Below are 57,671 nucleotides of genomic sequence, written 5' to 3'. Positions count from 1 at the left end.
ATTTTCTACAACGGGCTGGAGAATAAGCCTCATCACAGGTTCATCCAGCATATCCGAAGGAATATCAATATGATAATCAAGACGTTCAAGCCTTAATGAATAAATATTCAAGTAGTGATTGACCAGATCAACTTCCTCTTTTAATAAAGGCATTTGATTCTCGACCCTTGTGGTATAGCGATAATAATCGCCTAAATGATAAGTCATCTGTTTAATTGTGTCTGTATATCCAGCTTTTGCACAACCGGCAATGAAAGACAGACAATTGTACAAAAAATGTGGATTGATCTGCGACTGGAGCTGCTTTAACGTTGCCAGGCGAGAACGATTTTGTTCCTCGTATACATTGGTGATCAAATGTTGGATCTCATCTCCCATATCATTAAATCGCAGCATCATGTAATCAAATTCATTATGAAACCGCTTATTGATTCGGAACGAATAGTCGCCCATCTCCATATGCTTGAGTCCTTTCATGATAAAGGAAATCGGCCTTTGCACATGAAGATACAAGAGATAAGAAGTGGCAAATCCAAGGAGAACCAGCACGAACATACTGATATAAAACAAGTTTCTACTCTTGATAATCGGAGCGTGAAACGTGTTTAAAGGTACATAATCAATTAGATAAGCATCGATACTTGGCAGATGTGTATAACTCAAATAGGCCTTCTGTTCCTCCAGCTGTATGCTCCGATGCCCGCCTTCGTTTAGGCCCTCCCTAAGAAGTCTTTCTCCTAAACTTTCTAAGTCGGAATCACTTGAATCAGAAACCGAGAACACCTCGCCCGTGCTTGTCAATAAAAAGGAGTAACCCGGGCTATCTCGTTTGTATGACCGCAGCATTTTCCTAATATTATCTAGTCCAAAACGCACCTCATAAATCGCACTTACGGTCTGTGGATTACTTTTGGAAAAGTACGGATCCCAGATAAACAGTTGATAGTACGGAGTTTCGTTAGATCCGCCCGGGTGGAAGTGCCACTTCCCATTGTCAGCTGTTTCAAGGATGCTCTGATCGTATCGATCATTCGGATTTGTCGATATTCTTCTTTGGGTATCGGGTAAATAGATGGATAAATCATTAGTCCAATTGCTGGAGAAGCTTTGAAGATAGAGTTTTTCTTTTACTTGTGTTTGAAAGTCAATCATCCCGTAGTAGTCCTTCGTCAGAATACTCGTCTGAAGCTTCAAAATGGAGGTGTCACGCGCTAAAACACTGGAGGAAAGGGACAATCGTTCGGCACCCACTTCAATCTGGTTTTTCAGAAACTGCAGCTGGCTTTCGTTATACGCCGTGATCTGTGAATCAATGACCTGAAAGCTGGTCCTGCTGAAATACGCAAATAGAATGACAATGGGAATTAATAGAACGAGTATGACACCGTTGATTTTCAGGAATATAGGCCAGTGCCGCTTCATTGCACAACCTCCTTAAGATAATGACAGTCACCTTTAATATGTATTCTATACAAAAAAACGCTTCCATCCTAAGATGAATATACAGAAGACGCAAGTCGAGGAGGAAAATAATGTATGAAAGATACCGTCATTATAACATCATCGCCACCTGTAACGGCAAGAGTAAAAGGGAAACGAAATCATCCGCTTCGCAAAACATGGAGGCTTCATCTCATGCTGCTGCCCGCAGTATTGGTTGCTCTAATCTTTAAATACGCCCCCATGCCGGGGATCATCATGGCGTTCCAGGACTTTAAGCCATGGCTTGGCATCTCTGGATCTAGATGGGTTGGTTGGGATAATTTCCAACTTATATTTACGATGAAAGGCTCCGTTCAGGTGATTTGGAACACTTTAATTATCTCCATTTTGAAAATTATTTTTGGATTAGCTGTACCCGTCACCTTTGCCTTACTGATCAATGAAATCCGAAATATGAAGTTGAAACGCTCGCTTCAAACCATGGTGTACTTGCCCCATTTCATGTCATGGGTCATATTAGGCGGTATCTTGTTGGACGTGCTTTCACTGGACGGCGTCTTAAACCGTTTACTTACAGCTTTTCATTTACAGCCCATCATGTTTCTGGGAGAAGCGAATTGGTTCCGCTTCACCGTCATTGTGAGTGATTTATGGAAGGAATTCGGCTTTTCAGCGATCGTCTTCCTTGCCGCATTGTCCGGTATCAATCCGGATCTTTATGAGGCCGCCGAAATCGATGGCGCCGGTAGATGGCAGCAAACCATCCATATTACGCTTCCTTCTCTGCTTCCCATCATGGTGGTCGTATTCACATTGTCCCTAGGGAACATGCTGAATGCCAACTTCGATCAAATCTACAACCTGATTAATCCACTTGTCCTTCAAAAGGGAGATATTATTGATACCTTTGTATTCCGTAACTTCCAAGGCGGGCAATACAGCTTAGCTGCCACGGTTGGCTTATTCAAGTCGGCTGTCGGGTTCATACTGATCAGCGCCGGATACTACATTTCGCACAAATGGACGAATTACCGTGTATTTTAAAATGACTAACAGCGGAGGAACAGGCTATGTATTATAAAAATCCATCCTATAAAGTGTTTTACTATTTGAATGTGACGCTTCTGATCCTTGTCTCCATTCTTTGTATTTTGCCTATGCTGCATATCTTTGCAGTCTCACTCAGTGGAAAAACAGCCGCCGAATCTAATCTGGTCACGCTGTTCCCCATCGATTTTAATCTGGACAGCTATGTGAAAACCTTTCAAAATGATAACTTCCTGCATGCCATCCAAATCTCGGTATTGCGCAGCCTGGTCGGCACGGTTATGGCCATGATGGTAACCGTTCTCGCTGCCTTTCCTTTGTCCAGAAGCAACATCGAATTCAAGCCACGCAACTTTTACGTATGGTTCTTCCTGATCATTATGATCTTCGATGCCGGACTTATCCCGCACTACCTGCTGATACAGAAGGTCGGATTGGTTGGTTCGTTCTGGGTTTACATTCTGCCGCATCTGCTCAGTGTCTGGAATATCATTCTGATGATGAATTTTTTCCGTGCGATACCGAAAGAATTGGATGAGGCGGCTACCATGGACGGGGCAACATCCTTCCGAATTTTCTTCTCCGTTTACTTACCGATATCCATGCCTGCCCTTGCAACCCTCTCCTTATTCACACTGGTAGGCCATTGGAACAACTGGTTTGATGGCATGTTATATATGAGATCTCCCGAACAGTGGCCGCTGGCCACGCTTCTGCAGACCATCGTCGTCGCGCGCGACCTCAGTAAAACCGGTATTGATTTTGAAGATTTAGAATTACTGTCCAATCGGAGTGTAAAAGCCGCGCAAATCTTCATCGCGATGATTCCGATTCTGGTCGTCTACCCGTTCCTTCAGCGCTTTTTTGTCAAAGGCATGGTCATAGGAGCCGTAAAAGAGTAATCCAACAACGATTGAGGAATGATACAAAATAAAAAACGCAGCAGATCGGCTTATTCGCCCTCCTGCTGCGTTTTACTATAATTACTGCTATCGCTTCATCTGATTGTGATCGTTCGAACCGGTTCTGATTCTCCGTATATCGGATGGCGGGTGTGCACAAAATCTAAGATTTTTTGGAATGCTATGAGAAAACCTCTTTGTTGATAAAATAGGTGCCGAAGACGTATTGGCCTGCATCCAAATGCGATTACAAACGTATACGATGTAGAAAGGAGTTGTGCACAGCATGAATGATCTTGAACGCAATCACCATAATCACCATACGGAAACAAGAAATGAGCTACAGAAAGCTCTTCATGAGATAGAAGCCTGGGAAGCTGACCAGAAAGACCTCTGGTTTTGGGAAAAGCTCGGGCGCCTTCCCTTCCAGGTGCTGGATCGCTTAACGCCGAAGTTTTTGAATAAAAAAATAGGTGAAGCCTTGGACGAGCTCGGGAATTATTTGCAGGCCGGTGGACGGTATTTGATTTCTGAAAAGGGGACCTTGCGGCATGTCGAAGAAGTGTTTGAGCGCAATGGGGGTGAGCGAGATGAGCTTACTGAGGGGCTTACGATTGCATCCGTGGGCACATTACCGCTGCAAGTGCTGGATCAAACCGCGGATGAGATTGTCCTGAATCGTTCGAAAATCGCTACCTTGCAAGGCGCTACAACGGGTATTGGCGGGATTTTGACACTCGCTATCGATATTCCGGCCATCCTAGGTCTTTCTTTGAAAACCATTCAGGAAGTTGCCATCTGCTATGGTTACGATCCCAAAGACAAGCAGGAGCGGATCTTCACGATTAAGGTTCTCCAATTCTCGTCCTCCGACATAGTGGGCAAAAAGGCGATTCTCGAAGAACTGGCGAACTATGCCTCTGTGGATAAGGAGAGTGTGCAGATGATCTCTCAGCTTCAGGGCTGGCGCGAAGTATTCGCCACGTATCGCGATAATTGGGGATGGAAAAAGCTGTTCCAGCTCATTCCGATTGCAGGTATTCTCTTCGGCGCTTGGATCAACCGTGGGACGCTGAAAGATGTGGGTGAAGCCGCTAAAATGCTGTATCGCAAGCGGCGTGTTCTCGAGCGCTTGCACGCCCAAGTCGATAGCTAGCTGAAACCATCCCTTTCGTTTACCGTATTAAGGAGTAAACCGCGAAAGGAGGAATGTAAGATGATCAAATATTTACTGCGTAAACTATTTGGGTCTCTTCTCCATTCCAGACGAGGCCGTCACTATCGACACAGCAGTTCTAATCACAGAGCACATATTACGCGGCGCTATTCTTCAAGTAACCATGGAGGGTACGGTCACACTCATCAAGGACAGCGTTATTATAAAAATAGAGGTGGAAGCTCCAGCTAATCCGAAGCCGCGAAAGTGGCTTTTTCTTTTTAAGCTAATAAGCTGTCCAACTCCTCGATACAGGCTTGCGTATTCACGTATGGCGAATCGATCTGCAATAATTTCCGCAGTATATGCTTTGTCTGTGCAGATATCGACAACTCTTGCTCCCAACCCATTGTCGCGACCTCCTGATCACCGCCTGATTCAAAGGTCGAATACAGCATAAACAATAAGAAGTGGCCGATGGCGTACAGATCTGAAGTGACGTCTACGGTCCTTCTACGGATTAGCTCCTCATCGGAATCTATCGTTAACCGAGCTGGCTCTCCCAGGCGCGCGGCTAAACCGAAATCAATTAGGCTCATTCTTTCCCCACCCAAAATGACATTTGGAATTCGGATATCTAAATGAACGATGCCCTGCTCATGAATAAATCGTACGATGTCCAATAATTGGCGTATGAAGCTTAAAGCGTCCTTTTCCCCAAAACGAGCTCCTCGTTCAAAAATTAAATCCTCAACAGTCTGCCCTTTGATATATTCGGTTATCATATACAAGCGCTTCGATTCTTCGAATGAAGTGTAGCATTTTGGAATGGAAGGATGCTCCAACTGACTCATAATCGCCATTTCGCGGCGCAATAAGTCTTGGGCGAGCTGATCTTTACTCGGTTTTGCTTGCTTCGCCACGATTTCTAGACCGGAGTCTCTGTCCAGACATAAGTAGGTTAACCCATAGCTTCCCATCCCTAGGAAGCGTTCAATCTGATAGCGACCTCGAATGACCTCTCCCCTTCTTCGAGGATAGTCGATCCATGCTTCATATACCCGTTTCAGATAGGATTTCACAGTTCGTTGGCCTCCTTTATGGCTCGTAGCCCCATCGCTCTCTACACTTGCAGCCGAAATGCCAGCGGTCCTGTGCCATGATGCTTGCGGAATACACGATAGAAATATGTCGAGTCACAGTATCCAAGTTCAAGAGAGATCTCTTCAATGCTTCGTTCCGTCGAGAGGAGCAACTCTTCGGCTTTAGCAAGTCTTAGCTTATGCATGAATTGTAACGGTGGGCAACCGAACGCCTGCGTAAAGCACGTAATGAGGTATGAGGGTGTCTTGCCCGCATGATCGGCGAGTTCCTTAACCGTAAGCGGAGAACGATAATGTTCATAAATATAATCGCGAACTAGATATACAAACTGGGGATCTCTTCCGTTTACACCTCTATGCAGCTCACGACTCACATGAGATAAAACTTCGAGTAATATACCTCGGCACATCGGAAGATAATACATGTCCTTCGTTCTCCAATGCTGCATCAACGTTGCCAATCTTTCCTCCAAGTATGGCAGCCTCTTAGAGGCGAGCCTTACCGGCTTACCCGCCTGCAGCATACTGAATTCGTCATCGCCAGCATCTGGGAGGAAACGAACACCGTATTTACTGTGGAATTGTTCTTTCATCGGCAGACCAATCCGCACAGTTCCGTTGGGCAGATATACGACATCGCCTTTTTCCAGGCAAATCTCTGTTCCGTTAATCACATAGATAAGCTTGCCGTCCGTGATCAGCAGCAACAAGTCATAATCTTGTACGAATTGGTCATGATGCCAATCCGGCCCCGCTTTGTAGTACATCACTTGGGTTATTTTCATCTGATTTACATCCTCTGGTCGAGTTCTTTACGTTTCATTTTATTATAGTTAAATATCGTAATTTTGTTAAGGTATTCTCAGTAATGTCCATGGTCTATTGCTTCTCTGTCAACTACAATTAGTAAAAACAGTAATCAGAGGTGCGCCTAAACATGACAGTGAGCCCTTCAAAAGTACATACGAAAGATACCTATTTGGATACGATGGAACTTGCTTTCAATTGCTATTCTCGGCATCAAATTGAACAAAGAGTGTGCCAAGATGGTACGACTCGACTTGATTTGCAGTCCTATTCTCGCATTTTGACTGTACTTGGATGTCTAATTTCTGCTGGGCGGCTGCAGGATCTTCAGCCATTGTGGGAACACATGATGACGGAGAGTTGCCGTGAGCTCCCCCTGTTAAAGCGGGACTCTATCGCTGACTTCTCCATCAAAGAAATTATGCTTGCCCTGCAGTTCATGGGACCGCGATGTACAGAGGACTCCAAGGCTCAGTGGCTTTCCTGCCTGAAGGAGATCAATCCCAGCATCCATTACGGCTTCGTCATTCGGGACGAAGAAAGCAAGCGTCATCTGCACAACATCAACATTTACAATATGGCTGGGGAATTTCTTCGGGAGAAGGAAGGCGTGACGGATACGCTTGCCTATTTCCATGAGCATTGGCCCCTACAATTGGCTCGATTCGATGAGAACGGGATGTACCGCGATCCTGGCAACCCGATATTGTACGATCTGACGACAAGAGTTCAAATTCAACTGTTACTGGGTCTTGGTTATCAAGGGGAGTTCGCCTCGGCGTTGAATGAACTGCTTCGAAAGTCCGGACTCTGGACACTTCAACTGCAATCTGCTGCTTACGAGCACCCCTTCGGTGGAAGAAGCAATCAATTCCTATTTAACGAAGCGCTCATTGCTGCAAATGCTGAGTTTGAAGCCGTCCGGTATGCCCGGATTGGTGATCTCGAGCAAGCTGGGGCATTTAAGCGAAGTGCACGGCTTGCCATCGCATCGATTCAGAGGTGGCTTGTCCAAACACCTGCACGGCACATTAAGAACCTATATCCGATCGACAGCAAGTATGGCACCGAATCTTATGGCTTCTATGACAAATACATGATTACGATGGGAGCGTTCTTAAGCATCGCTTATCTGTTCGCGGACGATACGATTGCTGAAGCTCCGTGTCCAGCCGAAGTGGGGGGATATGTCGTTGCCACCTCCCCGTCCTTCCACAAAGTGATTGCGAATGCCGCAGGTTATTCCATTCAAATCGACACTTGCGCCGATTCGCATTACGACGCTACAGGCTTAGGCCGCATCCATCGCGCTGGCGTTCCTACGGAGCTGGGCCTATCAGTTCCGTTCTCATCGGGTGATTCATTCGAGTTACGGGAGGGGATTAAACGAAGCTGTGCAGCCATCGGTCCCGCATGGAAACGGGAAGATGGCAGTCTTCAATATTTATCCGAATGCTGTGACGGGAGCATTCAGGGAGAACTAGCTGTCAGCGAGGAAACGCCGGAAAGCGTACAATTTACTGTGACCTATAGCGGCAACCTACAGGCCGTCCAAGCGGTGAAAGAGCATTACCTCCTCAATGCGGAAGGTGTTTCAGTAACGTTTGAACTCGTCGAGCCGAAATATGATGAACTCTATATACGCGTGCCGCTGCTTCACACGAATGGCAAAGACGTAACGTCGATCACGACATCCGATCACTCCGTCCAAGTCGCACTGGAGGATCATGCCTACATGATTCGCTACAATGGTGACTTGGTCATCGAGCCCGACTTGTACGGTAACCGCAATGGGGAGTACAAACTCGCCGTCATTCGAACGGAAGCATCGCGTGCAACGATACAACTGCGATTGAGCTGAAAGTAAATGCATGACTTTGTGGTAACCCCACGATAGGTAGTTTTTAACGAGGGGCTGATTCCGCCATTACTTTGTTATCTTTTTGAAGCAAAAAAACAACTGTTCCTATGCACCCGCAAATGGCAGCGGCAATTAACAACCCTGAAATCGGTATGTAATCGGATAGACCGGTGCTTATTAATGGAGCGATAGAGCCGCGAATACCAAACAGCATTAAATGCAGGCCGAACACGACTGCCTCTCGTCCAGGTACAACACGAAAAATATAAGCAAGAATGCCAATATCCCAGATTGCATCGCCTATTCCCTGGATTCCGCTACCAATAATCACAGCAGGATAATTCCCAAAAATCCCATAAAGTAAAGGAACAATCGCGAACGCCGCCAATCCATAGACCAGCGTTTGCTTCGCAGAAAATCTATCAATCACCCAACCAACAACGAAATACGCAACCAATAAACACACATAATAGGATATACGCGCAACCCCAATTTCGATGTTGTTCAACTGCAACTCTCTGACTTGGATGATCTGGTATAACGGACTAGCCAATATGTTGCCAAAGCCTGTCAATGTCGTTGCTGCAAAAAATACGACCAGCTCCCGGTGATCTTTCACAAGCTTGAGCTGTTCCTTAAATGAAGATTTGCGTGCCGATACCTTCGTGGGTAAAGCAATCTCCTTAACGCGGGCTAGGAAAAGAATCGATATTACACCCGTTATGGCCGCAGTGATCAGCGGTCCACTCGGTCCTGACTTATCCGTCCACGAGCCGACTAAGTAAGCAAGCGGAATCATAATAGCTCCCATGGCAACTCGAACGTAGCCCATTAGTCTGCCGCGCAATTCAGGCTGATACATACGTGTAACTAGCGCAGGATAAGCCGGTGCTTGTATGCCCATTAAAAAGTAAAAAACGATTGCCGTCACAACATAGACGCTGGGCGCACCAAAAAATGCCGGAAGCAACAATAGCGCTCTCCCAATTACATTCGGGATGATGACAAAAGGTTTGGGATTCGATTGTTCGATTCTCCCTGCCCAAATCGGCGAGAACAGCAGTCCAATCGCCGGAGCGGCTGCCAAAATCCCTACTTCCAGATTCGTAGCCCCTTGTCTAATCGCAAGTGCGATGTAAAACTGATTAAAGACCACATTAAAGAGACTAAATAAACAGGCTGCACCAAAATCACTATACAAGTTATGCTTAGTTGCCGGGCTCATCTGTAAGCCTAGTTTTTGAAACACTTTGTTTGCCAGCATGGCTTTACTTCCCCTCATACTTCTCTCATTCTAAGCTCGATATTAACTTCATAATAGCAGGTTTTCCTGTTAGTTTCTCTTTAAAAAGAAAGACCGCAAAGCTAGCATTTGCAGACATACAAAAGAGCTCACCATCAATAAATGGTTGAGCTCTTTATGTCTACATTCACAGTGCTGTCATGTCTGGCCTTGCAGTCTCCGATCCAGCTTCCCCTGGACGAACCAAGCGTAAATGGCAAACCCAGCTAGCAAGGCAACCGCGGTAAGCAGGAAGGGCAACGAATAATGATTGCCAGCCAAAATGTAGCCCGCCCAGTACGAGGCAATCGTATTCCCGATGCTGCGAGAGACAGTCCGCATGCCTGCGAACAGGTTGCGATCTTCCTCCGCCACAGCCGACATGCATTCGCTGTCCATCAAGTTGTTCAGCATCGTAAAGCCCGTCCCGCGAATAAGCAGCAGTATGGCGAATACGGAGGTCGGCATGACGAGCGCCATCAGCGCCACGACAACGATATTATACAGAAACAGGAACACGAACGTCCTGCGGCTGCCCCATCTGTCAACAACGTAAGGCATAACGATCGAGCCAATAAAGAAGAAAAATCCGGACAACGCTAGCAAGCCAGAGATGTTACCATCATCCATCTGAAATCGGAATTTCAGGATGACATTCAAGAACGGACTAAGCAGCCCGAACGTAAAGCCAGAGTTGAAAATAAGCAGGGAAAGCAGCAGCAGGAAATACAACGCATGCCTTTTCTTCGGCCGATCCGAAGGCTTCGCTGCTTGTACGCTGCCCGCTTCATCTGTTGTGACGGCTTGCGCCTTGACATGGTTAGATGGCAGAAGCAGCCCCCGTAATATGCCTGAGAGACCTAAGCATCCGCCAGCAACGAAGAAGGCATATTGGTACATCGTCGTATGTCCGGGCAGCCATTCCGGCAAGTAACCACCGAGCCACGTGCCAAGACCGGTAAACAGCGTAAATATAGCGAACAAGAGCGAATACGCACTCGTTTCTTCTTTTTTAGTACGGCAATATTGGAAAATCAATTGAATTTCGGAGTTCACGATCGCTGTAACACCAAGCGAATACACAAGCTGCGCGACGGTTACCGCGACAATGCTGGTCCCGATACCAAAGAGCACGAGTGCAAGAAATGCCAAGAGCATACCGATGACGAGCATCGTTTTGCGCCCAATAAGCTTAACGATGAAGCCTGCAGGCAAGCTAGCCAAGCCAATGGTCAGCGCCCCCAGCGATGTAATTTTGCCAATGTCGCCCTTGGAGAACCCTAGATCCAATAAATGTAAATTGAGGATGAGGCTAGAGATCCCAACTCCGATGCCAAACAAGCTTTCCGTTGCAATAAAGCGCTTGACGTTAGGCGATAAATCACGAAATAAATTTACGATATACGTCCACATAGATGCACCTTTCCTCTTGCTAGTATGTGCTCTATCTTACATGGCGAGGGCATCGGGTTCAATCTTATTTTGCAGAAGGATGAATATCATGTTCGAATTCAGGGGGGACGAGTTGGGGGAACGGCAGCGTAGTAGGCTATGAATCACATCCCTGCTCTAATTACTTAACAACTTTAGAATACGAATACTCGTTCCCTTGCTGCGTTCATCTTTTTTCCCTGTATGACGAATGGTAATTCGCCTGCTTCTTCGCTCCGCATGAATAGGAAACATAGCCATAATAGGACGATATGCCTGCAAACACCAATCATCAAACAAGTTAACCTCGTTAAACATTAGTCCGTCTATAGCGTACTCGAAAGTCCCCGTATCAGGCCCGCACAGCAGTAAAACGCCAGCACTCTGCCCATGCACAGTGAATGAAAGTGACGCATCAAGAGTATCCGTATACAGATGTTGTGTGTCATATCTCCAGTTCATAAGCGGCTCTGATGACAACTCTCTCCATTCAAAACCATCCAAACGATCAGCGAAATCCACCTCCCGCATGGCTGCATATTCGTAATTGTGGGGCTCAAGAGGTGGCAGTAGCGATGCCACATCCTGTCCGTTAACGCCTTCCGTGTCTGTTTCCGCAGCCGGCCTCACATCTAATGCTACATCCAGATACTCCCGCACGAACGCAGCATACAGCGCATGCCCCTCATCATTTGGATGTACCCGATCGGAAGCAAGTTCGTCCCAACGTACTTCGTCTGTCTGCATCAAGGCGTATACCCTAGCGGCAAAGTTAACAGAAGGAATCGCGTAATAGGCAGCCACTTCTTCATGTACAGCTATGTTGAATGGCGTATGTTCGGTCAAATTTTTATCCGCTGCTGTGTAAATAAAACAGATATCCGTACGAGGCGAAAGTCGTCTGTATTGTCGTACGATACCTTCCATTCCCCTGATCGATTCGTGGCGATCCGCACCATCGTTCACGCTGAACTCAACAAATAGCAAATCGATCTCACCGTGAGACAGAACGTGCGCATGCAGCCGGTGAGCACCGAACATAGACGTCGTTCCCCCAACGCCAGCATTGATACACGTTACTTTTTCAGACGAAAATCGTTGCTTCAAGTAGCTCTCCGTTAAGGCTCGCCAACTCGTCGTCGTCAAATCCGATGCCCCTGCACCTTCGGTAATAGAACCGCCAACAAAAGCAACGACAATCGGCTCATTGCGAAGTAATTTCTCCTTGATGTGAGGCAGCCCTCCACGATGATTCACGGGATGGTTAGTCCATGTACAAGTCATATTCTACGTCTCCTTTCCTAACAAAAAAATCAAGTGCTCTATGTATGAACATAAAGCACCTGATTCTCGCTATTCTTATTTTTTATACGAAGAACTGTCATACGCCTTTTGTAAAATTTCCAGATAACGTCCAACCTTCAAATTATCCAGTCCTTTCACATAAGCATCCCAATCCTTAGTTAAATCCTTATTTCCAGTAATGAATTGCAACGCGTTTTGATCGATATAATTTTTGAGATTTGTTTGCAGAATACTTGCTTCATCGGTTTGTGTAGGATCAACCCATACAGCCCAGGCAGGGTAAATCTCCTTCGGCTCGTGACCTTGGTACATGAGTGTTGCATTGTACAATCTGCGTTCGTAGTTTGCTGAATCATACACATCTGTTCCTTGAACGATGCTGTCTCTATATTCACTTGGTTGGTAGAAGTGGCCCATTCCGCTCCAGCCTGCATTATGCGGTGCCTCTCCTTCTACTGCTGGAATAGACGCCATGAGCGGTTTCACACCTTTACCCAGAGCGACCTCGCCTTCTTTCGGCTTTCTCCAGTCGATCCCTTCCATACCTGACGCCGCATTCGTTTGACCTTCAAATGTAAACATGTAATCAACCATCTTAATTAACGTGATCTGCTCTTCTTTCGTAGCTTTGTTCGTAATGACGAATTTCGCGCCTGGCGTCAATCCGCCACCATCATGCGTTGCTAGCGAACCGTGTGGCCCTGTAAGTGGAGGTACCGGATTGTAATCGGCCGAGTTTTTGTTTCCTTTATCAATGTTTACGAAAATAGCGGGATGCATGCCTGCACCAATCCCAAGAATCTGCGTCCCTGCGTTCTCACCAATTTTCTTGAATGCTTCCGCATTTTGCGTAAATGCACCTGGATCAATTAATCCTTCGTCATACAAAGATTTAATATACGCGAGGCCTTCTTTCCATTCTGGCTTATTCGCTGCTGTATCGACTTTCCCACTCGTCATAGTCAGGTAATTACGGTCATCATCATAAATGAAGCCATTCATGAGAAACGGAATGATATGCACGCCAAAATCTTCTGTGGATCCACTTAGCGGAACTTCGTCGGCTTTGCCGTTACCGTTGGGATCACCCTTCTTGAAGGCTTGAAGTACTTTCTTGAAGTCTTCGGTCGTTTTCGGCATCTCGAGATTCATTTTGGATAACCATTTGGTATTGATCCACATTTTGTTCGGATACGAACAGTGGAAGCATTGCGTATAAGAACCTAATCCATAAATTTTGCCATCCGGCGCCGTACTAAAGCTCTTTAATGTAGCGTCCTTAGCCATAGCCGCCTTAATATTCGGTGCATACTGATCAATTAAATCATTTAAAGGAATTAAAATGCCTTGCTTCCCGTATTTCAGAATATCAGCTTGTGAAAACTGGTCGATCCATGCCGTCAACATATAGGAATCCGGATAATCACCGCTTGCCAGTGAAATCTGTCTCTTCTCTTTGGCACCATCAAACGGGATAATTTCAAAATTGAACTTGGCATTGAACTTTTCTTCCATGAATTTCGTAAATTTATTCGTCTTCAAGTCGATCGCCGTATCTTGTTGAGCAAACATGCTGATCGCGACAGGACCACTCGCTGTACCTCCTGTTGCTGCTGGAGACACTGATGCTGCATCATCCTTTGAGCATGCGGCAAGAAACAAACTAGACATCATAATGACCATTAGTGCGCTTACAAGACCCTTTTTCACATGTATCGCTCCCTTTTTTCATGCATTTAGTATAACCCCGATCTTAGACCGACTACCAGCATTACCTGAAATGAATCACCCCTTTCAATGGAATCCACAGGGCAGAGCCGTGTCTTAACCTTTTACAGAACCCACCAACATGCCTTGTACGAAGAAACGCTGAACAAACGGATAAATAATCAACACCGGCAGTGTTGTGACGACAATGAGGGAATATTTCAACGCTTCCGCAAGCTGCTGTCTTTCTACTTGCTTCAAGGCATCGGTTGCATTCGAGCTGTTGTTGAGAATGATAATACTGCGCAAAATCAACTGAAGTGGGAACAAACTAGCCGATTTGAGATAAATCAAAGCATCGAAGTACGCGTTCCATTGGCCGACAGCATAAATTAAGACAAGAACCGCGATGATCGGTTTCGACAACGGCACGACAACGCTTCTCAGAAATCTGAAATCACTGCAGCCATCAATTTCACTTGCATCAAACAGTTCATCTGGAATCGCGGATTGGAAGAAGGATCTCGTGATGATGACCTGCCATACCCAAATAGCGTTCGGAATGAGCAGCGCCCATCTCGTATCAATCAGTCCCATCTGCTTGACGACCAAGTAAGTCGGAATTAACCCACCGCTGAACAGCAGGGTAAACGTAATTAACATCATCAGTACATTCTTACCAAAGAACGTTTTCCTAGAAAGCGGATACGCAATCATAATGGTAAGCACCACACTAATGATAGTTCCTACACCTGTATAAAAAAGGGAATTTCCATAACCAACCACCACTTTCTGGTTATGAATTAACGTATTGTACCCTTTGAGCGACAGCTCAACGGGCCACAACCATACTTTACCGGAAGTGACAGCAGAAGGACTGCTGAACGAGCTGCTGATCACGTAAATAAGCGGATATAATACAACAATGAGTAAGAGGCTCAGAAGTACGTAAACGGTAATCAAGAAAATTTTATCTCCTAGCGAATCTTTCACCCTTGCTTTGATCGTAGACATAGCTGCACTCCTTTTTACCAAATACTATGATTGGAAAATTTCCTAGCCAATCTATTTACAACAATGAGTAGGATTAAATTGATCACCGAATTAAACAATCCGACGGCTGTGGCGAAGCTGTAATTCGCATTCAGCAGTCCCACTTTGTACACATAAGTCGCGATAATCTCGGAATTTACCGTATTCAGTGGATTTTGCAATAAATAGACCTTTTCGAAGCCAATCGCCATCACATTACCTACATTCAAGATGAATACGATGACTATCGTGGGCAAAATGCCAGGCAAATCAACGTGGATAATTTTCTGTAACCGTGAAGCACCGTCTACTTTGGCCGCCTCATAGAGGGAGGGGTCCACGCCTGCTAAAGCAGCTAAGAAAATGACCGAGTAATAACCAGCCGTCTGCCAAATGTCCGACCACACATAGATCGAGCGAAACATGCCGGGCTCTCCCAGAAAATTGATCGAATCCATACCGAAATGATTCATCACCACGTTCACAAAGCCGAGTCGAGGCGCCAGAAAGAGCATAATAATGGACACCATCACAACGGTAGATATAAAATAAGGTGCAAAGGAAACGAGTTGGACAAGCTTTTTGAAGCGCTGGTTGCGCACTTCATTGATCGCCAACGCCAACAAAATGGGAATCGGGAAACCAACAATTAACAAGTAACCACTAATAAAAATCGTGTTCTTAACTAATGTCCAGAACAACGGATTTTCAAAAAATAACTGAAAGTTCTTAAACCCTACCCATGGGCTTCCCCAGATGCCTTTCGTGACATTGTAGTCCTTGAAGGCAAGCACCGCGTTCAATATCGGGTAATACTTGAATATAAGGAAATACAACGCCGGTGGAATGATGAGCAGATACAGCTGCCAGTGCTTCTTGAAGCTTCTGGTCGCTGCCTCCATGATGCCAAGTCGACTGCTTTTGATCAGCGATCTTTGACTGGTGACTAGTCCTTTATTCAAAACAAAACCCCCTAAGATCATCTGTCTCGCAACTGGTTGCGCTTTCTTGAGCCTTATTCTAGGGGATAATTGCCCGTATTAGATAGGTACAATTGCGTTATTTCACGTACAATTACCGTTAAATGAAGGGTACATCTTTCAATCGGTCATCCAACTTCGCCTATGAGGATACGATCCACTTAGGTAGCTCTAGCGGCTCTTGCCGAAGCGGCGTTAGTCCGATATCTCCGAATTAAAACGAGGATTCCTTTTTGAAAAGGACAAATAGTCCGATTCTGCCGAACTATTTCCCCTTAATTCCTTCCGTGCGAGGTGGTTGGGGCAATTAAGTTGGGCTACTCGATAAAATCGACTTATTCGCGGGCCGGAGCTGCTTTCCGACCGAGTTAGTCGATAAAATCGACTTAATCGCGGGTCAGGGCTGCTTTCCGACCGAGTTAGTCGATATAATCGACTTATTCGCGAGCCAAGGCTGCTTTCCGACCGAGTTAGTCGATATAATCGACTTATTCGCGAGCCAAGGCTGCTTTCCGACCGAGTTAGTCGATAAAATCGACTTAATCGCGGGCCAGGGCTGCTTTCCGACCGAGTTAGTCGATAAAATCGACTTATTCGCACGCCGGAGCTGCTTTCCGACCGAGTTAGTCGATATAATCGACTTATTCGCACGCCAGGGCTGCTTTCCGACCGAATAAGTCGAAATAATCGACTTATTCGCACGCCCTCAAGCCTCCCACTTCGCTCTCACCCGCGAGACCAAAAAAAAGCCAAGCGTAATTAATCCGCTTAGCTTAATCTAGAAACCTTTATTCCGTTATAGACTGCCTATATGAACTTGGCGAAACACCGAGCACTCGCTTAAACGCTCTGCGGAAAGAATGCGAGCTATTGTATCCGACACGCGCAGCAATTTCATCTACCGTGTACGCATCTCCTTTTAACAAATTAGCCGCTTGATCCATTCTCACCTGTTCCAAATGATCTGATAAATTCTTCCCCGTTACCTCTTTGAATAGGTTGGAAATATACTTCTCTGGACGCTCCACCTTTTCTGCCACGCGATATAAGTTGAGATCAGGATCACTGTACATCTCAGCAATATACTTCATCACCTGCTCCACGGTTTTATTATGATGATCGTTCTTTTTATTGGCAATTAACCCGCATAAGGATGCCATAATGCCATCGATATCTTGCCGAATGGCATCCATTTCTTCATTGGCCTGAATGTCAGCAACGCGATTTTTCACAGCCTCGAAAATGTCGGACTCCTGAAATGTTTTCTGGTAAAGCAACTTCAGAAAAGTGCCCTTCAGCTCACCGATAAGCTGATGCTTCATTTCGATGGACAGTTCACGATTTTCAATGTTTTGCGCAATAATCGCGTCCAGAATCCGTCTGGCTTCGTCAAGATCCCCCGCTCTGATCGTACTGATTAAGCGCAGTTCAATATCTAACGGATAATAATAAGTGTCACTTTCCAACCGAGCATCGGAGAACCATAGAACCCCTTTTCGATTCATGTGCAGGGCATACTCTAATGCCTGTGTTGCTTGCTCGTACGTGTGGCTGACCTCCATTACCGTGGTAAATGGATTGCCCATCGCTGCGATAATCGTAATTTTATACTCGTTAAATACAAATTCAGCAAGCTCATTCAGAATTCGCTCAATCTCCTTATTGGCTGTCTCCTTGTTTTCTGCTGCCGCTATGCCTTCAAAGATGACCACAACCCGATCGGCCCCCAGATCCGTCATATGGACAAGCCACCCAAGATCGTGCAGCGTCTGTTTCATAATCAGTCGAGCCGCACTTAACTCGTTAAGAATGTCGACGCTGTCCATGCCGGAGTACCCTTTGATTTGCAAAATACCTGTGTAACCCGTATCTGCTTGTAACCCTGTATTGGCTTGTTCGGCAGCTGCTGCAATCTCTTCCAGCGATCGGAATTCGCCTGCGATAAGCCTTTTCAAGAAAGCATCCCGAATTAAAGGGAGCTGCCGGTTCAATTCATTTTCGAGTCGCTTATTGTTAGAAATCATGTTCGAAATATTACCCTGTAGAAAGTCATACTCATTGCGTCCCACAGCCGCATCTTTGCCGAACTGGTCTTTCATCACATTCAGCAATCTATGCATAGGGGAACTATTTCTGTAAGCTTGCCACAGTCCGACCAACAATCCCACCACAAGAGCGGCACTTGTCACAGACCACGTAATATATTTGATTTTATTCGCGTTCTCCATTAAAACATGTCTAGGGATTCCTGCTCGATATACCCATCCTGTGGTCTTGGAACGAATCGTAATGACCAAATCATCGTTATAGAATTGACTCGCTTTCGATTGATCAAAGCTGGTGTCTGAGGCTAACTTCGCCGCGTCCGATTCATTAATACCAAGCAAACTTATGGTATGTCCTTGGGCATCACTAATGTGAGACCAACCGCCGTATTGATCTTTAAGGTCCGATAATAGGCTGGATATGACTTTTTCGTCTATGAGAACAACGACCGTAGCACGTGCGGAGCCATTAAAGCTATCCAACGGGAGCGATTGTATATAGGTAATCACAGCGGTTTGCGCACCATTCGTGATAAAGGGCTTCAGCGGTATGATTTCCCTATTGTGCGTTTGGTCTAATAGTGTTCGTTTCCATTCATCCGCAGGTAGATCCTTGTAGTGAAAGGACTGATAATATCGTTCAGGCTGGAAATAGGAGGAGGCCGGCGTTAAGAGCACGTTATAATTATTTAAATAGATAAAAAATTGCTGTAAGAAATCATTGGTCTGGCTAAATGCTTTAATATCATTATTTACTTTCCAAATGCCATACAGATTGACCTTCTCATCCATTCCCTTCTCATTCATGAGAACACTCAGTTCCTGATTCAGCGCCAGCTGCCTTGTGAAACCTTCTACCTCAGCCATCCTTCGCTCCAAAATATCTTGACTCTTCCGAAGTTGTGTCACGTTATTCTCAATGGATACGGATTGCGTCACCGCAATCGCAGTACGGTATGACATATATCCGGCAATGCTCGGAATAAACAAGATTACGATATAGGAGATCAGAAATTTACGGAATATTCGTGAGAACTTCGGCATGCCCCTATCCCCCCATGTATGAAAGCGTTATCTAAATTGATTTTCATTATACCATGTCTTTTTCTGTATAAACAAAGGAAAGGCAACTACGTTTATACCGACTGTAGCTGCCTTGGTCTACTTGATATTCAGATCAGTTTTATGAACAAACTACCGTCGATTTGGTACGAGCAGTTGGGTTCCAGAACGAGCTCGACCTTGCGATCTCGGTAACGAAGGAACAATCGACCTACTGAAAATGCCCTTATGGTCGCCTCGACCAACTGACCGTTCGCCCAAGTGACATCCACCTCTGCGTTCCCTTTTGCACGCAAGCCTGTGACCTTACCCGTGTGCCACTTGGCCGGAAGGGCTGGCAGAATATGAATGCCTCCTGCATGGCTTTGCAACAGCATTTCCGCTATAGCCGCTGTACCGCCAAAATTACCGTCCACCACAAATATATTCGTTTCAGCCCCAGCGATCCCTGCCTTGGAGTAGGTTAATAAATTGTCAAAACACAAATGACCAATTAAATGCGTCAGATGCTTATAGGCATTCTCGCCATCTTGCAATCTGGCAAAATTCGCTGCAAGTGCGGCTAACGTAAACTCAACGTCCTCTAACGTTTCACGATCCATGCGATTCTCCAAGGTTACCCTTGCTGCAGCGCTGAGCTCTGGTGTACCTTCAGGTGTCACCTGATTACTGGGGTATAAGCTGAAGAGATGGGATAAGTGGCGATGGTCTGGCTGTGCCTCTTCATAATCCTCCAGCCACTCCTGCAATTGTCCTCTTTGTCCAATCATCAACGGCGGCAGAATAGCAATGGCCATCTTAAGCTTCTGTTGCAGCTCCCTATCCACCTGTAGCAATTCCGATGCTTCTAGGCAAAATACAAATAAATCGCGTACCAATACCTGGTCTAGCGTAGAGCCCATAGATAATTGATACTCGCTTCTCTTCGGATCATCCACATAGAAGCTGTTCTCAGGCGAATTCGACGGACCTGTTACCAACCAGCCATACTTCGGGTGAACCGTCATATAGTAGAGGAAAAAGGCAGCAGCTTCTTTCAGCACAGGATACGCCGTCTCTGCCAGAAAAGCCTGATCGAGACCGAATTCATAGTGCTCACGAAGATGTGTGGCAATCCACAAGCCACCCGTTACGTTCAGCCCCCACGACGTTTCCCAGCCAGGTGATGCGAATCCCCAAGCGTTGGTAAATACGTGAGCAACCCATCCCTCACAGCCATAGAAATGCTGCGCTGCTGATCTTCCACTCCCCGCTAATTGCTCAATGAATCGCATTAAGGGAAGATGGCATTCCGCCAAATTGCTTACTTCCGTTGGGAAATAATTCATTTGCGTGTTGATATCCAGATGATAGTCACAGCTCCATTGCATACGATTGGCTTCGCCATCGTTCCAAATCCCTTGCAGATTGAGCGGCAGCGGAGAATCCGCCCTTGACCCGGCAATCGTCAGATAGCGACCATATTGATAAAATAAGGCAAATAATTGCGGATCATCAACCTGCCCCTTCAGGAACAGCTGTATTCTTTCGTCTGTTGGTAAGCTAGAATGACTGGTTACGCCTAGGTCTAGGTTGACTCTGTCGTACAGACGGCGATAATCCGCCACGTGGTCTTCTCTCAGCCGCTCATATCCTTTAGCTATGGCGCTCTCGACTTGGCGCAACGACTGTGTCCTCCACGCGTCATCGCTTCTGCCGTAATCGGTGTTCGCTGCCAAATAAATCACGACGTCATCTGCGTTGTCTATCCTAATTTGGCCAGCGTCTGCGGTCACGCTACCGCCACCCGCAATGACTTTCAGCACGCCTTGGCAGCTTACACCGCACTCCCCGTTACTATGCATACTTTCCGTTGCTTGCCCCTCAAAAACAAACGTATCGTTACCGATTAATGTTGCAGTAAACCGATCTGTTCTTCCGAGAATGTTCACCGTGAGTGACATGCCGCCAGACTGATCGCTAGATAATCGTGAGGCTACGATTCCATCCGGATGCGAAGCCCAAACCTCTCTTGTTCGTCTATGCCCGTTGGAGATGTAATCTGTCCGTGTGCAAGCGCTATGAAGATCTAGCTCCCGAACCAATTGATCGCCTTGATGATCAAACGTTAGTTGAACATCGCACATCGATAAGTTCGTGCCGAAGTTTCCTTTTTTAGGCTGTAGGGACTGCTTCGCCAGCTCATCTCCCCGCTTATAATCCCCAGCAAAAAAATGCTCCCTCATTTGATCCAGATCCGCTCTAAGGTTGGATTGACCAGGAATCACTTCCAGCTTCCCTGACCAATAGGTCACTTCTGTTAGGCTCCAGGTTTCATGTTCCACGCCGCCGTAGATCATGGCCCCCAATCTTCCATTTCCGATAGGCAAACCTTGCGACCAGTTCGAGGCAGGACGAGCATACCATAGCTTCATTTCATTCATAAGTGTAAATCCCCCTGTAATGATTGCGCTTTCTTTATGCTTATTGTAGGGGATATTTCTCCGACATAGATAGGTACAATTGCGGTATTCCACGTACAATTGCCGCAACAGAAAGGGTACATCTCTCATTCCAGCATCCATTTCCCCCTTCAGGGTTGTCCGTATAATTTGACGATACTCAGATTTGCTAAAATAAGTGGTTTTTCGCTTACACTAAAATGGAAAATTAGCCCATTTCACTCATAGACAGCAAACAAGTTGGCTGTTATGCTAGCCTCAAAATGCTGATTCACGGTATGAAGGAGGCTGGGCATGTATCCAATTTGGAGAAAAATTTCGCTGCTCTTGACGGCTAGTGCACTGTTATTGACAGGTGTAACAGTTGGGGAATCCAAGGCTAGCGCAGAGGCAGACATTTATAGCATCAGCCTGCGCCCAATAGGTGGTGACTGGGATGATAAGCTTCCCTATGTAACCGCAGAGGTGCCATTCGTCATTATGTACAGTACAACAAAGGTTGTGTCTACAACTTTAGACGATGCTTTGTTCTATTCGCGTGATAATGGGGTAAGCTGGATCTCACTCACACGCGGGGAAGGTGGCGCACTAACGCTCCCGATCGATGCTAGCCTCACCTCTGTTCGCTTTCGCATACATGCATGGTTCGATCCCCTCTTAGGTAGCAACAGTGAGGACGATTATGTGTCGGAATACTTTAGCGTGAAGCAACCTGGCGGTCCGACCGATGTGAAAGCCGCAGCCAACTCCAATGGATCCGTCACACTAACTTGGCTGGATAATTCGAATATGGAATCACGCTACGACATTACGCGAACAGGACCTGATGGCAAGAAGACTTTCACTCTTACAGGTAAAACAGATTCTATTGGCCAAGTATCCTTTGTAGATACGCAAACTAGTAAAACCCAGGACACTTGGTACGTGTACCAAATCAAGCCGATCATTGACCAATATGCCATTCCCGAGTATTTGATTCCCGGAGAAGCCGTAACGATCGTGGAGTCTTCGGCTCCACTCGCCGGAATTAAAGACGTTGTCAAAATCGATGCGCCTCTATTGAAAGGGTCCGGTATACAACCCGTTCTGAAACCAGGTAAAACCAAATTAAACATCCTCGATGATATTGCGCGGATCACGGTTTCATCTGATCTCATTTCGAAAGTGGACGGTGTTATTACGAATGTACCAGACATCTTTACTGGTGCTAGTTCATGGGCCTTGCCTGAGTTGAAGCAAGCATTCGGGCTCGGATTGACAACCAGTGAAACATTAAGTAAATATACAGAGGCGATTACGAGAGAGGATTTTGCCGGGCTTGCTGTTCGGCTGTATGAGAAGTTGACGGGGAAAACACTAGCACCTGACTACAATCCCGTATTTAAAGATACGAATAATGTGCATGTGAACCAAGCGTATCGGTTGGGGATTGTGAACGGCTTGACGAACGATACCTTCGGGCCTAAGAACCCCATCTCCCGCCAAGAGATGAGCGTCATGCTGCTGCGGACGGTGAAATTAGCAAAGCCAGGCGTAATCATAGATACAACTACAAAAACGACCTTCAATGACTCAGGCTCCATCTCGAGCTGGGCGCAGGATGCAATGAACTTTGTTGTGAACTACGGCATCATGAATGGCGTTGCTGGCAACAAGCTCGATCCGCACGGTAATACCACGCGGGAGCAGGCTATCCTTCTCTCGCTACGCACGTTTTTGGCAACAGCGGTGCTTCATTAGAAGCTACTGCGTAATAAAACAAAAAGAGTCTGATGAACTATCATCAGACTCTTCCAAGCAACTTTCACGCGCATGTCATTTATTGAAACTGTGGCAAGTACTGCTTATGCACCTGCAAATATTCGTCCATAATCGCCTTGGCAACTGTAAACGACGGTACCAACGGATGCACTGTCAGCGCGTTCAGCGCAGCTTGATAATCACCTTTGACCGCAGCTTCAACAGCGTAGCGCTCGTAAGTTTTCACCGGTTGGATGAGCGACATCGCGATATCTGGAACTGTACCTACAGTAAGTGGAGTCGGACCATTCCGGTTCACAATACATGGTACTTCAACGACATCGTCGTCCTTCAAACCTGCGATTGTACCACGGTTCGGAACGTTCAGCGTCAACACTTGCTGCTTGTTCTGGTGAATGCCCTTGATCACGTTGATCGCAAGCCCTTCGTAGCCTTCTTCTTCGAACTGGTTAAAAGCTTCCGCTTCATTCTCGTGAATATTATGAACAGCGCCGGAAGTTTCACGCGACATATATGTACTTGAGCGCTTATCCAATGTCTCGTTGTAATCTTTCCATGCTTCCGCAAGTTTGCCTTCGCGGATGAGCGGCGCAATACGTGCCAACAACGGGCGGTTCAGCTTAACGATTTGCTCGCCACGTGTTTCACCCGTTTCCAAAATGTTACGCACCGATAGATCATGGTAGTAGAAATAGTATAAGTACTCGTTCGGCAGCATGCCAATGTTACGAATAAGTTCTGGCTCGAAGAAGCTGAAAACGTGTGCGCCTCTGGCCAATTCCTCGAAGCGGTCAAGGATCATCGGCAGTTGATCAACGCCATCCATATATACTTTTGGAATCCAGCCCAGATGATTCAGACCGAAATAGTCAACCTGCAGCCTAGAGTGATGAACCCTCAAAAACTTACTGAGCGCGTTTTTCATGCCGGCATGCGCGTCGCAAATACCGATTGTTTTACATTGGCCGTATGTGTTCAACGCTTGTGCAAGCAATCCTGACGGATTGCTGAAGTTGAGCAGCCAAGCATTCGGACAAACTTCATTAATGATGCGGGAGTACTCGATCATAACCGGAATCGTACGCAGCGCCATAGCGAAGCCACCCGGACCCGTCGTTTCCTGTCCCAATACACCATACTTCAATGCTACGCGCTCATCATGAACACGGCTTTCTTCCTGACCGACACGAACGGCGGAAAAGATGAAATCCGCACCTGTTAACGCTTCGCGAACATCGGTTGTAAACGTGACGCGGAATGGCGCTTCCTTCGTCTTCGCAATATATTCCGATAAACGCCCCATAATCATCAAGCGTTCTTCATCGTTGTCAAAAAGTGCAACTTCATCGAACTGAAGCTCCTCCGAATGACGTACCAGGCCATTCACGAGTAGTGCGGTTCTCATTCCTGCTCCACCTAATATTGCTAATTTCATCTTGTTTCTCCCCCTAGATGATTAATTATGAAGTCCCTTTTCACTTGCTCCCATGTCGGAGAGGCAGCCGTACCGCCAATGCCAAGTACCGATTGTCCGCCGCAATAATTGCCGAGCTGAATCGCTTCTTCCAGCGTCCAGCCTTTCAATACACCCGCCAATAACCCTGCCAAAAAATTGTCGCCCGCGCCCGTCGTATCGACCGGCGTTTCCACCGGGTTACCTGCGACGTGCCCTATGCCTCCAACCGTCGGGAAGATCGCACCCGCCGCTCCCAGCTTAATAATCGGCATTTCGACGATACCGTGCAGCGCTTCCAGCGCTTCCTCCGGCGTCTGTTTCCCCGTGATCGCCAGGGCTTCCGCAAGATTCGGCGTAAAAAAATGGCCGAGCTGCAGCAGCTCCTTTAACTCCCGACTATAAATCCATTCGTCGTCCCAACCGATGTCGAGCACGATGCGCATGCCTTTGCTGCGGGCTTTTTCAATAACTGGCCGATACTCCAGCCTCGCATTCACGATCAGCATCGACGCGTCAATCGTATCGAGGAGATCCAATAAATGATTCTGATAACCCACATCATCCAACGGGTCTTGGTAGGTAACGAAGGCACGGTCGCCTTCCGTGTTAATCGCAGCCGTAACTTGCCTCATCGGACGATCAACGGTGTAGGCATGTGCAGCCGTCAACCCTTCACGCTGCAGTTGCTCCCTAGTAAATTGACTCAGGAAATCATTTCCCAGCGGAGCGGCTACCGCAATGTTCATGCCTAACCGCGCCATAGCGACAGAAGTAATGTACGTGCTGCCTCCGCAAGTAAATTCAAAGCCTTGTCCGAAAACCTCTTCCCCCGGTTTTGGCATCCGCGGAACGTTCGAGAACACAATATCCGTGAAGATGGGGCCGCATACGAGAACATCAACGTTCACCATCTGTCATCTCCTTATTTTGACGCTAACATCATTTTCATTTCCTCAACCGACTCTTGAAAATGCGGGTACAGCCGGAATTCAATCTCCATGTTAACGATTCCCGTATAGTCAGAAATCCACTGGAACACATCCTCGTAAGGAATGGATCCCCAGCCGACTGGCAAATGTAGATCCCCGTAGCCGTAAGGCAAATTGCTCATATAAGTTTTGGCATCTTTTAGTTTGCCGAAATTGTCATGCACATGCAGATGCTTTACGTACGGGAGCACTTCGATAATCGCCTGCTTGAAATCGTACTTGTAGGCAATCGATGTCAAGTAGCAATGGCCTATATCCAGCGTCATGCCGACATTATCCAGCCCAATCCGCTTGATCTGCTCGACAACCTGCTGAGGGCGAATCCCGTAGGTATATTCATTCTTGATGTCGTACCAAATGTTGTTTTCCACACCGATCGAAATCCCGTGGCGCTGGGCCAAACGGCCGAGTTCCCGCAAACGGTTCGCATCTTCTTCGACCAATATGGCAAACAGTTCTTCACGATACAGCTTGCCGTACTTGGCATAATACTGTGGCATATTCGCTTCCGTCAGCTGCGCAAATGAACTGTGGTACACGATCGTTTGGCAGCCAAGCGCCGCTGAAAGCTCGATTCCTGCTTCAAAGCAGCGGTAATAATCGTCCCCCTTTTCAAGGGATAATAAGTTAAGCTCGTAGGGTAAGTGCATCGTGTAGCCGACCTGAAATTTGGCCAAAACCGCGCGAACACGCTCCAACCTTCTCGGATGAACCTTACCATCGATAACAACGTCCAGGCCGTGCATGATGAGTTCAACGTAGTCGCCACCTGCATCGGCGATATATCCGATATGTTTCTCCAGCGCTTCCAAATCCCCATTTACCATGTCTGCATTGAGACTAATGCCAATCCCTTTAACGTTCATCATTTGTCCTCATCATAGAAGAGGTATTTGGAGATCTCGACGGAGAGCTCTCTGCCTTCTTCCATTCTTTCTCGCCAGTCCACAAGGAAGCTGACATTCTCACTTAATGCAACCGTACCTTGCACGAAGTTACCTCGGTAGCTGGATTCCAAAGCTTTTACCTTAAACCCATTCACAGAATCTGGTTCCTCATGACGAACCCTTACATTTTCAGGGCGGAAACAGAGAAGTGTATCTCCATCCTTGCGGTTCAAGCCGCGAAGCGGAATAGGCGTTTCGCCAAGTGCGTAAAATGTTCCGCCACGAATGGTGCCTTTTATCTGATTGCTTCGGCCAACAAAGTTGGCTGTGAAGCTGTTCGCCGGCGTTTCATAAATTTCCTCTGGTGTGCCTACCTGCATGACGTTTCCTTTTTCCATGACAGCGATTCGGTCGGAAAGCTCGAGTGCTTCTTCCTGATCATGCGTCACGTAGATCGAAGTAATGCCAAGACGCTTCTGAATTTCTTTGATGTCTTTGCGCATCTTGATACGCAGCTTCGCATCCAAGTTACTTAGCGGTTCGTCAAGAAGAAGTACTTGCGGGTTCAGTACGAGTGCTCTCGCAATGGAAATACGCTGCTGCTGACCACCGCTTAGCTCGCCAGGGTAACGGCCTTCGGCGCCGCTTAAGTTGATCATATCAAGCGCCCATGCTACCTTTTCTTGGATACTCTTTTTATCCATTTTGCGCATCTTCAGACCATAAGCAATATTCTCAAAAATCGTCATGTGCGGCCACAGCGCGTAATTTTGGAAGACGAAGCCAATGTTCTTCTCCCACGGATTGAGCGGAAGTACATCGGTGTCGCCGAATAAGATGCTGCCGCTATCTGCTTTCTCAAAGCCGGCGATACAGCGAAGCAGCGTCGTTTTGCCACAGCCCGACGAACCAAGCAGTGTGAAAAATTCCCCTGGCTTAATCTCGAACGAGATGTCCTTCAGAATCGGGTTATCCCCGAAGCTTTTGCGTATATGTTTAATTGAAATAGCCGTTGAATTTATAGTACCGTTCACTGGTAATCCTCCTTACCCGTTCTTTGCTTCTTTTTCACCAAACTCCCTATACTTTCTTTCGTGAATTTTTGTTAACAAGAAGCAGCGGGATATAAATGCAAGTCATGAGCACGACCCCCATAGCGGCCGAGATTCCAAAATCAGCTCCTGCCGTCATCGCATTTTGGAAAATGACGACTGGCATCGTAACCCAAGGTGGTCGGTATAAAATCAGTGTTGAACTGAGCTCCGTCATAATTTGCAAGAACGAAAGCGTCGCCCCGGAAATAACACCACCAATCATCAGCTTGAACGTCACGTCTTTGAAAGCTGTAAACGGTCTCGCTCCACACATGAGCGCAGCATCCTCAAGCGCTTTGTGTACAAGGTAGAGTGATGATTCTGAGCTTTTGATCGAGAAAGGCAGCTTACGGATGAATGAGACAAGCACTAGAATGATCCATGTTCCTGTCAAGATAATCGGCGGCTTGTTAAACACGACGATAAATCCAATCGCTAGCACTGTACCCGGGATAATATAGGGAACCATCATGGAAATATTCACGAAGCTCGAAATGAACTTGTAACGCTTACGTACGATCAGGTAGGCGATACCCACACCGAAAATAATGTCCAGTATCGTCGACATCGAACCCAGGAAGAAACTAACGCCGATCGGAGCCAGATGGCTTTTGAACAAGTTTACATAATTGATGAGTGTGAACTGATTCGTCAGTACGCCCCACTTCCACTTCATCAAAGAGACGACGAGCAGTGTGATATGCGGCAGGAAGGACATGGTGAGAATAGCGCTTATGTACGTCACAATGACAGCCTTCATTCCTTTGCTCGGCTTTACAAGCACGGAGCGTTTAGCTGAGACGGAAGCGTAAGTCTTCTTAGCAAGCAGATACCTTTGTATCATCAGTGCCACGGATGCGACGAGAATCATGATAACCCCGACGGCCGAAGCCATGTGTAAATTGCCTCCGACCTCGCTTACAAATTCGCTGTAAACAAGCGTCGGCATGACCGGGAACTCTCCCCCGATAATGGCGGGTGTACCGAAATCCGAAAATGCTGCCAGCGCCGCCATGAACAACCCCGTGATAATGCCAGGCATGGCTAACGGAATTTCAACCTTCCATAACGTCTTTCGCTTGTTTGCACCAAGACTCATGGACGCTTCCTTCAGTGACGGGTCCTGTCCAGAGAATGAATCGTAGCTCAGCAAGAACACGAGTGGGAATATGAGCCAGATAATAACCCAGACGACCCCCGCTTCTCCACGCAACTTCCAGTTCAAGTCGTAGTGGAACCAGCTTTCAATAATTTTATTTAATACACCGTATCGTCCCAACAGTATGACCCAGGCATAAGCCCCAAGAAATGGAGGAGACGACGATGCCATCGTAATCAACGTTAACGTCGTATTTTTAAAACGAAAATCGAATTTGGAGAATAAATAAGCCAGCGGGACCGCAAGTACTGTTGCGAGCAGTGTGGAATACACCACAACTTGCAGGCTGTTGAAAAGGGCTGTTGTATAATGTTTTTTCTGAAAAAATTCAATGAAATTGTGGAAAGTAAAGCCGCTGCCGTCCTTACTCTGAAAGGAAGTGAGGATGGTTTGAAGCTGCGGGTAAAATATGAAACCGACAGACACGATCATACAAACGAATGCGAAGATGATCCACGGGTCCCTGACAGTTTTGTTAATGCTCTGTTTAAGTAAGTTTCCACCCATCCCGTTAGGACCTCCAACCCTTTATATTTCCCCTTGCACCGGCGAGAGACACCAGTGCAAAGGGTAACATCAAGCTCTTATTTTCTTGCTTTTTCAAGACGATCAACGAAGTTCTTGGACAGTTCGTCGCGGGATAGCTGCTTGTTCTCGATCATTTTCAGCTTGCCTAAATCTTGCATGCCAGCCGGAGGCTGAATGTCTTTGCGCGTCGAACGACGAAGAATTTGATCTTTTAGAATTTGATGTGCTTCTTTGGAGCCCATATAATCGACGAATGCTTTGGCGTTATCCATATCTTTCGCGCCCTTGATGATCGCAAGTGAATCAAGCACGTTGGTTACACCGTCTGATGGGAAAATCATTTTCACCGGCAAATTCGTTTGCTCCCACTTCGCGCCAAGGTCTTCATTGATGAAACCGATTGGCACTGCTCCGTCTTTCACCGCTGCGAACATCGCGTCAGAACCTGGGGATACTTCAACGTTTTTCAACATTTGCTGAACAAAATCCCAATCATACAAAGAGACGATGCCGTTCAAAATGCCTGCGCCTGTTCCTGACTTGCCCGGATCAGCAAACGCGATTTTTTGTGCTTTCCATTTCGGATCGGCCAAGTCTTTGATCGACTTCGGCCACTCGTTCGGATCTTTCAGAAGCTTGGTATTTACGAGAATCGCTTGCGGCATGAACGTCCATACGTGCCAAATATGATTCGGATCCTGGCGGATCATCTCTTTGTCAGTAGGTGACTCGTAGGGCTCGAACATTGCTTTTTGAATATCGAAAGAATAAGGCTCACCACCAAGCAGCACGTCGCCGCCTGGATTGTCTTTCTCCGCAGTAATCCGTGCTAGCAACTCACCAGAACCGGATTTTACAATCTCAGGTTTGATTTTCGGATACTGCTTCTTGAAGCCCTCGAACAGCGGATCGGTGATTTCTGGCCCAGCACCTGTATATATAACCACTTTGCCAGAAAGCTCTTTCTTAGGTACTGATGACTCATTGCCTGCAGATTTGGTTGCTTGCTCTGTTTTAGTACCGCCACAGCCGGTTAATGCTACCGTCAAGACAAGACCTATGGAGAGCGCTTTCAAAAGTTTTACATTGTTCATTGTGAAACCTCCCTGAGTAAGTTAGCTATCAATTATTACTGAGACAATGAAAACAACTACCAATTGAATTACAAATCATGTGAAGCAGTCTAAAATAGATTTCTAAGTTGTTGTAACAACATAGGCATTTGTATGTATTATTTGTTGCGTTGTTACTACATTCATAATATAATATTATAACAAGTACATTGTCAACAGCAATTTCATATCGTTTGTTTCACAGGTGTAAGCCTTTCCAACGTTGATATAAAAAGATGTTGTACGATTTACCATATTTTGATTACAATAATAAATATAGATACCTTAAGAATTTGTAATAACGACATTCTAACTCAAGTACATTGAATTATTAGGGGGAACGTAAGGATGGAAGTGAAGCAAGGCACCTCCTTGTATTACACGGTGAAAGAGAAGCTTTTGGAGCTGATTAAGTCAGGTAAGTACAAACTCGGGGATCAGCTGCCAACTGAATCAGAGCTGTGTCAAACATACGACGTCTCCCGCACAACCATTCGGCTTGCTTTGCAGCAGTTGGAGCTTGAAGGACATATTCAACGTGTTCAGGGCAAAGGCACATTCGTCTCCAAGCCGAAAATTCGTGAATCATTGACTCGAAACATCCGTACGTTTGTTGAGCAAATGAAAGATTTGGGCATCTCATCACTGTCGAATGTTATTGAGTTTGTTATTATTCCAGCAGACGATACATTAGCCGATACGCTTCAAATAGAAGAGAAGGACCCCGTTATCAAACTCGTCCGTGTTAGATATGCCGATGCAGAACCTTTACAGTACGTTACCTCGTACTTGCCATGGCGTGTTGCCCCCGGACTCATCAATGATGACTGTACCGGATCCCTATTCGATCTTCTTCGTTCCAAATACAATGTCGCCATTAACCGTTCAGTCGAGTCGATTGAGCCTGTCTTACTCGACGAGATGGTCAGCAAGCTGTTGGATGTCCCAGCGGGCTCGCCGGCTTTTTCACTTGAATCACTAACGTATAACGATAAAGAGCAGCCGATTGAATATTCTTACGGTCTCGTACGCGGCGATCGTTTCAAGTTCACGATGGAACGGTTCGTGAAATAAATGTTAGAACAAAACTTGTTGCCAATACGTCACTCTCCATCTAATGAGAAATGCAAAAAGGCAACTTTTTTCAATCAATTACACGATTTCAACTAGAATGGATGCAATAAGGCATCAATTTCTGTGTATTCAGCTCTATTCAGTCCTTTTCGCCGCGAAAAGATGCCTTTTTGCATTTATTTAGAACGTTGAAGTGATCTACTCTGAAAAAGATGCTCTTTTGCATTTTTGCTACCTGTGAACCGAACATAAAAATGAGGTAAGCTTTGCTTATACAAAAAAACAGACAGCTGGATTGCAGCTGTCTGTTTTTTTGCATCCGCTTCAGACTAAACGAAGCTTCATCGTTTTAATTTCAAAAGGATTCATCGTCACCGTGAGGTGATCACGATCGTAATCCACGTTCGTTTCCTTGATTCGTTCAACAAGGTCACATTCTTGCGCATCCTCAAGCGACGCAGCAAAGGAAAGCTTCACCGTTGCATGCATATCGAGCAGATTTTGGAATCGTAAGATGTAGGCGTCACCTTGCTCCGCTCTTTTGAAGGATAAAATATGGATCCCCTCTACGCCTTCTTTCAGGAGCTCATATGTGTTCGGTCCTGCAGGATTCCAACCTACGGTCACCTGAGGCGGCATGTATGCTTCGGCGGCTAACTGCTGAACGCGTCCTGACTTCCAATCCCCCGCATGAGGTACAATCCGGAATGTGTATTGAAAACTGCCGCTAATCCATTGTGGGAAATTCGTCCCCCATTGATTGTTAAATAAGTTGAAATGAAGGGTTGGCTGCTCAGGTACATACACTTTCGAATACTGGTAAATCCCCTTTTCACCAATGGAGAATAACGGCGTATCGAATGGAATGATCGTTAATCCTACTTGGTCATCCTGTACATCAACCCATTGACTAGCGCAGTGAAGGCGAGTATTCGCACCTTTCTCAATATCTGCAAGCGGATTGACAACACTGCCTAATTTCTGAAACCGATACTCCGGATGATCTGCCTTTAGTGCAAACGTGAAATGCCCACTCTCGGCATACGCAGTAGCTGCTTTACGATTAACTACCACTTGCATATCTGCAAAAGGTTGGCTTGCTTCCAAACGGATCAATATGCGGATCTCCTCGCCGTTCCCAAACTCCTCATAGCTTTCATTTGGCGTCGTGAAGACTATTTCAATGCTGCCCCAGCCAGCGCCATTTGAGATCTTTACGTCAGCAAGCTGCAGCCCATAATGCTTATGATCGATTCGAGGATATCCTGGTTTACCGAAATCGTTCACATACCAATCCGTTAGATCATAGCTGTATGCTTTTACAAAATCCAAAATCTCCTCTTTCCCGTAAACATCGTATTCGTATTGAGCGAACCTTCCGTTTACGGCCCATTCCTTCTGATTCTGCTTGTCATAGAAGCTGGTCACACAGCCTGACTGGGCGTTGACCACGATGCGTATCGCATCGTTTTCCAAAAGCGCGTTCTCTGCGACCTTCACTGCGATTGCATCTGTATGAACGTCGTCCAAGCTTTCCGCATACTCAAAAGTTCGATACCCCATCGGTGCCAATTCACCAATATAAGCCTCGCCCGCTTCATTAACGAAGAAGGTTTCCCTCGTTTCTCTATCTGTGAGCGTACCGCCCTTATGCTTATGCAGCGTGATCTTCGTGTTCTGCCGTTTCCATGCAAGCGGGTTATATACACCAATAACATTCGAATCTATGGCTGTAAAAGGCTGCACTTCGCTGAGCGCTTTCTCAGCTTGATCTACGTAGTTTTTCTGTTCAGCCCAAGAAGCTTCTGTCTTGAGGTAGGAGTCCGGAAACATTGCGCGGTCTTTCTGAATCGCAGATTTTCCAAAAGCGCGCTGGCTGTTACGGCCAGGCAATAAATTCGATTTAATATCGATTCCCCACGTATGTTCGCCGAATAGCAGCGTGTGTTCATAAGCCTCCGCTATAGCATTCTTATGTTCATCACCACCACGGATGCCTTGCAGCTGCTCAAGCGTCGATAAGCTTTCCCGTGTTGCAATATCCGAGCGCATCCTCCGTACACGGGACACTTCTTTTGGGTAAGTCCCAATCCCATGAATCCATGTATCGGCTAAATCCTTGCGAATCACAGGTATATCTTGATAATCTCTGGCCACAAAATCGCGTGCAAAATCATCCATTGTCCCGATTTTCACTTCGGTATCTGGATACTTATTGGCAATCTCATCTAACAAGTCTTGCACCACAGAGCCATCCTGTGGACCATAGTTGTCTTGCGTTTGCAGCAGCGCTATCCAGATGGGATATGGCCAATCCTCTGGCGGCGTCAGGTCTGTGCCATATGCCCCCTTGGAATAATAGGTTAAGACTCTGCTGCCATCCGGACCTTCCCAATGAAACAACCTTGGCAAATCAACCGGGGAAGAACAAGCATTTACGCCCAGATGTAAAAATTCAATGCCTGCATTTTTCAATAAAGTAGGCAGCATCCACGTATGACCGGGGACATCCGTCATTTTTGCGGAAATGGCCGTGTGTCCATATTGATCCCGAAGCTTTTCTGAGATGTAGAGCCCTCTAATATATTCTTCGGTGCCGCAAAACTCCGTATGTGTCGTAAACGGAAGCCCATGCCAACGCAGTTGTCCGTTCGTAATCAAGGCTTCCATTCTTTCCTTTCTACCCACATCCGGCGTATCCAAACATTCCTTCAGCATCCATGCAGGCAGTGTCCACACATAATGATGATCAGGGCCATCCTTCATCGTGTCTTCACATACCGCTAGAACGTCGTTCATCATCTCTTCTCTATATTGGGAGACGACATTGCTGGCCAAGTCCGTAAAACCCAAGTCTACGTGAGTTTTAAAAACAACATATATTTTCTCTAGTTGCCTCACTGTTCTCTCCTCCGTTATCTATAAATTAACGATGAATCCCGATCGTCACAATTTCACAAGGTTCCACCGATACATGAATTTGATCATTAGATTCAGCTTCGATGCGCGAACCGTACTCTTCCATGATTGAACTCTTGTAGAACTCTTTGCACGAAATATGAGAACTAAGCTGCAAGCTAGCCTTTTGGACGCTCATGTTGTACCAACGCAGCAGGAGCTCATCCGATCCTTCCTTCATTTTCATAGAGGAGAATGCCAACTCACGACCTTCCCACTGGAAGGGGGCAAACGAAGGTGAAATTTTTCCAGGATGGTTACCTGTCTGGCAGGATGTCCATGGAATTTGGAACTGATAGGCCCCCGCATAAGCACCTGACTGAACACCATCCCCGTTATGTGGAATGATCGTCATACGGACAGTGTGTTCTCCCAAACATTGTGCTTCTGGCGTTGGGAACAACCCCCAGTCACCAAGCTCGCCAACAGCACGAAGCAGTGTTAGGGCAACCGTATTGCGGCCGTCACGCAAAACCTCGTATTCGTTCAGTCCTAAATTGGCGACAACCAAGCCTGCCCCGGCCTCACTGAGATCAACGAATGCCTGCTGATGCTGCGTGTTGCTTGGGTTCTGCCATTCTTCAGCAGGTTCATTGTCCCTCTGCGGGACTTCAAACATCGTGTCAACACGGTGAACCTGCGTGTTCAAATCCGTCGGGAAGAGCATCCGCAATCGATGGTCCTTCGCTTGGTTGTTAAAGGTAGCTGCTATCTCTACCCCTTGACCACTGCGGCTCAAGCCGATAACCGTACGGATCTGCATGGGTATCATGAGGGTCGAGCGCTGCGCTTTTCGAGTTCCAAAGTAGCTTAATTTGCGCTGTTCTTCCTCTAGCATAGCGTCTGCTGATGCAGGCACTTCCCAATCGTGTACAATCTCAATGGATGCTTGGTACGGCGTATCTTCTAACACCCGAATTTGTGCGGCCACCCCATGGGTCGTTCGCGGCGTTTCGCCATCCGGCTGTTTGTACATGTACTCATTGCCGATATCCCCTGCATTCTCGTAGATGCCTAAATCCCGATAGACACGGCCATTCGTCTTGTCAGTTAAGTTGAATGTACCGTTGGCGCTGACTTCGATCTTCAACGCTTTATTTTCCAGCACACGGTCTCCCACTACTAACGAAGAGGCAGGTATTTCCGCTTCACGTTTCACCCAGGCATAAGCTTTCAGCCCTAATGCGGGCACATTCTCCGCTTCAAAGGTAAGCTTCACTTTGCGGCACATATAGGGCTGGCGGAACTTATCATCCGGTAAATCGTATCCGAATTGCAGGCCGAGATCCTGCATCGTGCAAGCAATGGCGTTCGCATGTTCATCCACAAGCGTCATGCCTGAAAGATCCATGGCTTGGATGGCCTGGCTTGCTTCCTCAGGCGTGTAACCGTCACGGAAGTACAAACGCAAGGCATCCAGCTCTATGTTCACGACTCCGCTCCGTTCCCAACCGGATGTGTTCATTACAATGAAGGGCAGCGCATTTTCCCCCATGTTGGCAAAGCCCGATGTATCGAGCATGTCGGCAATGGCCCGCTTGCTTTCATCGATGATCGCTTCCGCCACATGCCGACTTTTCTCAAACCGCGTCACCATTTCGCGGTGTACTTCATCTATCGAGCATCCGCATATGCTGTCATGCGGATGGTTTTGCATCAGCGTTTTCCAGGCATAGGTGAACAGATGATGCGGGTATGTCTCTTGGGCTCCAAGCACGTGCGCCAAAGCGGCCAAAGGCTCTGCCACTTTTTCCAACATCGCTTGCCCTAGCTGGTTCATTTGCTTCAAATAAACACGGGCAGAAGCCGTGTTCACTAGCGTATTCCAACCATCTGTACGTTGGCTGCGAAGCTCACCTTTTATAATGGAAAGCTCGTGGTTCCTGGAACGCTCAACAGCTTGCAAATAATCCAAAAAGTTGGAATGAATAAAGGCTGTATCTGGATAGAGCTCGCGCGCAACTTGAAGTGCCTCTGGCAAATCCAGTTGAATCGGCTGATGGTCACAGCCATTCATGAAGAGCAATTCGCCCATCGACGCATATTTCTCCGCATCCGCCAGCTTCTGCTCCCAGTAAATCTTCGCCTCTTCGCGTTCAACAGGAATTTCCCAGCCATTGTTATACCAATTGGCAAACAAAATGCCGAGTACATGAGAACCATCCGGTCCTTCCCAAATCAGTTCCGAGAAGGTAGATTCGTAATCACCGTCAGACACGGTATTGTTAAAACCCGTCGGCTTAACGCCTCGGCCAAAAAATACATTCGTAATCCCGAACTGCCGCATCAATTGCGGGGTCTGACCTACCAGACCGAAGGTATCGGGAAAATAGCCGATTTTCGAAACAGGCCCATATTTCTTCGCATCTTGGTGTCCAATCTGCATATTTCTTACGTTGGCCTCACCACTGGTAAGAAATGCATCCTGCAGGATATACCAGGGACCGATCAGAATCCGCCCATCCTGAATAAGTTGGGACAATTTCTCCTTCTGATCTGGTCTGACCTGAAGATAATCCTCAAGAATGATCGTTTGTCCATCCAAGAAAAAACTGCGATAATTCGGATCTTGGACCAGTTTATTCAGCAGCTCATCCACGAGTTTGACGAGACGCACATGATGTTTTTCATAAGGTAAATACCATTCTCGATCCCAATGTGTATGGGAAATGATATGAGCTGTTCGCTTCGAATTCATCCTTTAGCTCCCTCCCTTATTTGCACCAATGCCGAAATATTTCGAGAAGTGATCGATTGAACACCCATCTCAATAAAGTGCTTCATCTCCGCTTCTGTATTGACCGTCCAGATGTAGACATCCAGCTTATGGCGTGCTGCAGTTTGAAGGAGCTCTGGCCTTACAACACGATAATTCACGTTGAGACCAAAGCAATTCGCGCTCAAGGCATGCTCGCAGCTGATTTGAGCAGCTTCTATCTCATTTTTAGCTAGAAATAAGGAAGTATCTACGTTCAGCAACTTGCGTAAGCGTGGATTCGTACGGTTAACCGTTTGGGCCCGCAAAGTCTCACATCCGCTAAGAATGACCTGCTCGATTAATCCGTTTTCTTGGGCGAATCGGGAAACAGGCTCAATGCACGCATCCGATTTGATATCCAGATTCATTGTCTTACCTGAGGCCCGTAAGATCGGCATCACTGATTCCAACGATAAGATCCGAATGGTCTCACCGGGTGACCCGTTATGCGCTTTGATATCCAACTGACTGAGTTCTGCGTAGCTCATTTGGGAAATCCTATATTCCGTTCCATCCGCGGAGTAAACGTTGTCGTCGTGAGAAAGTACAAGAACTCCATCTGAAGTTATCAGGATGTCTTCTTCCACAATATCGGCCCCGCTATGAATCGCTGTTTCTATAGAAAGCAAACTATTATCTGGTGTGCCCATACACCCCGTATGTGCAGTTAGTAATGGATATGTCTTCATCAAATCTCACCTCAACCAAAGAATCATAGTTGCGAAATTCATGCCTTGTACGATGACTGAATTCGCAAGCCAAACAGCTTCTTTCACCATGAAAGAAGCTTTTATCCGTAATGAGTTCGCTACTTCTTAATTTCCTCAAGCGGCGAGTGATGTCCATAAAACGTCTTTTCCCTTTTAATTGGGGCTGTCCATTTCACAGCATTGGCAATGACACGTTGTACATCTTTATTGTGGTAGGTAGGATACGTCTCGTGACCTGGACGGAAATAAAATATTTTCCCTTGGCCACGACGATAGGTGCAACCGCTTCGGAACACTTCTCCCCCCTGAAACCAACTGACGAGGATTAATTCCTCTGGTGTAGGAATGTCGAAATGCTCTCCGTACATTTCCTCCTCTTCCAAATCGATATAGGGTCCAATTCCCTCTACGATTGGATGGGATGGATCCATGACCCACAGTCGCTCTTTTTCATCTGCTTCTCTCCATAGAAGATCGCAGGAAGTGCCCATCAGTTTGCGGAACAATTTGGAATGATGACCTGAGTGAAGAACGATCAGCCCCATTCCCTCGTGTACACGTTTACATATGCGATCAACGACGTTATCCTGAAAGCCTTTATGCTCAACATGTCCCCAGTAAATAAGGACATCCGTCTGATCCAGCTTTTCTTGCGTTAACCCATGTTCAGGCTCATTGAAGGTTGCACAACTAATCTCAAAGCTCTCCTGGCTTATTCCATCAGCAATAGCCCCGTGCATGCCTTTGGGATAGATCCGAGCTACCTCTTCTTTTCTTTGCTCCTGAAGGAATTCATTCCAAATCGTGACTCGGATCATACAAGCTCCTCCCTTTTTACATTCGAATGGTTTGATAAGCTTCTCGTTACGCCGTCTTGCGCTGAGTCTATGATGGCTTGCAGCACTTGTTGGTTACGGTATCCATCGATAATCGTCGGGAGCGAAGAAGAGTTCTTTTGCTCCAAATAATCTACAAAATCCTGCAGCATCGGCTTCACCGATTTCTCATCCAAGTGAATGACAGTTTCGGTCAGTTGTAGATTTTCGCCCGATCTGAGCGTCAAATGAACTTCATTAGGCTTTTCGACGGACATTCGTACCGTGCCCAAATCGCCAAACAAGGTAACGTTGAACTGATTCCCCGTACCAATCGCATTTTTATGGGTATAAAACGACCCCATCACGCCGCCTTCTAATACACACTGGAAGCCAGTAAAATCATCCACGTCGACTTCTACGTATTCCCCGGTTCGTTTATCCAATCGGCGATCCGTAAACGTGGTCATCATACCTGACACCTGCGTAAATTCGCCCACAAAAAAGCGTGCCGCATCCACCATATGCGAGCCTATATCTGCTAAAATGCCGGACCCCGCCATGGCTTTATTGAATCGCCATGTGTATTCTTTGTTAAACATTGGCGCGTTTTCCTCTTGCAAATAATGCGCAGCGATATGCCGGATCCGGCCTAAAGCACCGTCCGTAACGAGCTGCTTCACGTATTGAAAGCAAGGTCTATACCGATATGAAAATCCAATCATGCAGGGGATCGGATTTTGCTCATATAAGCTTACTAATTCATCCGCCTCTTCCATGGTTCGGGTAAAAGGCTTCTCCGAAAAGATGGGTTTACCGCATTCAATCGCCGTTTTCAGAATGTCACAATGGAACTTATTGGAGACACCTGAAATGATGAAATCGATGTCAGGATCGGCGATGATTGCTCGATAATCCGTGTATCGCTTCTCAGCTGGCAAATTCAGACGATCCCCGACCTGTTCTACCGCTTTCGCATTCACATCACAGATGGCAGCAACGCTTGTATTGGTAATTTTCGCAAGATTGTTCATATGGTAATCGCCGATACCGCCAAGGCCAATAATGCCTACGTTCCATTGTTTATTACTCATCATGTACGCTCCTTTATTTGCGATCTTCCTCATGATCAATCGTCGAAACTGAATTTCGCTCTATAATTTTGCCTTCAACAATGATACTTTCAGCGTATTCACCTTGCAGCACGCCTAATTGATGCATTAACAATCGGACGGATTGAGCACCTAATTCGGATGGCTGCAAGTCCATGCTCGTCAAAGACGGGTTCGATTGCACCATCATCGAGTGATCTCCACATACCACAAATAAAGATACGTCTCCAGGAACACTCAGATTGAGGTCCTTGATTGCATTGAGAACACTAAACGCGGTACGGTCATCATCGGCAATAATCGCGGTTACTTTTTTCTTCTGCTCACCAAGAATATTGATCGTCTCTTCATAGCCATAATCCATGTATTCACTTGAGTTCAGCTCAGGCTTATGATGAATCATGTGCTCCTCCACGTCTAGCCCATGAACCTTCATGGCATCAATGAAGCTAGCTCTGCGATCAATAGATACGGTCATATGCTCATTCGCATTCAAAAACATAATATCTTTATGGCCTTTGCCAATTAAATACTCGCATATATTGAACATCATCTGTACATTATCGTTATCTACGCTTATAGAGTGCTCAATATTCTCGTTCATCACGTGACCTACCGTAACAAAAGGAATCTGTCCCATATGCATGAGGTTGATACGCTCATCATTGGCTGTAGGCCTCATCACGACAGCACCATCTATCGGATAACTTGTCAAAAATGGCGTTTTCACCTCATGTACAGGAATGATATCTAACAGAACCCTATACCCATAAAAAGCTGCTTCCAGAATGACCCCGTTGATAAATTGCGTATGAAATGCGCTAAAGAAGAAGCTGCCATGCGGTATGGTTAGCCCAATTGCCATCGTTTTCTTGGTAACCAAGCTTCGCGCTGTATGATTGGGGACATAATTTAATTGTCTAGAAACACTCATCACACGCTCTCTGACTTCGTTGCTTGTCGGCCTTTTTTGGCTAAAGACATTAGAAACTGTCCCTTTTGAGACTCTCGCTAGCCTTGCAACATCATCAATTTTTGCCATGTTCGGGTAAACTTCCCTTCGTTACAATGTTCATTTATGCCAATTGTGCATTAAGCTTCTCGACTAAGTCAATTAACTCTACCGGATTGCTGATGGTATAAGCAGGCTTTTGACTTTCGTCTTCATGCACTTTCGGATATCTAGGCGTCCAGCTCAAGAAGATGCTCGTGATCCCCATTTGATTAGCGCCTTTCACATCTCGGCTTAAGTTGTTTCCTACCATGACAATTCTTGAGCAATCTTGCTCAGTGAGTTCTAATGCACCCATCGCTGCTTTAAACATACGAGGACTTGGTTTCGAATCTTTAATCGTTTCTGAATAAATCATCGTGGTGAAATAATCATACAAGCCATGGTCCGTTAACATGTTCTTGAACGATTGCGCTCTGCCGTCGGCCACAAGAGCCAGTATATATCCCCGTTCGGCAAGGGTCCTCACCATCACATCAGCCCCAGGAATCAGATCAGCTTTAATCACAATATCATGGTCATCTCTAATTTCGGTTCCTTCATCAATGATGGTATCTCCGCAGTCTAGGAAAACGATCAGCTTCTTCGCATTGGGATCAATCGCTATATGATCTTTCGTTGTTGGTTTACTCATGTACGACACCTCTTAAGTTTAATTGGTCAGCAAAATGACAAGCCGCGTAATGATTATTGCCTAAATCCTGCAGCTTAGGTTCTTCCTTGATACATTTGTCGGTCTTATACATACACCTAGGATGGAAATGACATCCGCTCGGAGGATTGGCCGGATTCGGTACTTCACCTTCAAGAATGATTCGGTCCTTCTTATAATCCGGGTCAGGCTCAGGTACGGCCGACAGGAGTGCCTCTGTGTAAGGATGCTTAGGCGTTTGAAATAGCGCATCCACAGGTGCTAACTCGACAATCCGCCCCAAGTGCATAACCGCCACACGGTCAGAAATATTTTGTACGATAGATAAATCGTGCGAGATGAAAATATACGTAATCTGAAGCTGCTGCTGTAGGTCTTTCAACAAGTTAATAATTTGCGCTTTGATCGAAACATCCAAGGCTGATACGGCTTCATCGCAGACAATGAGTCGAGGCTGGGAAATAAGTGCCCTCGCAATCGCGATACGCTGTCTTTGCCCGCCGGAGAAGGCATGCGGATAACGCTTGAGGTAGCTGACATTCAAACCTGTTTTTTCTGCGATTAAGGTAACTTTCTCATCCAGCTCCGCTTTCGTTAGCTTAAAGTTGGCGAGCAGCGGCTCGGAAATAATGTCATACACACTCATTCTCGGACTTAGTGAGGAATACGGATCCTGAAAGATCATCTGAATATCTTTTCTGAATTTCTTAAATTCTTTCCCGCGAAGGCCTAGAAAATCAACTTTCTCGTCGCTTTCCGTATGGTAAATCACTTCCCCAGACGATGCATTCATTCCCCTCACGATGCAACGGCCTAGCGTTGTTTTCCCGCAGCCCGATTCACCGACTATACTTAACGTTTCTCCCTCCATAAGCTCGAAAGAAACGTCATTCAATACACGAACAGAGGAAGGTCTAGCAAACAATTTATTTTTATCTTTTACTTCAAAATTTTTGATTAGATTGTTTACTTTCAAAATAGGTTTAGACATATGTACTCTCCTCACCTTCATTCGTGTAAAGGAAACATCTAACCATATGGTTATCGGATATCCGAGTCTTGGGAACGGCTTGTTTGTTGCATACCCCTTCAATCCGATCCTTGCACCGATCATAGAAACCGCACATAGGAGGCATATCGATTGGCATCGGAACTGTACCTTCGATCGATTCTAACCGTTTATTTCTATTCCCAGCTAACTTAGGCATCGAATTGAGCAAGCCTTTGGTATAAGGATGTTTAGGATTATTAAAAATTTCGCCTACGGTTGATTGCTCGACAATCTTCCCTAAATACATGACAGCTACTTCATCGCACATCTCAGCAATGATGCCTAGATCATGCGTGACAAGTAAAATCGCCATGCCAAACTCTTTTTGAAGTCCCTTCATCAGCTCCATCACTTGCGCTTGAATGGTTACATCGAGCGCAGTCGTGGGCTCATCGGCGATTAACAATTCTGGATTACAGGATAAGGCCATGGAGATCATCGCGCGCTGACGCATACCACCGGAAAACTCATGCGGATACTGATCAAATCTTTTCGCTTCATCCGAAATGCCCACTTTACTTAACATTTCAAGCGCAATTTTTTTCGCTTCTTTTTTATCCTTGGTACGGTGGATGAGAATCGATTCCATGATCTGATTGCCGATGGTATACATCGGTGAAAATGCCGTCATCGGCTCTTGAAAAATCATCGCAATTTTCCGTCCACGAATGGATCGGATCTGCTTGCCGGTCGCATCTAGCGATAACAAATTCAACTCGTTTAGAGCCTTTTCCGACGTGGAGTGATAAACAATTTTACCTGATGTTTCGCACTCCTTCGGATTGATACTGATAATGGCTCTGCTAGTTAAACTTTTGCCACAGCCAGACTCGCCAACAAGCCCAAGTGTTTTCCCTTTTTTTATTTCAAAATCAACGCCGTCTACTGCCCTCATTTCCCCATTATCCATTTGAATACGAATCTTGAGGTCTTGTACGGACAGTAGGGGTAGTTCGGATTGTGAATCAATAACAGCTTTTGATGTCATGACATTCCCCGCCTTACCTTAGTTTATTTCTTGTATGGATCGGCTGCATCACGCAATCCGTCGCCTAGAAAGTTAAACGTTAATACGGTAACAATGACAAATCCGAGAGGGATTAACTTCCATGGATACAAAGCGATATTCTCAATTTGCTGAGCCTCCTGAAGGAGTACACCCCAACTAGTCGCAGGAGAACGAATACCGAGCCCTAGAAAGCTCATTGCCGTCTCACCCAGAATCATACCCGGGATGGCTAGTGTCGTCGCCACAACCAGATAACTGATGAATCCAGGCAAGAGATGCTTGATAATGATTTTCGCGTCGCTAACACCTGCTATTTTGGCTGCAAGCACATATTCTTCATTTTTTAACGAGATGAACTTGCCTCTCGCGACCCTAGCTAAATCCGTCCAACCGATGAACGCAAAGATGATGACGATATACAAATACATGGTCACTACGGGGACGCGGGCTGGTATGGCAGCTGATAAGGCCATCCAGAGAGGCAGCGTCGGAAATGACCTAATAATTTCAATGAACCGCTGAATAACCGAGTCAATCCAGCCTCCGAAATACCCGGATATTCCTCCGATGAACAAGCCTAAGACGAAGCTTATAGACACGCCAATGAGCGGAATACTTAACGAAATCTGACTGCCCAGGGCAACGCGTGAAAGTAAATCCCTTCCCATTCCGTCGGTACCGAACATAAAGATACGACCGGGTTCATCTACGCCAAAAAGGTGGGTACTTGTTGGGATCAAGCCTAGAAATTTATAACTTTCACCTTTCACAAAGAAGCGCAGCGGATGGCGAACATTCTCGTCCTGCACAAAAATTTTCCGCAATGTAACAGGATCTCTGCCTGACTTCAGTTCATTGACAAATGGTCTAAAATGAAAGTTGCCTTCCGCATCCTTAAAGCTCAATTTCGTAGGAGGAGCATTGACATATTTGCTGTCGTAGCTTTCCAAACTATAGGGAGCTATGAACTGAGCAAATAGGGCAACAAGGTAGAAAGCAGCTAAAATGATTAAACTAACACGAGCTAATTTATGTTTTTTCAATCTGCGGTATATAAGTCGCCACTGCGAGCTGTAATAGACATCGTTATTTTTCGGACGCTTGAAGGTAGTTACGAGTTGTTTACGCACCGTTGTAATTGTTTTCATAGTCACACACCTCTGAATGCAGTGCGAATTTTTGGATCGAGCCATGCCAACAAAATATCCGAAATCAATGTACCTACAACCGTCAGCACTGCCATAAACAATAACCACGTACCTGCCAAATACATATCTTGGGCTAATAATGCGTTATACATAACGGGACCTTGAATAGGCAAATTCAGAACAATCGCCGTAATCGTCGAACCTGTAAAAATGGATGTTAGTGACCATCCAAGCGTACTTACGATGGGGTTGAGCGCAGCGCGCGTCGGGTATTTAAGTAATATTTTCGTTTCTGATAAGCCTTTGGACCGTGCAGTCACCACATTCGGCTTATTCAATTCGTCCAGCATTTGCCCTCTCATGACTCGAATGAGCTCTGCTGTGTTCGCCAAACCAATGACGATAATTGGGATAATCATATGCTTCAGCAAGTCAAGAACTTTACCCATCGACCATGCCGCACTCGCATATTCACTCGAAAATAAACCTAACAAAGGATCACCGAAATACACATAGGACAGATACATCAGAATGATCGCCATTAAAAAGTGAGGAGTGGCCATACCAAGAAAACCGAATGCCGAGAAAATATAATCACCAATGGAATACTGCTTTACTGCACAATATATCCCGATCGGGATAGCTACCGCGTACGTAAACACCATCGTCGCCAAAGAGACGATCAGCGTTAGCGCCATAAATTGCGATATCACGCTCAAAACAGGCTTGTTATAGCTAAACGAATATCCGAAGTTAAAATCAGTGAAGATGTTTTTCATCCAATCCAAATATTGTATAAACCAATGTTGATCCAATTTTAAGGCTGATCTCATTTCAGCAATATCTGCTTGTGTCATAACCTCACCAGCCGCGGACATCTTCGCCGCATACGATGAAACATAGTCACCAGGAGGTAACTGAATGATATAGAAGACGATAACGGATATAACAAAAACGACGGGTATGACCATAACGATTCTTCTTAAAATATATTGGAGCATCTCGATCCTGTCCTCTCCGGTTAATTCGATGATCCTCTTGATAGTCATACTGGGGAAATTGACTTTCCCCAGTATGTAGTTAACAACGACCTATTGTTTGATAAAGAATTGAGATGGATGGCCATGGCCTAAGCTGCGGAATTCATCCGCATAGATCAAATTCTTAGGCACGTTGCCGATCTTGTTAGATGCAACAATCAGTTTAGGCGTTGGACCTGCATAACCAATCAGCCATTGATTCTTTTGATTCAGTTTAATGATTTCATTGCTCCACTTCGTTATATCTTCCTTGGTTGTCGATGATTTAACTTTATTCCAGTAATCCAAGATTAACGCGATGTCACCTTCAGGTTTAACTCCGTCTTTACCATTGGATGATGTGTACAAGCCATAATTTCCAAGCCATGGTGTTAGTACACGCAGCGGTACAAGTGTATCCGGTCTAAAAGCCACATTGACAAGCGAAATATTTTCTGTTGTTACAGGAATCTTATTGGCGTATTTGAGATCATTATGAGTGCCGGCATCCACAACTTTGATATCTACCTTGATACCCACTTTTTCATAATATTTCTTTACTAATTCCAAGAAGGTTGCTGTATTCGTCGTGTTCTCAATAACCGTAATCGTGAGATCAGAACCGTCAGCATTTAAACGGAAATTGTTTTTATCACGTTTCGTCAGACCTAATTCATCCAGAAGTTGATTAGCACGTGCTTGATCAAATTTACTCCATTGATCGGCCCAGCCTTTTTGGTAGCCAACCAAGCCTTCCGGAACGGAAGCTTGTTGAGGTGCTCCTAAGCCGTTCGTAACAATTTCTGAAATTTCTTTGCGGTCGACCGCAACAGAAACAGCTTCTCTAAATTTAATGTCTTGGAAGAGCTTACGCAGATTAGGATCTGCAATCGTTTGATTGAATTGAAGCCCCGCGCTCGACCATGCTGCTTGCGTCCAAGGCGTGACAGTGAATCCTGCTTTTTTCTCATTTTCTTTTAATACCGTGAAATCTTTAAAATCAAAATCAAGCAAATTATAATCGCCAGCTAATGCGCCAAGAACTCTTTGTGCTGGATCCTGTACTTTGGTAGCCACGAGACGGTCCATATAAGGCAGTTGATTTCCTTCGCTATCCACTTTCCAGTAGTATGGATTACGCTCCATAATAAATTGATCACTGTTCGGGTCATTTTTAGCTACCCAAGGTCTTAAGGTTGGGATCTGCGGATTAATCCAATCGTAATAGCCCGTTGCTACCAAGAAAGATTTCACATCGGCAAAGCCCCATTGCTTCGCAATTTCAAGAGCCTTCGCATCACCTACAAACTCAGGTAAAATCGTTTTTTGGAAATGTGCTGGTGCAAAGAACCATTTGTTATCAATGGCAACACGCTCCAAAAATAGCACGCTAGGATATTTATGAGTAATTTTAAACGTATAATCATCAATTTTAGTCACTTGTGCTAATGCCTTTTCACCGGATACAGGATCGACGGAGTAATAGGCATCATAAATCTTTTTACCGAACGTTTCTTTCGTCAGCATATGCTCCCAATAGAACAGGACATCATTAGCTGTAAAAGGCATACCATCTGACCACTTCATTCCTTGTCTCAAATGGATCGTGAATTCCGTTGAGTCTTTATTCACTTCAAAGCTTTTGGCAACGTTAGGCTCAACCGTACTTCCATCCTTATTAAAACGGAAGAGCGACTCCTCGGTCGGTGCACCAACAGTCCAACGATCGTTAGGACCAGCCCAAGGCATTTTCCAGTCGCCGCCGTATTTGCCGATCTCATCCGTTACCTTCTCAACCATAATATCTTCCTTAACAGGCATCCGATCAGCTACAGGCTTAAGCGTTCCTGAAGTTACAAGCTTAGCTAACATAGGGGCTTCTTTGAATCCGTTTATCTTTGTAGCCGCTGATGCAACTGGACCTGTTGTTTCTTTAACTGCTGAACTTGCTTGTGGTTCACTATCACTCTCACATGCCGCAAAAACAACTGCAAAAATCAACATCATCATTCCAATAAACAAACCGCTTCTTTTCAAGCCAATCCCCTCCATAATTTTAAACTTGTTCTTCAATATTCCCTTTCGCTTAGCTGGAAATCGGACCCCTTCACCTCCAAGGCAGGATATCTTTAAACCGGTTTAATAAGAAAATAAAAATTTTTAACATGTATGTAGTTAAACCGTTTTAATAAAAATGTAAGCGCTTTACATATGGTATGCGATTACTCTTCCAAAGATGTAAACATTCCTACTTCACATCATTAAACCGGTTTAATACAATGTGTTGTAAGCGTTTGCTTTTTTATATTTGTATCTTACATCGGATTTTCATCTATTGCAACCGTTTTTTTGGAAGATCATGGGGGTAAATTTAATGATACTTTGAACGCGTAATCAGGTAAGTTGCAATGTGGTATAATTGATGTCATATGGTCAGTTTAGCTAGAGAGGAATAAATAGCATGCGCAAAGGTGAGCAAACGAAACTCCGCATCATTGAGAAATCGGCTGTTCTATTTAATGATAAAGGGTACACAGGCACGACGATGCAAGATATTATGGACGCGACTGGCTTAACCAAAGGAGCGATCTATCGCACCTTCGCCAGCAAAGACGATATTGCGATTGAAGCTTTCCAATACGCTGGACAAGTATTATGGCAGCATTTCTCAGCGGCAATCGCACTTCAGGACACTGCAGTCGGTAAAATTCTAGCCATGTGCGATGTGTATCGTGACACTGTCCATAACCCTCCCATCCAAGGTGGATGCCCTTTCTTAAATACAGCAGTCGAAAGCGACCACTCTTTCCCTGTTCTTCGAGATCATGCTGCCCAGGCTTACACGCAAATGCTCAGATTCATTCAATCCTTACTGGCTCAAGGGGTGAGCGACGGAGAATTTCAAACAGAGATGGAGTTAGAATCTGTTGCTTCTTTTATTTTTTCAACCATTGAAGGTGGCATTATGGCGAGCAGGCTAACGCGGGACAACCGCCATGTCGCTTATGCTATGCAGCATATTGAACGGCTGTTAATGACCTACAAAGCTCATTAGCAGCCGTTTTTCTCTGAGAGTATTCAGCTAACTCGTCTCCCTGCAACTTTCGAGGAAGGCAGCATCCCTGCTTTGGCGGTTCCGCTCATGACGTCATCTTGCACGGTTACCTCGAACTTCAAGTTCAGTCTCATCGGCTTCTTCACCTGTTGCGTCCATGTCAATCTACGACCATCCCATGTAGGGTTAAGGAATTCGACAACCTCATCACCTTGCGTTGCTGTGCCTCGAATGAATCCATCTTCCAAGGAGATGTACAGCAGTACGGACATTTTGCCAATAGGCGTTGAGATCGTTGTCTGCCATGTGCCTTCGATCGGGGAATCTGTATCAAAAAACACCGCGGAACTTGCAGGCCGTGTATCGTCGGCAACAGTATCCGAACTCGTTGCAAAGTTAATCGGCACCATACCTTTTGCGCGCCACACCGTCCCTCTCCGTTCGTACTCAAATAATTTCTCCACAGCAGATGCAATTTGAGGCCCTACTTCACGATCCACCAAGTACAGCGCTACATCAAGTCCTGATGTCACGCCTCCCCCACTTACCAAGCGGTGTCCATCCTCAACAACTCTGGCCTCAATCGGAATTGCCCCTGTGGCGCCTAACGCAGCCATCCCCAAATGATTCGTAACCGCATATCGATTTTCTAACAATCCCCCCATGGCAAGCATCAATGAACCTCCGCAAACCGTCGCCACCGTGATATGCTCATTCTCCAAAGCTCGTTTCATCAACGCCGTCAAATTCGACTCCATCGCCAACCTCAAAATGTTCGGAACGGCGTCTTCAGATTCCCCCTCTGGCTTTCCCGAACCTCCAGGAACGAGGATAATACCTGCTCTGCTTGGATCTAAGGCAGCTTGCGCTTCGATCGCAGGTCCTTTCATACCGCTCGGTACCGAGCGTTTCCCTTCTGCCGACACTAATTCCACCGTGATCGCTCCACCAGCATACATCGCCGCTGCAGCGAATACTTCATAAGGGGCTAAGGCGTCCATAAGATCGAAACCATCGAATAATACCACTTGCACATGCATGAGCGTGCCTCCTTCAGATCAACGTGCTAGGCTTTCTAAAAACTGTTCGAATAACGAGCTCAGCAGCCACCATGAGACAGATGATCGATCCGTACACGGCTATTGTGTAGCTGGTTGTATAGGCAAGGCCGATTCCATCATGGAGCAGCGAAGTTATTGCATGAATCGTGAGATTCGTAAAAACGAAAGCATAGCTCCTCGTCATCCACTTGCGATGTTGATTCACCTGTTTTTTCCTGATCTTTACGATTGCGATGATCGTCATGACCAGCCAAATAATATTCATCAGGTTAAACCCCATGCTGCTTGCTTTCCCACCTGTCGCATATGGCGCCATATAGCCGGAAGTAAGATCAACGATGACTATGGATATGAGGTAGAAATAACCGTTCAGACGATGGAACTTACGGTGCTTCTTTAATAGAGCAGCAGAGAAATTAATAGCCCCCGAAATCATAGCCATACATGCGAAAATGATGTGCACATTCATCACCTTCAGCCAGACTGCCGTATTTAACGCTCGTTTAAGAGCAGCTTTATGGCTTAGAAAGTGGGTTGCTTGCGGATCATGAATAAAGTTGGTGTACAAGACGTACACGATAAATACAGCTGTAACTGACAACATCAGCAAGTAAGCTTTTTTACTTTTACTCATCTTTGCATCCTTTCATTCGGTGGAGCTTCATGATAAAAAAAACGAACCGTACGGTCTTTTTTTTATTATAATATAAAACCTAACTTTTCTCCTATTAAATTGTTACAAAAATAGGAAGTAAATCGACCATAAAAAGCACTGCATAAAAAGCGGCCTCCTATATAAGGGGGGCCGCTTTTGCTAATGTGAGGGAATCCAACCTAAGATTTGCAAGACCGTTAAAACCACTTCAATAACAATTAGAATCACAACGATCCATTCAACGAACAAACCTCGGATTGAGTGACTAATGTTTGAAAAACCCTCCAGAATATGATACAAAATGTCTGTTTTGCTTTTAAGAATTTTGAACCGATCGCTCAATTCAAAAAATTCTATCATCTCATCGTAAAAATGGCCAGCCGAGCTGTTTGACCAAGTCAAATCAGGCTTATCCAATATCATGATATAGGCAAGAGTGTTATATTCATGGCGAACGATTTGTGCTGTCGTTCTTGCCAATTCTTTGTTGCCAACACGAAGCTTCCCTTTTTCAAGTCTATCAATCATAATTTCAAGACTATCATGAATTTTGCCAAGCTGTTCCTCGATCTTTTCAAGTGCAACAGATTTCGCAAGAACGGTAGAGATTAATTCAGGATAGTAGGGTTCAAATTCAGCCACTACCACATACTTATCAGTCAATTCCATGCTATCGATTTGCTCGGTGTGCAGGCTGTAATTTTCTATGTATTTCTCTGAATTTTGAAGATCAATATCAGATTCAAATGTCTGAATAAACTTTAAGAAATTAGTTATTTCAGACTTATGCAAGTGATTAACAAAGACAACGCTTCCGAAAGAAAACACAAGCACTTGTTGTAATCCATCTATATCTTTATTGAGAATCTTAGAAAGAATTTCACCTCTTAGGATTAAAGGCTGCTCCCACGTATATTTTTTGGGAATCCCGCAATAGGTGGCAATTTTGTTCAAATCGATTTCATTCGTTATAGCCAAAGCTTTAAATGTGATATCCTTCATTTTCACCACTCATCTGTCTGTAAGAGTTTTACTCCTATTTTGGACAGAAAAAGCGTTCTTCAATCCTCGCTGGCTGGCACATCTACTTTAAATGGATTAACTTTTGAATGACAGTCCATTCGTTTGCAAAGCAGCTCGTAATTTAGGTAATGAACCTGGTCCCATACCGTGATATTTTAAAATATCAGCTTCGCTGTAGCTTGATAGCTGTTGCAAAGTCGTAATGCCATTGTTCTCTAAAGCCCGTCTGGCAGGTGCTGAGAGTGTGGAAAGAAACCCAGATTCAGGCTTCAGCTCTTGTTCGCAAGTCGGACAGGTCGGACAGTCGGTACTTTTATAGTATTTGTGTCCTTTGTTGCAAACTCTTAACGTTTTCTTTAAGGCAGCCAATCGTCGATCCCCTTCCCTTATCTAAACAATGATGGATGCAGGCATTCTGCCTTTTCTAACTATTTTACCATAAACGAACCTCCGTCATCCTCCTGACCTATGGGCAGCCTATGCTAATTTCTCTTGTAGTCACACGTGGAAAAGTATACACTTTTCTATGAATGATAGTTTTCCTTAGTGCTGAACAAAACGAACGAGACTATGGGGAGGCAACATAACGATGGCACATACGGCCGAAATTGAAAGAGTAAAAACCTTGCTCCGTCATGCGCAGCAACTATCTGGCACTAACAACCAAGCAGATGAAAGAATCAAGAGCCTGAGCAGCAGACTAGAAGCGCTTCAACAACTTGCTGGTGAGAATACAGCTCCAATTGCGGAGGAAAGCGAGGACACTTCAGAGGAAGTTATTGAAGAAGCGAATGGAGAAGTCGCTGCAGCTGAAGAGCAACCTGAAGATCAGCCCGCTTCGGAACAGCCCGAAGAGTAGTTAATCGTTATGAATGCCATAGCATATCCTAGTTTTCTAATAGGCTGACCTAAAGTAGACTCTACTACTTCAGGTCAGCCTTATTTTATAGTAAACTGTCGATTCGATGATTAACTGCCAACGCGGCCAAGACTAACCTTAGCTAATTAATTTCAATTTTGCTTTTTTGTAAATGAGTTTCTGATATAGCACAATATATCTATCTAACAACTGACTAACGGATACGACTTTCTCATGTGTCAAACTGCCATTGATCACCGCTTGATTGATCATCTCGAATCGCAAGGATTCAATTTTCTGTTGAAGTATTGATTCCATCGTATCCATCTCCGTTCTTGAAATATTTCGTAAGTTAATTAACTCTATTAATATATTAACTCAAGCGTATTAGGAAAATATTAGAATAATGTTTGAAATGATTGTAGTTATTTCCCATGAAAAAAAGCCAGCAAACTCAAAAGTTTGCTGACTCTTTCATATTGATCCCCTTCAATGAATTAAAGCTTCATTTTCAGACCCTCATGGGTCGCTATAAATCCTAACCGTTCATAAAACCGTAACGCATCTTCTCGCTTTTTATCCGTCGTTAGCTGAATAAGATGGCAGCCTCGCTCCTTGGCACGCTCAATTGCCCATTGAATTAACTGACTCCCAATTCCTTGTCCTCTTACGAATGATGCCGTCCGAACTCCTTCAATCGTAGCCCGCCAACTACCTTGATGTGTGATATAAGGCGTGAAAGTAATCTGCTGTACACCAACAACTTCTTCCCCCATGCAGGCAACAATCAATTCATTATTCGGGTCCGAATCAATCGATTGAAACGCTTTTAGATAGCTTTCTGGAAGGGGAGTTTCGTAACGTTCTCTCGTCCTACCCAATTCATCGTCCGCAAGCATTTGCACAATTTTAGTTAGGTCTTTCACTGTAGCGATTCTAAAGTTAACCATATTAATCCTCCAAAGTTTTATTCAACCCCAAGGTTTGCTGGCTTCTTCATCAACTACGCCTATGCAGTTCACGAAAATCTGCGGGCGCAACACCCTCTAGCTTGCGGAATAACCTGCTGAAATATTTCGCATCCTCACCTTAATAAGGGAGCAGCCGTTTCCACCCCCAGTGGACATAATGCGAAGCTGGTGGCATGTAAGTCGATTTTATCGACTTACGCATGCGCACATGCTCCGCGGGTGGCGCGTAAGTCGATTTTATCGACTTACCATGCGCTCATGCTCCGCCGGGGGCATGTAAGTCGATTTTTTCGACTTACACATGCGCTCATGCTCCGCCGGTGGCGTGTAAGTCAATTTTATCGACTTACACATGCGCAAATGCGTCGCCGGGGGCATGTAAGTCGATTTTATCGACTTACGCATACGCTCATGCGTCGCCGGGGGCGCGCAGATCGATTTTATCGACTTACGCATGCGCAAATGCGTCGCCGGGGGCATGTAAGTCGATTTTATCGACTTACGCATGCGCACATGCTCCGCCGGTGGCGCGTAAGTCGATTTTATCGACTTACGCATGCGCACATGCTCCGCCGGTGGCGCGTAAGTCGATTTTATCGACTTACACATGCACATAAGCGTCGCCGGTGGCGTGTAAGTCGATTTTATCGACTTACGTATGCGCAAATGCGTCGCCGGTGGCGCGTAAGTCGATTTTATCGACTTACACATGCGCTCATGCGTCGCGTGTGGCATGTAAGTCGATAAAATCGACTTACACATGCGCACATGCACCGCCGGGGGCGCGCAAGTCGATTTTATCGACTTACGCATGCACACATGCCAGCATGTTATTTCTTATCTTTCAAAAAAGACGGCTTTTAATTCAGTATCGAATTAAAAGCCGCCTTTATAGTTAGCTATAGCCTATTTCCAAGCTATAGTTCTGAGAGTTGGCTCACTCGTCTAATGCTAACAGTACACGCCTCTGCAACTCGAATATCGAGCTCTGCATGCTCAGGCGCTGTAACAATAAGCGAAGCAATCCGCCCATTCTCGGCTTTCCAAGCAACATCTATGCATCCGCCTTGCGGCAGCGGTACCGTTCCACTAGCCCAACTTAAATCGCCGATCATCGGTTCGATAATCACTTTTACCCACCCCGGTGCAGCCGGGCGCACGCCTAGCACGTAGGCACCGAGGAAATATCCTGGAGCTGCCGACCAGGCATGGCAATGGCTGCGCGTCAAATCATTCTCGTTCGCACGATTCATCGTCGTGTGCCCGTACATTTCCCAACACGTCGTCGCCTCGTTATCGAGCATAAAGCCGAAATTCTCGCGCATGTCGTCGAGCATCCATTGTACATGCCCGGCTTTCATCAACGTTTCGTAATAGAAGAAAGACATGAATGGACTGCCGATCGGCACGAATCCTTCTGGCGTAGCGGTCAAGTATTCATTTAGTTTTGCAGCTCGCTCCCCTTCCGCAACACCGACAAGCAGTGCCATCACTTGCGTCTGCATGCTGAAAATGTTCGAGTGCCGGCCTCCCGGATGAATGCAATCGAGATAGGCGCCCCGTTCTTCACTCCAGAGATGCCGATTAATTGCTGCTTTCACTCGGACAGCGAACTCTACACATGCCGCCCCTTGCTCAGGCAAGCCAGCGAACTCTGCAATGGCAGCAGTTTCTTCTAATGCCTTTACCAACATCACATTTTGGTGTGTGACAATACCATCATTAGGTTGATCCATCGGCGCCCAATCTAGCAGGTTCCAGCCCTTCATATCCAATAAATCATCGGCGTTAATGCGCTCCAGATACGCTTCCAACGTCAGCAACATCTTCGGCAGCATATCCGCTGCGAAAGCGCGATTACCCGTATGCTCCGCATACTCCCGACAAGCCACGATCCAGAAGAACGTCCAGTTCGGAATGACACTCGTCCATGCACTAGGTACCTGGTCGCCATATAATGGCGTCTGGAACGAGGAACCAGGAACAAGACGCAGACATCGCTCTACAATCTCTGTCCCTCCAAAAGTATAGTAATTGACGAGCGCTTCGTTCCTACTGTCCCCTACCCAGAATGCTTGCTCGTAAGCCGGACAGTCGACGAACGTATCCTCCATGCAGAGCTTCGTCGTATGCTTAGAAATATTCCAAATCTGATTGAGCTTATAGTCGGAGCTCCGGAAAACACCAATCTCGGGTGCCGGGTAGTTGCTTTGAACGACTCGGACATTACGAATCTGCACCGGTTTCTTCGCACCACGGACGGTGACAATCAGATAACGGAACCCTCTGCGGATCGGAGATGCGTAACGTTGAGAGCCTTCACGCGTCACATACCGAAGCGTATTGTCCAAACCGAACGTATGCTGAACATACGCATCCTTCCGATATTCGATACCGTACCAATCGATGGTAATCCCCGCTTCGGCGTCTAGTTCGAATTCAAGAAATCCGCTCCACTCCTTGCCAAAATCGAGCATGAACTCGGTGTCTCCGCCCTCGAATACTGGCACAATTCCCGCGTCTGCAGATGCGACAGCGATGCGTTGCAGACTGGCCGGAACGGAGAAGGCCTCCGACTCGCGCTTAGCGAACTGCGGCATGAACGCATCTTCCCCATTAGCCAAGCTATGAGGGATCTGCTCAACTGGGTATCCCGTGGCACGCAGTTCTTCGATGCTCGCCAACGGGGCAATGCGATCAGCGAAGCTGATTTTCTCGGCTTCCCATGCCGAAAAGAGGTCATCCTGGTCGATGTAATCGATACAGGAGTATGTGAAAGAAGGACCGATGCGAACGAACGGTGACATCGGTTCACTCGTCTCATCCGCCTCAAGTGGAGAAATCCACGCGATGTCTTGCTCCGCATCAATACCAATGCGATTACTATGGCCGTGTTCGGGGCCGTTCACCGTGTACAGCAAGAGATGATCACCTGCCGGCAATTGGGCACGAAGATGCTTAAGCGGCGGCTCTGCTTCCAGTTCCGCTTCCATATAAACCCGCTCCCCAAGCCGAACAAAACCTAGTCCACCCACGTGGAGCGTAAGTCTAACTTCCGCATCCTCTCGCAAGCGAAGGATCGTCGCAAAAGCGCCGCAGAAGCGGATATGATTGGCATGCTCTTCGCCAGGAGCCTTCATTAAATGGTACGCGTCGATAAAACCCGTAAGTCGATAAGGAACAACTCTAGATACTGAGATTACGCGCGTAGGCAGAACAGGCTCCTCCGTAAGATATGGGATGTCGCGTGGCCCCAGCCTCACCCACGGCTGTATACCCACTGGTCCGATGACCGTTGACTGCTCCCAGCCCGCATCGGAATAATCGGAAGACGTCCAGTCCTCCGCAAGCTTCCTGCCATCGATTCGTTCCGCGAAAGCTAACTGACAGGACATCCGGGAGATGGCAGGGTCCTGTCCAGCGTGCACGGACGTCCGCCATTCGGATCCCGTTTGGACAAGCGTCACCTCGTTGCCACCTACAAAAGCATCTAATTGCGCAAGCAGCCCCCCTCTTTCCCTTAAATATTGGAAATTAGAGACGCCCAAATGCATCACTTGTACCGCGATCGTATTGATTTCACCCCTGCGAAGGAGATGCCCAACCTCATGAGCGTCATAGAATATATCCGTCGGAAAATAACGAACCGGCCCCCTTCCGACTCGCTTTCCATTGACATAAGCTTCATAGCGAGAGTCTGCTGTAATCCATAAGATCGCCTTCTCCAGCAATCCCAAATCCTGCGGACAGACGAACGAGGTTCTGAACCAGCGCCATTCATTGCGCGGACTTTCCTCGGAACCTCCCCAGATCCAGCTGGCCTTCCAAGGCGTGCTTTTTTCGAAAGTGGACATCATTGTATACCTCCTACATGTAGTTAAAGCTTTCATATGTATAAAATGTTCGTAATAAATATTCAAACAAATATTTCAATTCGTCATTCACATCTTATATCATTTTGATTGTTAAATTTAGGGGGATTTACGACATATATTTAGGGTAATTATGACAATCGATAGAAACTTTTTGAAAGTAAATGTCCCTAATCAGGACCACTTTTGGCTGATTAGGGACAATATTAAATTGGTTTTGTAGCGTATCTTTCATTTCCATCACCTCCACGTCGTACTCGTTGAATT

The 57,671-nt window shown here is 46.0% G+C and carries 46 protein-coding genes (2 of these 46 cut by a window edge); 9 read left to right on the top strand and 37 right to left on the bottom strand.

Annotated features, from left to right (window positions below; translation table 11 throughout):
* Positions 1-1,422 carry the 5' portion of a sensor histidine kinase gene (locus tag AC58QG_RS19320; RefSeq protein WP_497363760.1) on the bottom strand. It extends 291 nt beyond the left edge of the window, so only the first 1,422 of its 1,713 coding nucleotides appear in the window; it begins with the start codon at positions 1,420-1,422; its stop codon lies off the left edge, out of view.
* A 114-nt stretch (positions 1,423-1,536) separates the two neighbouring features.
* Between AC58QG_RS19320 and AC58QG_RS19315 the strand changes: the two genes are divergently transcribed.
* The 3 genes from AC58QG_RS19315 (at position 1,537) to AC58QG_RS19305 (ending at position 4,548) form a co-directional block, all read left to right on the top strand.
* Positions 1,537-2,487 carry an ABC transporter permease gene (locus AC58QG_RS19315; RefSeq protein ID WP_497363759.1) on the top strand — a complete coding sequence of 317 codons (951 nt, stop codon included), beginning with the start codon at positions 1,537-1,539 and terminating at the stop codon, positions 2,485-2,487.
* 26 nt (positions 2,488-2,513) lie between these two features.
* Entirely contained in the window at positions 2,514-3,392 is an 879-nt protein-coding gene (locus AC58QG_RS19310; RefSeq protein WP_497363758.1) for a carbohydrate ABC transporter permease, read from the top strand.
* 286 nt (positions 3,393-3,678) lie between these two features.
* Positions 3,679-4,548 (top strand): EcsC family protein, encoded by an 870-nt coding sequence (locus AC58QG_RS19305; protein ID WP_497363757.1) that lies wholly within the window; start codon positions 3,679-3,681, stop codon positions 4,546-4,548.
* A gap of 281 nt (positions 4,549-4,829) precedes the next feature.
* Here AC58QG_RS19305 and AC58QG_RS19300 read toward each other — a convergent pair whose 3' ends face one another.
* Positions 4,830-5,630 (bottom strand): serine/threonine protein kinase, encoded by an 801-nt coding sequence (locus AC58QG_RS19300; protein ID WP_497363756.1) that lies wholly within the window; start codon positions 5,628-5,630, stop codon positions 4,830-4,832.
* A gap of 41 nt (positions 5,631-5,671) precedes the next feature.
* Positions 5,672-6,436, bottom strand: coding sequence for a helix-turn-helix domain-containing protein (locus AC58QG_RS19295; protein ID WP_497363755.1), 765 nt, complete (start codon positions 6,434-6,436; stop codon positions 5,672-5,674).
* A gap of 152 nt (positions 6,437-6,588) precedes the next feature.
* On the opposite strand from AC58QG_RS19295, the gene AC58QG_RS19290 reads away from it, so the two are divergent.
* Entirely contained in the window at positions 6,589-8,319 is a 1,731-nt protein-coding gene (locus AC58QG_RS19290; protein ID WP_497363754.1) for a hypothetical protein, read from the top strand.
* A 43-nt stretch (positions 8,320-8,362) separates the two neighbouring features.
* Here AC58QG_RS19290 and AC58QG_RS19285 read toward each other — a convergent pair whose 3' ends face one another.
* From AC58QG_RS19285 to AC58QG_RS19250, 8 genes are all read right to left on the bottom strand, one after another.
* Positions 8,363-9,583 (bottom strand): MFS transporter, encoded by a 1,221-nt coding sequence (locus AC58QG_RS19285; RefSeq protein ID WP_497363753.1) that lies wholly within the window; start codon positions 9,581-9,583, stop codon positions 8,363-8,365.
* 177 nt (positions 9,584-9,760) lie between these two features.
* Entirely contained in the window at positions 9,761-11,014 is a 1,254-nt protein-coding gene (locus AC58QG_RS19280; RefSeq protein WP_497363752.1) for an MFS transporter, read from the bottom strand.
* 156 nt (positions 11,015-11,170) lie between these two features.
* Positions 11,171-12,316, bottom strand: coding sequence for an SGNH/GDSL hydrolase family protein (locus tag AC58QG_RS19275; RefSeq protein ID WP_497363751.1), 1,146 nt, complete (start codon positions 12,314-12,316; stop codon positions 11,171-11,173).
* A gap of 75 nt (positions 12,317-12,391) precedes the next feature.
* Complete coding sequence (locus tag AC58QG_RS19270) at positions 12,392-14,047, bottom strand: type 2 periplasmic-binding domain-containing protein (RefSeq protein WP_497363750.1); 1,656 nt, start codon at positions 14,045-14,047, stop codon at positions 12,392-12,394.
* 114 nt (positions 14,048-14,161) lie between these two features.
* A complete protein-coding gene (locus tag AC58QG_RS19265) occupies positions 14,162-15,058 on the bottom strand; it encodes a carbohydrate ABC transporter permease (protein ID WP_497363749.1) in 897 nt (298 codons plus the stop codon).
* A gap of 14 nt (positions 15,059-15,072) precedes the next feature.
* Positions 15,073-15,978, bottom strand: a complete 906-nt coding sequence (locus AC58QG_RS19260; RefSeq protein ID WP_497363925.1) for an ABC transporter permease — start codon at positions 15,976-15,978, stop codon at positions 15,073-15,075.
* 866 nt (positions 15,979-16,844) lie between these two features.
* Positions 16,845-19,145: a helix-turn-helix domain-containing protein gene (locus tag AC58QG_RS19255; RefSeq protein ID WP_497363748.1), complete on the bottom strand. Its 2,301-nt coding sequence runs from the start codon at positions 19,143-19,145 to the stop codon at positions 16,845-16,847.
* A gap of 128 nt (positions 19,146-19,273) precedes the next feature.
* Complete coding sequence (locus tag AC58QG_RS19250; protein WP_497363747.1) at positions 19,274-21,586, bottom strand: glycoside hydrolase family 95 protein; 2,313 nt, start codon at positions 21,584-21,586, stop codon at positions 19,274-19,276.
* 312 nt (positions 21,587-21,898) lie between these two features.
* On the opposite strand from AC58QG_RS19250, the gene AC58QG_RS19245 reads away from it, so the two are divergent.
* Complete coding sequence (locus tag AC58QG_RS19245; protein WP_497363746.1) at positions 21,899-23,344, top strand: S-layer homology domain-containing protein; 1,446 nt, start codon at positions 21,899-21,901, stop codon at positions 23,342-23,344.
* A gap of 79 nt (positions 23,345-23,423) precedes the next feature.
* Here the strand turns inward: AC58QG_RS19245 and AC58QG_RS19240 are convergent, their stop codons facing one another.
* The 6 genes from AC58QG_RS19240 to AC58QG_RS19215 all read right to left on the bottom strand — a co-directional run bounded on the left by AC58QG_RS19240 (position 23,424) and on the right by AC58QG_RS19215 (position 30,572).
* Positions 23,424-24,800: a family 4 glycosyl hydrolase gene (locus AC58QG_RS19240; RefSeq protein ID WP_497363745.1), complete on the bottom strand. Its 1,377-nt coding sequence runs from the start codon at positions 24,798-24,800 to the stop codon at positions 23,424-23,426.
* A complete protein-coding gene (locus AC58QG_RS19235) occupies positions 24,797-25,732 on the bottom strand; it encodes a carbohydrate kinase family protein (protein ID WP_497363744.1) in 936 nt (311 codons plus the stop codon). Before AC58QG_RS19235 ends, AC58QG_RS19240 begins: the two co-directional genes overlap by 4 nt.
* Before the next feature lie 11 nt (positions 25,733-25,743).
* Positions 25,744-26,679, bottom strand: coding sequence for a sugar phosphate isomerase/epimerase family protein (locus AC58QG_RS19230; protein ID WP_497363743.1), 936 nt, complete (start codon positions 26,677-26,679; stop codon positions 25,744-25,746).
* Entirely contained in the window at positions 26,676-27,731 is a 1,056-nt protein-coding gene (locus AC58QG_RS19225; RefSeq protein WP_497363742.1) for an ABC transporter ATP-binding protein, read from the bottom strand. Before AC58QG_RS19225 ends, AC58QG_RS19230 begins: the two co-directional genes overlap by 4 nt.
* Positions 27,732-27,777: 46 nt before the next feature.
* Positions 27,778-29,457, bottom strand: coding sequence for an ABC transporter permease (locus AC58QG_RS19220; protein WP_497363741.1), 1,680 nt, complete (start codon positions 29,455-29,457; stop codon positions 27,778-27,780).
* Between the two features lie 77 nt (positions 29,458-29,534).
* Positions 29,535-30,572, bottom strand: a complete 1,038-nt coding sequence (locus tag AC58QG_RS19215; RefSeq protein ID WP_497363740.1) for an extracellular solute-binding protein — start codon at positions 30,570-30,572, stop codon at positions 29,535-29,537.
* 366 nt (positions 30,573-30,938) lie between these two features.
* Here AC58QG_RS19215 and AC58QG_RS19210 point away from each other — a divergent pair, with 366 nt between their 5' ends.
* Positions 30,939-31,664, top strand: coding sequence for a GntR family transcriptional regulator (locus tag AC58QG_RS19210; RefSeq protein ID WP_497363739.1), 726 nt, complete (start codon positions 30,939-30,941; stop codon positions 31,662-31,664).
* A 324-nt stretch (positions 31,665-31,988) separates the two neighbouring features.
* On the opposite strand, the gene AC58QG_RS19205 is transcribed toward AC58QG_RS19210, so the two are convergent.
* The 12 genes from AC58QG_RS19205 to AC58QG_RS19150 all read right to left on the bottom strand — a co-directional run bounded on the left by AC58QG_RS19205 (position 31,989) and on the right by AC58QG_RS19150 (position 47,945).
* Entirely contained in the window at positions 31,989-34,565 is a 2,577-nt protein-coding gene (locus AC58QG_RS19205) for a DUF5054 domain-containing protein (RefSeq protein WP_497363738.1), read from the bottom strand.
* A 25-nt stretch (positions 34,566-34,590) separates the two neighbouring features.
* Entirely contained in the window at positions 34,591-37,320 is a 2,730-nt protein-coding gene (locus AC58QG_RS19200; protein ID WP_497363737.1) for an alpha-mannosidase, read from the bottom strand.
* Positions 37,317-38,069 (bottom strand): glycerophosphodiester phosphodiesterase, encoded by a 753-nt coding sequence (locus AC58QG_RS19195; RefSeq protein ID WP_497363736.1) that lies wholly within the window; start codon positions 38,067-38,069, stop codon positions 37,317-37,319. Before AC58QG_RS19195 ends, AC58QG_RS19200 begins: the two co-directional genes overlap by 4 nt.
* A 119-nt stretch (positions 38,070-38,188) precedes the next feature.
* Complete coding sequence (locus AC58QG_RS19190; RefSeq protein ID WP_497363735.1) at positions 38,189-38,908, bottom strand: ThuA domain-containing protein; 720 nt, start codon at positions 38,906-38,908, stop codon at positions 38,189-38,191.
* Entirely contained in the window at positions 38,905-40,032 is a 1,128-nt protein-coding gene (locus AC58QG_RS19185) for a Gfo/Idh/MocA family protein (RefSeq protein WP_497363734.1), read from the bottom strand. The genes AC58QG_RS19190 and AC58QG_RS19185 overlap by 4 nt, the downstream gene beginning before the upstream one ends.
* Positions 40,013-41,059 carry a LacI family DNA-binding transcriptional regulator gene (locus AC58QG_RS19180; RefSeq protein ID WP_497363733.1) on the bottom strand — a complete coding sequence of 349 codons (1,047 nt, stop codon included), beginning with the start codon at positions 41,057-41,059 and terminating at the stop codon, positions 40,013-40,015. Before AC58QG_RS19180 ends, AC58QG_RS19185 begins: the two co-directional genes overlap by 20 nt.
* A gap of 34 nt (positions 41,060-41,093) precedes the next feature.
* Positions 41,094-41,663, bottom strand: coding sequence for an HAD family hydrolase (locus AC58QG_RS19175; RefSeq protein ID WP_497363732.1), 570 nt, complete (start codon positions 41,661-41,663; stop codon positions 41,094-41,096).
* Positions 41,656-42,672, bottom strand: coding sequence for an ABC transporter ATP-binding protein (locus AC58QG_RS19170; protein ID WP_497363731.1), 1,017 nt, complete (start codon positions 42,670-42,672; stop codon positions 41,656-41,658). Before AC58QG_RS19170 ends, AC58QG_RS19175 begins: the two co-directional genes overlap by 8 nt.
* Positions 42,665-43,720, bottom strand: a complete 1,056-nt coding sequence (locus AC58QG_RS19165; protein WP_497363730.1) for an ABC transporter ATP-binding protein — start codon at positions 43,718-43,720, stop codon at positions 42,665-42,667. Before AC58QG_RS19165 ends, AC58QG_RS19170 begins: the two co-directional genes overlap by 8 nt.
* Positions 43,721-43,743: 23 nt before the next feature.
* Positions 43,744-44,889 (bottom strand): ABC transporter permease, encoded by a 1,146-nt coding sequence (locus AC58QG_RS19160; RefSeq protein ID WP_497363729.1) that lies wholly within the window; start codon positions 44,887-44,889, stop codon positions 43,744-43,746.
* 2 nt (positions 44,890-44,891) lie between these two features.
* Complete coding sequence (locus tag AC58QG_RS19155) at positions 44,892-45,938, bottom strand: ABC transporter permease (protein WP_497363728.1); 1,047 nt, start codon at positions 45,936-45,938, stop codon at positions 44,892-44,894.
* A gap of 42 nt (positions 45,939-45,980) precedes the next feature.
* The gene (locus AC58QG_RS19150) at positions 45,981-47,945 is read right to left on the bottom strand and encodes an ABC transporter substrate-binding protein (RefSeq protein WP_497363727.1); all 1,965 of its coding nucleotides are present in this window, start codon (positions 47,943-47,945) and stop codon (positions 45,981-45,983) included.
* A 424-nt stretch (positions 47,946-48,369) separates the two neighbouring features.
* Between AC58QG_RS19150 and AC58QG_RS19145 the strand changes: the two genes are divergently transcribed.
* Entirely contained in the window at positions 48,370-48,963 is a 594-nt protein-coding gene (locus AC58QG_RS19145; protein ID WP_497363726.1) for a TetR/AcrR family transcriptional regulator, read from the top strand.
* Positions 48,964-48,986: 23 nt separating this feature from the next.
* On the opposite strand, the gene AC58QG_RS19140 is transcribed toward AC58QG_RS19145, so the two are convergent.
* The 4 genes from AC58QG_RS19140 to AC58QG_RS19125 form a co-directional block, all read right to left on the bottom strand.
* Positions 48,987-50,003 carry a DJ-1/PfpI family protein gene (locus tag AC58QG_RS19140; protein WP_497363725.1) on the bottom strand — a complete coding sequence of 339 codons (1,017 nt, stop codon included), beginning with the start codon at positions 50,001-50,003 and terminating at the stop codon, positions 48,987-48,989.
* Between the two features lie 13 nt (positions 50,004-50,016).
* Positions 50,017-50,658 carry a DUF2306 domain-containing protein gene (locus tag AC58QG_RS19135; protein ID WP_497363724.1) on the bottom strand — a complete coding sequence of 214 codons (642 nt, stop codon included), beginning with the start codon at positions 50,656-50,658 and terminating at the stop codon, positions 50,017-50,019.
* Between the two features lie 180 nt (positions 50,659-50,838).
* A complete protein-coding gene (locus AC58QG_RS19130; RefSeq protein WP_497363723.1) occupies positions 50,839-51,681 on the bottom strand; it encodes an RMD1 family protein in 843 nt (280 codons plus the stop codon).
* A gap of 96 nt (positions 51,682-51,777) precedes the next feature.
* A complete protein-coding gene (locus AC58QG_RS19125) occupies positions 51,778-52,071 on the bottom strand; it encodes an RNA polymerase alpha subunit C-terminal domain-containing protein (RefSeq protein ID WP_497363722.1) in 294 nt (97 codons plus the stop codon).
* A gap of 220 nt (positions 52,072-52,291) precedes the next feature.
* Here AC58QG_RS19125 and AC58QG_RS19120 point away from each other — a divergent pair, with 220 nt between their 5' ends.
* On the top strand, positions 52,292-52,561 hold the full coding sequence (locus AC58QG_RS19120; protein ID WP_497363721.1) for a hypothetical protein: 270 nt from the start codon (positions 52,292-52,294) through the stop codon (positions 52,559-52,561).
* 138 nt (positions 52,562-52,699) lie between these two features.
* On the opposite strand, the gene AC58QG_RS19115 is transcribed toward AC58QG_RS19120, so the two are convergent.
* Both AC58QG_RS19115 and AC58QG_RS19110 read right to left on the bottom strand, forming a co-directional pair.
* Positions 52,700-52,879 (bottom strand): Spo0E family sporulation regulatory protein-aspartic acid phosphatase, encoded by a 180-nt coding sequence (locus AC58QG_RS19115; RefSeq protein WP_497363720.1) that lies wholly within the window; start codon positions 52,877-52,879, stop codon positions 52,700-52,702.
* A 179-nt stretch (positions 52,880-53,058) separates the two neighbouring features.
* Positions 53,059-53,511: a GNAT family N-acetyltransferase gene (locus tag AC58QG_RS19110; protein WP_497363719.1), complete on the bottom strand. Its 453-nt coding sequence runs from the start codon at positions 53,509-53,511 to the stop codon at positions 53,059-53,061.
* 189 nt (positions 53,512-53,700) lie between these two features.
* Between AC58QG_RS19110 and AC58QG_RS19105 the strand changes: the two genes are divergently transcribed.
* Positions 53,701-54,279, top strand: a complete 579-nt coding sequence (locus tag AC58QG_RS19105) for a hypothetical protein (protein WP_497363718.1) — start codon at positions 53,701-53,703, stop codon at positions 54,277-54,279.
* Positions 54,280-54,449: 170 nt separating this feature from the next.
* On the opposite strand, the gene AC58QG_RS19100 is transcribed toward AC58QG_RS19105, so the two are convergent.
* A complete protein-coding gene (locus AC58QG_RS19100) occupies positions 54,450-57,389 on the bottom strand; it encodes a family 78 glycoside hydrolase catalytic domain (RefSeq protein ID WP_497363717.1) in 2,940 nt (979 codons plus the stop codon).
* 255 nt (positions 57,390-57,644) lie between these two features.
* Positions 57,645-57,671, bottom strand: partial view of an AraC family transcriptional regulator gene (locus AC58QG_RS19095; protein WP_497363716.1) — the 3' end only. Its footprint extends 942 nt past the window's final position; only the last 27 of its 969 coding nucleotides appear in the window; its start codon lies beyond the right edge, outside the window — the gene reads right to left on this strand; its stop codon occupies positions 57,645-57,647.

The sequence above is a fragment of the Paenibacillus sp. J22P169 genome (assembly GCF_059691995.1).
The sequence above is the reverse complement of the archived record's forward strand: the minus strand, read 5'-3'. Positions and strand labels throughout refer to the sequence as shown.

Bases quoted from the DNA above. Each gene is read 5' to 3' on its own strand.
- AC58QG_RS19210 (WP_497363739.1), top strand. From the start codon at position 30,939: ATGGAAGTGAAGCAAGGCACCTCCTTGTATTACACGGTGAAAGAGAAG.
- AC58QG_RS19170 (WP_497363731.1), bottom strand. From the start codon at position 42,672: ATGTCTAAACCTATTTTGAAAGTAAACAATCTAATCAAAAATTTTGAA.
- AC58QG_RS19250 (WP_497363747.1), bottom strand. From the start codon at position 21,586: ATGAATGAAATGAAGCTATGGTATGCTCGTCCTGCCTCGAACTGGTCG.
- AC58QG_RS19130 (WP_497363723.1), bottom strand. From the start codon at position 51,681: ATGAAGGATATCACATTTAAAGCTTTGGCTATAACGAATGAAATCGAT.
- AC58QG_RS19140 (WP_497363725.1), bottom strand. From the start codon at position 50,003: ATGCATGTGCAAGTGGTATTATTCGATGGTTTCGATCTTATGGACGCC.
- AC58QG_RS19280 (WP_497363752.1), bottom strand. From the start codon at position 11,014: ATGTGGACGTATATCGTAAATTTATTTCGTGATTTATCGCCTAACGTC.
- AC58QG_RS19255 (WP_497363748.1), bottom strand. From the start codon at position 19,145: ATGCCGAAGTTCTCACGAATATTCCGTAAATTTCTGATCTCCTATATC.
- AC58QG_RS19100 (WP_497363717.1), bottom strand. From the start codon at position 57,389: ATGATGTCCACTTTCGAAAAAAGCACGCCTTGGAAGGCCAGCTGGATC.
- AC58QG_RS19295 (WP_497363755.1), bottom strand. From the start codon at position 6,436: ATGAAAATAACCCAAGTGATGTACTACAAAGCGGGGCCGGATTGGCAT.
- AC58QG_RS19160 (WP_497363729.1), bottom strand. From the start codon at position 44,889: ATGAAAACAATTACAACGGTGCGTAAACAACTCGTAACTACCTTCAAG.
- AC58QG_RS19155 (WP_497363728.1), bottom strand. From the start codon at position 45,938: ATGACTATCAAGAGGATCATCGAATTAACCGGAGAGGACAGGATCGAG.
- AC58QG_RS19110 (WP_497363719.1), bottom strand. From the start codon at position 53,511: ATGGTTAACTTTAGAATCGCTACAGTGAAAGACCTAACTAAAATTGTG.
- AC58QG_RS19230 (WP_497363743.1), bottom strand. From the start codon at position 26,679: ATGATGAACGTTAAAGGGATTGGCATTAGTCTCAATGCAGACATGGTA.
- AC58QG_RS19135 (WP_497363724.1), bottom strand. From the start codon at position 50,658: ATGAGTAAAAGTAAAAAAGCTTACTTGCTGATGTTGTCAGTTACAGCT.
- AC58QG_RS19220 (WP_497363741.1), bottom strand. From the start codon at position 29,457: ATGGGTGGAAACTTACTTAAACAGAGCATTAACAAAACTGTCAGGGAC.
- AC58QG_RS19115 (WP_497363720.1), bottom strand. From the start codon at position 52,879: ATGGAATCAATACTTCAACAGAAAATTGAATCCTTGCGATTCGAGATG.
- AC58QG_RS19195 (WP_497363736.1), bottom strand. From the start codon at position 38,069: ATGAAGACATATCCATTACTAACTGCACATACGGGGTGTATGGGCACA.
- AC58QG_RS19165 (WP_497363730.1), bottom strand. From the start codon at position 43,720: ATGACATCAAAAGCTGTTATTGATTCACAATCCGAACTACCCCTACTG.
- AC58QG_RS19175 (WP_497363732.1), bottom strand. From the start codon at position 41,663: ATGAGTAAACCAACAACGAAAGATCATATAGCGATTGATCCCAATGCG.
- AC58QG_RS19305 (WP_497363757.1), top strand. From the start codon at position 3,679: ATGAATGATCTTGAACGCAATCACCATAATCACCATACGGAAACAAGA.
- AC58QG_RS19310 (WP_497363758.1), top strand. From the start codon at position 2,514: ATGTATTATAAAAATCCATCCTATAAAGTGTTTTACTATTTGAATGTG.
- AC58QG_RS19180 (WP_497363733.1), bottom strand. From the start codon at position 41,059: ATGGCAAAAATTGATGATGTTGCAAGGCTAGCGAGAGTCTCAAAAGGG.
- AC58QG_RS19200 (WP_497363737.1), bottom strand. From the start codon at position 37,320: ATGAATTCGAAGCGAACAGCTCATATCATTTCCCATACACATTGGGAT.
- AC58QG_RS19215 (WP_497363740.1), bottom strand. From the start codon at position 30,572: ATGAACAATGTAAAACTTTTGAAAGCGCTCTCCATAGGTCTTGTCTTG.
- AC58QG_RS19235 (WP_497363744.1), bottom strand. From the start codon at position 25,732: ATGGTGAACGTTGATGTTCTCGTATGCGGCCCCATCTTCACGGATATT.
- AC58QG_RS19245 (WP_497363746.1), top strand. From the start codon at position 21,899: ATGTATCCAATTTGGAGAAAAATTTCGCTGCTCTTGACGGCTAGTGCA.
- AC58QG_RS19275 (WP_497363751.1), bottom strand. From the start codon at position 12,316: ATGACTTGTACATGGACTAACCATCCCGTGAATCATCGTGGAGGGCTG.
- AC58QG_RS19240 (WP_497363745.1), bottom strand. From the start codon at position 24,800: ATGAAATTAGCAATATTAGGTGGAGCAGGAATGAGAACCGCACTACTC.
- AC58QG_RS19265 (WP_497363749.1), bottom strand. From the start codon at position 15,058: ATGTCTACGATCAAAGCAAGGGTGAAAGATTCGCTAGGAGATAAAATT.
- AC58QG_RS19315 (WP_497363759.1), top strand. From the start codon at position 1,537: ATGAAAGATACCGTCATTATAACATCATCGCCACCTGTAACGGCAAGA.
- AC58QG_RS19290 (WP_497363754.1), top strand. From the start codon at position 6,589: ATGACAGTGAGCCCTTCAAAAGTACATACGAAAGATACCTATTTGGAT.
- AC58QG_RS19120 (WP_497363721.1), top strand. From the start codon at position 52,292: ATGGCACATACGGCCGAAATTGAAAGAGTAAAAACCTTGCTCCGTCAT.
- AC58QG_RS19145 (WP_497363726.1), top strand. From the start codon at position 48,370: ATGCGCAAAGGTGAGCAAACGAAACTCCGCATCATTGAGAAATCGGCT.
- AC58QG_RS19190 (WP_497363735.1), bottom strand. From the start codon at position 38,908: ATGATCCGAGTCACGATTTGGAATGAATTCCTTCAGGAGCAAAGAAAA.
- AC58QG_RS19185 (WP_497363734.1), bottom strand. From the start codon at position 40,032: ATGAGGAAGATCGCAAATAAAGGAGCGTACATGATGAGTAATAAACAA.
- AC58QG_RS19260 (WP_497363925.1), bottom strand. From the start codon at position 15,978: ATGGAGGCAGCGACCAGAAGCTTCAAGAAGCACTGGCAGCTGTATCTG.
- AC58QG_RS19285 (WP_497363753.1), bottom strand. From the start codon at position 9,583: ATGCTGGCAAACAAAGTGTTTCAAAAACTAGGCTTACAGATGAGCCCG.